The sequence below is a fragment of the Streptomyces sp. NPDC048352 genome, from assembly GCF_040651895.1.
Classification (GTDB): domain Bacteria; phylum Actinomycetota; class Actinomycetes; order Streptomycetales; family Streptomycetaceae; genus Streptomyces.
Map to the genome: position 1 here is coordinate 1 of NZ_JBEZKZ010000063.1, position 43,177 is coordinate 43,177.

General features: G+C 74.6%; 36 protein-coding genes and 3 pseudogenes. 25 read left to right on the forward strand and 14 right to left on the reverse strand.

The window, feature by feature from the left end; all coding sequences use genetic code 11:
* The first annotated feature begins 50 nt into the window (after positions 1 to 50).
* The 5 genes and pseudogenes from AB0D45_RS26280 to AB0D45_RS26300 all read left to right on the forward strand — a co-directional run bounded on the left by AB0D45_RS26280 (position 51) and on the right by AB0D45_RS26300 (position 5,856).
* Positions 51 to 935 carry a hypothetical protein gene (locus AB0D45_RS26280; RefSeq protein WP_362463401.1) on the forward strand — a complete coding sequence of 295 codons (885 nt, stop codon included), beginning with the start codon at positions 51 to 53 and terminating at the stop codon, positions 933 to 935.
* A gap of 45 nt (positions 936 to 980) precedes the next feature.
* Complete coding sequence (rraA, locus tag AB0D45_RS26285) at positions 981 to 1,466, forward strand: ribonuclease E activity regulator RraA (protein ID WP_362463309.1); 486 nt, start codon at positions 981 to 983, stop codon at positions 1,464 to 1,466.
* A 75-nt stretch (positions 1,467 to 1,541) separates the two neighbouring features.
* Positions 1,542 to 3,177: pseudogene (locus AB0D45_RS26290) on the forward strand (peptide-N4-asparagine amidase).
* A 27-nt stretch (positions 3,178 to 3,204) separates the two neighbouring features.
* Positions 3,205 to 4,866, forward strand: a complete 1,662-nt coding sequence (locus AB0D45_RS26295; RefSeq protein ID WP_362463312.1) for a serine/threonine-protein kinase — start codon at positions 3,205 to 3,207, stop codon at positions 4,864 to 4,866.
* Positions 4,867 to 4,938: 72 nt separating this feature from the next.
* Entirely contained in the window at positions 4,939 to 5,856 is a 918-nt protein-coding gene (locus AB0D45_RS26300) for a squalene/phytoene synthase family protein (RefSeq protein WP_362463316.1), read from the forward strand.
* Between the two features lie 21 nt (positions 5,857 to 5,877).
* On the opposite strand, the gene AB0D45_RS26305 is transcribed toward AB0D45_RS26300, so the two are convergent.
* Entirely contained in the window at positions 5,878 to 6,651 is a 774-nt protein-coding gene (locus AB0D45_RS26305; protein WP_362463319.1) for a transglycosylase SLT domain-containing protein, read from the reverse strand.
* Positions 6,652 to 7,042: 391 nt separating this feature from the next.
* Entirely contained in the window at positions 7,043 to 7,972 is a 930-nt protein-coding gene (locus AB0D45_RS26310; RefSeq protein WP_362463322.1) for a dihydrodipicolinate synthase family protein, read from the reverse strand.
* A 71-nt stretch (positions 7,973 to 8,043) separates the two neighbouring features.
* Between AB0D45_RS26310 and AB0D45_RS26315 the strand changes: the two are divergent.
* The 5 genes and pseudogenes from AB0D45_RS26315 to AB0D45_RS26335 all read left to right on the forward strand — a co-directional run.
* Positions 8,044 to 8,919 (forward strand): annotated as a pseudogene (locus tag AB0D45_RS26315) (LysR substrate-binding domain-containing protein); the annotation flags it as partial.
* A gap of 135 nt (positions 8,920 to 9,054) precedes the next feature.
* Complete coding sequence (locus AB0D45_RS26320) at positions 9,055 to 10,140, forward strand: S-(hydroxymethyl)mycothiol dehydrogenase (RefSeq protein WP_362463404.1); 1,086 nt, start codon at positions 9,055 to 9,057, stop codon at positions 10,138 to 10,140.
* Positions 10,141 to 10,290: 150 nt separating this feature from the next.
* Positions 10,291 to 11,601, forward strand: coding sequence for an alpha/beta fold hydrolase (locus AB0D45_RS26325; protein WP_362463324.1), 1,311 nt, complete (start codon positions 10,291 to 10,293; stop codon positions 11,599 to 11,601).
* A gap of 89 nt (positions 11,602 to 11,690) precedes the next feature.
* Positions 11,691 to 12,455, forward strand: a complete 765-nt coding sequence (locus AB0D45_RS26330; RefSeq protein WP_362463326.1) for a PIG-L family deacetylase — start codon at positions 11,691 to 11,693, stop codon at positions 12,453 to 12,455.
* A gap of 54 nt (positions 12,456 to 12,509) precedes the next feature.
* Positions 12,510 to 13,343 carry an enoyl-CoA hydratase/isomerase family protein gene (locus AB0D45_RS26335; protein ID WP_362463329.1) on the forward strand — a complete coding sequence of 278 codons (834 nt, stop codon included), beginning with the start codon at positions 12,510 to 12,512 and terminating at the stop codon, positions 13,341 to 13,343.
* Here the strand turns inward: AB0D45_RS26335 and AB0D45_RS26340 are convergent.
* The 3 genes from AB0D45_RS26340 to AB0D45_RS26350 are packed head-to-tail and all read right to left on the reverse strand — an operon-like array spanning position 13,330 to position 16,256.
* Positions 13,330 to 14,127 (reverse strand): hypothetical protein, encoded by a 798-nt coding sequence (locus AB0D45_RS26340; protein ID WP_362463332.1) that lies wholly within the window; start codon positions 14,125 to 14,127, stop codon positions 13,330 to 13,332. The two genes, AB0D45_RS26335 and AB0D45_RS26340, sit on opposite strands and share 14 nt — an antisense overlap.
* A 53-nt stretch (positions 14,128 to 14,180) precedes the next feature.
* Positions 14,181 to 15,083: an SDR family oxidoreductase gene (locus AB0D45_RS26345; RefSeq protein WP_362463335.1), complete on the reverse strand. Its 903-nt coding sequence runs from the start codon at positions 15,081 to 15,083 to the stop codon at positions 14,181 to 14,183.
* A 54-nt stretch (positions 15,084 to 15,137) separates the two neighbouring features.
* A complete protein-coding gene (locus AB0D45_RS26350; protein WP_362463338.1) occupies positions 15,138 to 16,256 on the reverse strand; it encodes a hypothetical protein in 1,119 nt (372 codons plus the stop codon).
* 294 nt (positions 16,257 to 16,550) lie between these two features.
* Between AB0D45_RS26350 and AB0D45_RS26355 the strand changes: the two genes are divergently transcribed.
* From AB0D45_RS26355 to AB0D45_RS26380, 6 genes are all read left to right on the forward strand, one after another.
* Positions 16,551 to 17,525, forward strand: coding sequence for an NADPH:quinone oxidoreductase family protein (locus tag AB0D45_RS26355; protein WP_362463341.1), 975 nt, complete (start codon positions 16,551 to 16,553; stop codon positions 17,523 to 17,525).
* Positions 17,522 to 18,712, forward strand: a complete 1,191-nt coding sequence (locus tag AB0D45_RS26360; RefSeq protein WP_362463344.1) for an acyl-CoA dehydrogenase family protein — start codon at positions 17,522 to 17,524, stop codon at positions 18,710 to 18,712. Before AB0D45_RS26355 ends, AB0D45_RS26360 begins: the two co-directional genes overlap by 4 nt.
* Positions 18,709 to 19,866, forward strand: coding sequence for an acyl-CoA dehydrogenase family protein (locus AB0D45_RS26365; RefSeq protein WP_362463347.1), 1,158 nt, complete (start codon positions 18,709 to 18,711; stop codon positions 19,864 to 19,866). Before AB0D45_RS26360 ends, AB0D45_RS26365 begins: the two co-directional genes overlap by 4 nt.
* Before the next feature lie 94 nt (positions 19,867 to 19,960).
* Positions 19,961 to 20,494, forward strand: coding sequence for a GNAT family N-acetyltransferase (locus AB0D45_RS26370; RefSeq protein ID WP_362463350.1), 534 nt, complete (start codon positions 19,961 to 19,963; stop codon positions 20,492 to 20,494).
* Positions 20,495 to 20,559: 65 nt separating this feature from the next.
* The gene (locus AB0D45_RS26375; protein WP_362463353.1) at positions 20,560 to 20,928 is read left to right on the forward strand and encodes a tyrosinase family oxidase copper chaperone; all 369 of its coding nucleotides are present in this window, start codon (positions 20,560 to 20,562) and stop codon (positions 20,926 to 20,928) included.
* A 26-nt stretch (positions 20,929 to 20,954) separates the two neighbouring features.
* Positions 20,955 to 21,818, forward strand: a complete 864-nt coding sequence (locus AB0D45_RS26380) for a tyrosinase family protein (RefSeq protein WP_362463356.1) — start codon at positions 20,955 to 20,957, stop codon at positions 21,816 to 21,818.
* Between the two features lie 72 nt (positions 21,819 to 21,890).
* Here the strand turns inward: AB0D45_RS26380 and AB0D45_RS26385 are convergent, their stop codons facing one another.
* Entirely contained in the window at positions 21,891 to 22,172 is a 282-nt protein-coding gene (locus tag AB0D45_RS26385; RefSeq protein WP_361609989.1) for a chaplin, read from the reverse strand.
* Between the two features lie 302 nt (positions 22,173 to 22,474).
* On the opposite strand from AB0D45_RS26385, the gene AB0D45_RS26390 reads away from it, so the two are divergent.
* On the forward strand, positions 22,475 to 23,929 hold the full coding sequence (locus AB0D45_RS26390) for a carboxylesterase family protein (protein WP_362463359.1): 1,455 nt from the start codon (positions 22,475 to 22,477) through the stop codon (positions 23,927 to 23,929).
* Here the strand turns inward: AB0D45_RS26390 and AB0D45_RS26395 are convergent.
* Positions 23,907 to 25,349, reverse strand: coding sequence for an alpha/beta hydrolase-fold protein (locus AB0D45_RS26395; protein ID WP_362463362.1), 1,443 nt, complete (start codon positions 25,347 to 25,349; stop codon positions 23,907 to 23,909). The two genes, AB0D45_RS26390 and AB0D45_RS26395, sit on opposite strands and share 23 nt — an antisense overlap.
* 252 nt (positions 25,350 to 25,601) lie before the next feature.
* Here AB0D45_RS26395 and AB0D45_RS26400 point away from each other — a divergent pair, with 252 nt between their 5' ends.
* From AB0D45_RS26400 to AB0D45_RS26410, 3 genes are read left to right on the forward strand one after another with little or no spacing between them, the layout of a single operon-like run.
* Complete coding sequence (locus tag AB0D45_RS26400) at positions 25,602 to 26,492, forward strand: alkaline phosphatase family protein (protein WP_362463365.1); 891 nt, start codon at positions 25,602 to 25,604, stop codon at positions 26,490 to 26,492.
* 2 nt (positions 26,493 to 26,494) lie between these two features.
* Positions 26,495 to 27,766 carry an MFS transporter gene (locus AB0D45_RS26405; protein ID WP_362463368.1) on the forward strand — a complete coding sequence of 424 codons (1,272 nt, stop codon included), beginning with the start codon at positions 26,495 to 26,497 and terminating at the stop codon, positions 27,764 to 27,766.
* Positions 27,767 to 27,789: 23 nt separating this feature from the next.
* Positions 27,790 to 28,815, forward strand: coding sequence for a hypothetical protein (locus AB0D45_RS26410; RefSeq protein WP_362463371.1), 1,026 nt, complete (start codon positions 27,790 to 27,792; stop codon positions 28,813 to 28,815).
* Positions 28,816 to 28,867: 52 nt separating this feature from the next.
* Here the strand turns inward: AB0D45_RS26410 and AB0D45_RS26415 are convergent, their stop codons facing one another.
* Complete coding sequence (locus AB0D45_RS26415; RefSeq protein ID WP_362463374.1) at positions 28,868 to 29,554, reverse strand: GNAT family protein; 687 nt, start codon at positions 29,552 to 29,554, stop codon at positions 28,868 to 28,870.
* A gap of 140 nt (positions 29,555 to 29,694) precedes the next feature.
* Between AB0D45_RS26415 and AB0D45_RS26420 the strand changes: the two genes are divergently transcribed.
* Both AB0D45_RS26420 and AB0D45_RS26425 read left to right on the forward strand, forming a co-directional pair.
* Entirely contained in the window at positions 29,695 to 30,504 is an 810-nt protein-coding gene (locus AB0D45_RS26420) for an alpha/beta fold hydrolase (RefSeq protein ID WP_362463377.1), read from the forward strand.
* Positions 30,505 to 30,567: 63 nt separating this feature from the next.
* Complete coding sequence (locus AB0D45_RS26425) at positions 30,568 to 31,251, forward strand: (2Fe-2S)-binding protein (RefSeq protein ID WP_362463379.1); 684 nt, start codon at positions 30,568 to 30,570, stop codon at positions 31,249 to 31,251.
* Between the two features lie 62 nt (positions 31,252 to 31,313).
* On the opposite strand, the gene AB0D45_RS26430 is transcribed toward AB0D45_RS26425, so the two are convergent.
* Positions 31,314 to 33,086, reverse strand: a complete 1,773-nt coding sequence (locus AB0D45_RS26430; protein ID WP_362463407.1) for a S8 family serine peptidase — start codon at positions 33,084 to 33,086, stop codon at positions 31,314 to 31,316.
* A 279-nt stretch (positions 33,087 to 33,365) separates the two neighbouring features.
* A complete protein-coding gene (locus AB0D45_RS26435; protein ID WP_362463382.1) occupies positions 33,366 to 34,745 on the reverse strand; it encodes a cation:dicarboxylase symporter family transporter in 1,380 nt (459 codons plus the stop codon).
* 105 nt (positions 34,746 to 34,850) lie between these two features.
* Between AB0D45_RS26435 and AB0D45_RS26440 the strand changes: the two genes are divergently transcribed.
* Both AB0D45_RS26440 and AB0D45_RS26445 read left to right on the forward strand, forming a co-directional pair.
* Positions 34,851 to 36,515 carry a sensor histidine kinase gene (locus AB0D45_RS26440; protein ID WP_362463385.1) on the forward strand — a complete coding sequence of 555 codons (1,665 nt, stop codon included), beginning with the start codon at positions 34,851 to 34,853 and terminating at the stop codon, positions 36,513 to 36,515.
* Positions 36,512 to 37,210, forward strand: a complete 699-nt coding sequence (locus tag AB0D45_RS26445) for a response regulator (RefSeq protein WP_362463389.1) — start codon at positions 36,512 to 36,514, stop codon at positions 37,208 to 37,210. Before AB0D45_RS26440 ends, AB0D45_RS26445 begins: the two co-directional genes overlap by 4 nt.
* On the opposite strand, the gene AB0D45_RS26450 is transcribed toward AB0D45_RS26445, so the two are convergent.
* Positions 37,168 to 38,013, reverse strand: coding sequence for a tyrosinase family protein (locus tag AB0D45_RS26450; protein WP_361610323.1), 846 nt, complete (start codon positions 38,011 to 38,013; stop codon positions 37,168 to 37,170). The two genes, AB0D45_RS26445 and AB0D45_RS26450, sit on opposite strands and share 43 nt — an antisense overlap.
* The gene (locus AB0D45_RS26455; protein ID WP_362463392.1) at positions 38,010 to 38,405 is read right to left on the reverse strand and encodes a tyrosinase family oxidase copper chaperone; all 396 of its coding nucleotides are present in this window, start codon (positions 38,403 to 38,405) and stop codon (positions 38,010 to 38,012) included. The genes AB0D45_RS26450 and AB0D45_RS26455 overlap by 4 nt, the downstream gene beginning before the upstream one ends.
* Before the next feature lie 298 nt (positions 38,406 to 38,703).
* On the opposite strand from AB0D45_RS26455, the gene AB0D45_RS26460 reads away from it, so the two are divergent.
* The gene (locus AB0D45_RS26460) at positions 38,704 to 40,095 is read left to right on the forward strand and encodes a glutamate decarboxylase (RefSeq protein WP_362463395.1); all 1,392 of its coding nucleotides are present in this window, start codon (positions 38,704 to 38,706) and stop codon (positions 40,093 to 40,095) included.
* Positions 40,096 to 40,105: 10 nt separating this feature from the next.
* Here the strand turns inward: AB0D45_RS26460 and AB0D45_RS26465 are convergent, their stop codons facing one another.
* Positions 40,106 to 42,604 (reverse strand): Helicase associated domain protein, encoded by a 2,499-nt coding sequence (locus AB0D45_RS26465; protein ID WP_362463398.1) that lies wholly within the window; start codon positions 42,602 to 42,604, stop codon positions 40,106 to 40,108.
* 94 nt (positions 42,605 to 42,698) lie between these two features.
* Positions 42,699 to 43,064 (reverse strand): annotated as a pseudogene (locus tag AB0D45_RS26470) (CAP domain-containing protein); the annotation flags it as partial.
* Between the last annotated feature and the right edge of the window lie 113 nt (positions 43,065 to 43,177).

The window sequence follows — 43,177 nt, forward strand, 5'->3', positions numbered from 1 at the left end:
GCCGGGCGGACTCCCGTCCCCGCCGTCGCCGTCTCCGCGGGGGCCCGGCCGTGAACGCCACCGTCCTCGCCGTCGCCCTCTGCCTGGCTTCCGCCGTCACCTACGCCGCCGCCGCCGTCGCCCAGGAGCGCCTCGCCCGCCGGGCCGTCGCCCGCACCGCCCGGGCCCTGCTCGGCAACAGCGCCTGGTGGTGGTCGGCCGGACTGAACGCCGCCGCCGCACTGCTGCACGCCGCCGCGCTGCGCTACGGCCCGCTGACCCTCGTCCAGCCGCTGGGCGCCCTCACCCTGGTCGCCGCGGTCCCGCTGGGCGCGCGCGGCGCCGGGCGGCGGGTCGCCGCCACCGAGTGGCGGGGCACCCTGGCCACCGTCGCCGGGCTCGGCCTGCTGCTGCTCCCCGCCTCAGGGCCGGCCCCCGACGACACCCTCTCCCTGGCCGAGGCGCTCGCCGTGTCCGGCGCCACCGTCGCCGCGATCGTCCTGCTCACCGCCCGCCGGGACCCCGGCCCGGGGCTGCGCCACGCCACCGCCTCCGGGCTGGCCTCCGCCGTCGCCTCCGCCCTGACCCAGACCGTGGCCGTGGCGGGCGGCCGGGGCGGCGCCCTGCTCAGCGGCCGGGTGGTCACCGTGGCCCTGCTCGTGGTGGTCTTCGCCGTCGGCGGGATGCTGCTCTCCCAGCGCGCCTACCGGGGCGGGCTCGGCGCCCCGCTCGCCGTGGTCAACCTGGCCAACCCGCTCGCCGCGGCCGCCATCGGCATGGTGCTGCTCGGCGAACGCCTCCAGCACGGCGCGCTCGGGATCCTGCTCGCCGCCACCGGAGCCCTCGCGGCCACGCGCGGAGTGCTGCTGCTCACCCGCACCGCCCCCGCGGCCCAGACCGCCGCCCCGCTCCCCGACAGCCGCCCGGTACAGGCCGCCGGCCACGCCACGGCCTAAGCTGGGCGGCGCGCGACGCACGACACGCGAGGAGTCCGGAACCACATGAGCGTCACCCCCGCCCCCACCGCGGACCTGTACGACGAACACGGCGAGGCCCTCGGCATCTGCGCCACCCCGTTCCGCCGGATCGGCGGCCGGCGGATGTACGCCGGGCCCGTGCGCACCGTGCGCTGCCACGAGGACAACGCCCTGCTGCGCGAGCTCCTGCACACCCCCGGGGAGGGCGCCGTCCTCGTCGTGGACGGCGGCGCCTCGCTGCGTACCGCGCTGGTCGGCGACCTCATCGCCGGCGCCGCCCAGCGCTCCGGCTGGGCCGGGCTCGTCGTCAACGGCGCGGTCCGCGACAGCGTCGCCCTCGGTCGCCTGGACCTCGGCGTCCAGGCGCTCGGCACGTGCCCCCGCAAGAGCGGGAAGACCGGCGAGGGCGCGGTCGACGAGCCCGTCACCATCGGCGGGGTCGTCTTCCGCCCGGGCGACACCGTGTACGTGGACGACGACGGAGTCGTGGTGCTGCCCGCCGGGCGCTGACACCGTCGGTTTCCCGCCACCCGGCGTCCACGGGCCCTGGCGGCGGCGGGCCGCGAGGCGTTTCACTGCGGGCCCATGAGACGACACAGGATCATGGGCCTGCTCGGCGCGCTCACCCTCGCCGCCGGGGCCCTGGCCGGACCCGCGGCCGCCGCTGCCGCTGCCGGACCGGCGAGCGCCGGACCCGTCCCGCCCGCGGAGTTCGGCACCGACTGGCACGACCCCCTCACCGCCGCCCCGCCCGTCGAACGCCCCGCCACCCGGTCCTGCCGGGTCACCCTGGCCGAGGCCCGGTTCAGCGACTTCACCCCCTACCGGGGCAGCTACACCCCGCCCACCGGCTGCGGCCGCTCCGACTGGGCCAAAGCCGTCCTGCGCCTCGACGGCAAGGTCAAGGGCCGCCAGTACGACCGCCTCGGCAACCTCACCCTCGGCGGCGTCGAGATCCTGCGCACCTCCACCCCCGAGCCCTCGCCCGACGGCATCGCCTGGTCCGTCGAGAAGGACGTCACCCGCTACCGCGACGTCCTCAGCCGCCCGCAGCCCGTCGAGATGCTCATCGGCAACGTCGTCAACGACACCTACACCGGCGTCATCGACGTCAAGGTGACCCTCACCCTCTACGCCGCCGACCGGCACCACCCCGCCCCCGACACCCCGGACCGCGTCCTGCCCCTGACCACCCCCGCCGTCACCACCCCCCCGCAACACCGAACGGCTCCTCGCCGAGGTGTACGCCACCGGCTCCGGCGGCGGCTGCGAGGAGTACTGGTACATGACCGTCCCGGACGCGGCGCCCTACTCGTGCAAGGCCGCCGACGGCCCCCACCGCGAGGTGCGGATCTCCGTCGACGGACGACTCGCCGGCCTTGCCGCGCCCTTCCCGACCGTGTGGACCGGCGGCTGGTCCAACCCCTTCCTCTGGTACGTCACCCCCGGCCCCCGCGCCTTCGACGTCCAGCCGATCGTCTACGACCTCACCCCCTACGCCGCCCTCTTCAACGACGGCCGCCCGCACCGCGTCGAGGTGTCCGTCGCGGGCGTGCCGGCCGGCCAGGCCGGCTGGAACACCCCGGCCAGCCTGCTGCTCTGGCAGGACCACGGCCGCCAGGTCGTCACCGGCGCCCTGACCCGCCACGAGGAGGGCGCCCCCACCGGCTCCTCCCGGTGGACCCCCGCCGCCCCCGGCGGCGAACACCGCCTCGACACCGACGGCGCCCACCGCCTGACCGCCACCGGACACCTCGACACCTCCCGCGGCCGGGTCACCACCACCGTCACCCGGGCCGTCTCCCACACCTCCGCCCACCGCTGGACCGACGGCGAGGCCCGGGACGCCCTCGACGCCTCCTGGACCGACGAGGAGAGCGTCACCCGCGGCGACACCACCACCCGCACGGCCCGCACGTACACGATGGACGGCGAGACCACCCTCGGCGCCGGCGACCGGCTGCGCACCGTCCTGTCCCTCGGCGACCGGGCCGACACCCTCACCCTGCGCGGCGGCCGCCCGGCCGGCCGCTCCCACCTCGACGACCGGTACACCGGCGACGCCTCGTACACCGCCAACGTCCCGCGCGAGCAGCGCCACGCCGTCGGCACCAGCACCGAGCGCTACCGGCTGTACGGGACGGACACCGGCGGCGGCTGTTACGACCGTACGGTGTCCACCGCGCAGGGCACCGTGACGGAGGACCGCCTCCGCTGCTGACGGTGGCGGGGCCTACGATGACCGCCCATGGAGATGAGTGAGGCCGGCAGACGGCTGATCGACGGCCGTTTCGAACTGATCGGCCCCCTGGGCGCCGGAGGCATGGGGACGGTGTGGCGCGCCCGCGACATCGCGCTGCACCGCGAGGTCGCCCTGAAGGAGGTGCGCCCGCCGGACCCCGCCACCGCCGCGGCCCTGCCGGAGCTCGCCGTCCAGCTGCGCGAGCGCGCCATCCGCGAGGCGCGGGCCCTGGCCCGCCTCGCCCACCCCAACGTGGTGACGATCCACCACATCGTCGAGCCCGCGCCGGGTACCGACGGCCACCCGTGGATCGTGATGGAGCTGCTCAAGGGCGGCTCGCTGCACGACCGGCTGGCCGCCGGGCCGATGCCGCTCCCGGAGGTGCTGCGGCTCGGGCTCGACGTCCTGTCGGCGCTGCGGGCCGCCCACGAGGAGGGCATCCTCCACCGGGACGTGAAACCGGCCAACGTCCTGCTGCGGCCCGACGGGTCGGCCGTGCTGACCGACTTCGGCATCGCCGCCCTGCACGGGGCGACCGCCCTCACCTCCACCGGGGTGCTGATCGGATCGCCCGAGTACATCGCGCCCGAGCGGTGCCGGGGCGAGGAGGGCCTGACGGCCTCCGACCTGTGGTCGCTCGGCATGCTGCTGTACGTGGCCGCCGAGGGGACGCACCCGCTGCGCCGGGCCACCAGCCTGGCCACCGTGGTCGCCGTGCTGGACGAGCCGATCCCGGCGCCGGTGCGCTCCGGCCCGCTGGGGCCCGTACTGGAACGGCTGCTCGTACGGGATCCCGCCGCGCGGCCCGACGGCGCGGAGCTGGAAGCGCTGCTCCGGGGCGCGAGCGCCGCTCTCGGTACGCCGGGTGCAGCGGGGGCCGCCGCCGCGCCGGCCGCGGGCGCCGGGCTGTACGGTCCGCCGCCCACGGTGTCCGACGCCCGGCCGTTCACCCCCGGGGGCGGGTCCCCGTACGCGGCCACCGCGCCCGTACCCCCGGCCTCCGCCCGGCCGCGCACCCGCACCGCGCTCATCGGCGCCCTCCTCGCGCTGGCCCTCACCGGCGGCGTGGTCGGCCTCGTCCAGGCGCTGCCCGACGGCAGGTCCTCCGGCTCCGACGCGAAGGGCGCCGCCCCGGCCACCCCCGCCGCCGCCACCCCCGCGGGGATCACCCCCTCCACCCCGAGGGCCGCCACGCCCAAGCCGCAGGGCAGCGCCGCCGCGGCCAAGGGCAGCCTGCTCGCCCCCGACAAGGTCCGCACCGTCGTCGAGGCGTTCAAGCAGAAGACCGGCACCACCGCGTTCGTGGAGATGACGGTCTACGAGGGGTACGTCCTGGCCTCCATCCCCACCGCCCCCGGCGCCGACACCTTCGACCGGTACGAGTACCGCGACGGCCAGGTGACGAACGACGGCCCCGGCGGCACCGTCAAGAAGGACGAGCCGCTCATCGACATGGCGACCGTGAAGTGGGACGCCCTCCCCGGCCTCCTCGAACGGGCCCAGCAGGAACTCGGCGTCGACAAGCCGACCTCCCGGTACGTCATCGTCGAGCCCTGGCTGTTCGACGCGACCGCCTCCATGCGGCCCTACCTCACCGACGAGTACGGGCGCGGCGGCTACGTGTACGCCGACACCCAGGGCAACGTGAAGAAGGTCTACCGCTCCTGACATCGTGTATCCGCACACCCGTACGCGCGTCCCGCGCGTACGGCGGACACGGTTCGAGGAGCACGCCCCACCATGCCCAGCTGGCGCACCACCCTCACCCGGGCCGGGATCACCGACCCCCGGCTGCGGGCCGACTTCACCCACGCCGCCCGCCGGGTCCTGCGCCGCGAACCGGCCCCCTACCTCACCCTGCGCCTGCTGGCCGAACCGCCCCTGGTGCCCTGGCTGGCGGCGGGCCTGGCCTTCATGAACCTGGTCGACGACGTGGCCGAGAGCGGCACCCCCGGCGCCCGGGCCGCCGGACTCGCCGAGCTGGCCCGGCGCACCGAGTCGGCCCTGGAGACCGGCGACAGCCCCGACCCGCTGCTGCGCGCCTACGCCCATGCCGTCCGCACCCGGGGCCTGCCCGGGCAGTGGGTCACCCGCTTCCTCGACGGGGCCGCCACCGCCGAGGCCGCCTTCGACGGGTTCGCCGACGAGGAGGACTTCCAGGCCTACCTCGACGCCTACGCCTGGCCCGGGGTCCTCGTCTTCACCGGCCTCCAGTACCGGGGCGGGCCCGACGCCGGGCAGGCCGCCGGCTGGCGCCGCTTCGTGGACGCCGCCCAGCGGGTCGACTTCCTCGCCGACCTGGCCGGCGACCTCGCCGACGGGCGGTTGTGCATCCCGCGCTCCCGCCTCGCCGAACACTCCGTCACCCGCGCCGATCTCGAACAGGCTCGGGACACCCCCGCCGTCCGCCGCCTCCTGGCCGCGGAGTGCGGGCGCGCCCGTGCCCGCCTGGCCGCCGTCGACGGCATCCTCGACCTCACCGAACCGGGACTGCGGCCGGTGGTCGGCGCCATGACGGAGCTGATGGGACACCAGCTGGCCGCCGTGGAGCGGGCCGGCGCGGGCGCCCTGCGCAAGGACACCGGGTACGGACTGGCGGCACCCGTCGCCACCCTGGCCCGCGCCCTGCGCCGGCGGGGGACCCGCCGGCCGGTGTGACGGTGGGCCGCCGCCGGGCCGTCAGTACGGGCCGTTGACGTTGTCGATCGAGCCGTAGCGGGCGGCGGCGTAGTTGCAGGCGGCCGTGATGTTCGCGACCGGGTCGTAGGAGTCCAGGGACGTGCCGGGCACGTGGTAGGCGCGGAAGGTCGGGTCGATGACCTGGAGCAGGCCCTTGGAGGGGATGCCGGCCGCGGCGTTGGAGTCCCAGTTGTTGATGGCGAGGGGGTTGCCCGAGGACTCGCGCATCACGTTGCGGTGGATTCCGTTGTAGCTGCCGGGAATTCCGTGCCTGGCCATGACGTCCAGCGACTGCCGGATCCAGCCGTCGAGATTGTTCGCGTAGGTGGTGGCCGGCTTGGCGGCGGGCTTCGCCGCTGCCGCTCTGGCCGCCGCGCCGATGCTCAGTCTGAGGCCGGGGCGGATCACGGAGGGGTTCGCGCCGATGGCGTTGCGGTTGGCCGCGTAGAGCGCCTGCCAGCCGCCGTTCACGGAATGCTCGGCCGCGATCTTCGTCAGGGTGTCGCCGTTGACCACGGAATAGGTCAGGGGGGCCGCCGCCTTTTCCGTGGAGGCCTTTTTCGCCGAGGCCTTCTCCGCGGCCGGCTTCTGCGGCGCGGCCTTCTCCACCGTCGCCTTGACGAGCGGCGCCGCAGCCGGCTGCGTGCCGGCCGCACCGGCCGTGGTGGCGCTGATCAGCGGCAGGGCGAGGGCCGCCCCGCCCGTGCCGGCGACGGCCAGCTTGCGGGCGATCCGGTTCTGCTTCGGCCGACGGTGCTTTCCCTGTCCGGGCATGGCGCTGTTCCTCACGTGGGGGTACGGGAGAGCCCCGGCGGCGGCCGGATTCGGCAGTCGGCCGCCGGGAATGAGGGTGACCGTAGGCGAGTGCGCGGGGCGGGAACAAGACGCGAATTCCACCCGGAGATCGACTTCCCGTCCGTTGTCCGGTAAATGACCATGACGTACGGATCACGAAAAGGCCGATTCCCTTTCCGGGGAAAGGGAATCGGCTGTTCCGGGTGAATTGATGTTGACCGCTCCCGCGTGACTCACATCACGGGCCCCAGAGGTTTGAGGCCGCCGAGACCAATACGGTCAATTCGCGGCGCGATGCTGCCTATTCGGGCGACCCGCCCGAGGCAGGCGAATCGCTCGCAACCGGACATTTGCGCTCCCCTGTGAACCCTCAGAGGGAGGCCAGCTCCACCAGGACGGCCTCCACGGCCAGCCGGGAGGCGGGCAGCAGCGGCAGGCGCACGTCCGGGGTGGGGATCCGGCCCTGCGCGTACAGGACGCCCTTGACCACCGCCGGATTCGGCTCCCCGAAAGCCGCCGCCGAAACCCGCGCCAACGCATGCCCCAACACCCGGGCCCGCCCGGCGTCGCCGGCCCGCCAGGCCGCCTCCAGCTCCACGAACCGCTGCGTCGCCAGATGGGCCGAGGCCAGGACCGCGCCCTTCGCGCCGAGCGCCAGCATCGGCGACGCGTACACGTCGTCCCCGGCCAGGACCGAGAACCCGTCCGGCAGCCGGCCCAGCAGCGCCACCGTCTCCGCGTCGATCCCGCCCGCCGCGTACTTCACCCCGGCCACCCGCGGGAGCGAGCCCAGCGCGCGCAACGCGGCCGCGTCCAGCGGCTGCCCCGTCCGGTAGGGGATGTGATACACGATCAGCGGCAGCGGGCTCACCTCCGCCAGCCGCGTGAAGTGCGCCAGCACGCCCGCCGCCGACGGCCGGACGAAGGACGGCACGGTCACCAGCGCCGCCCGGGCCTGCGGCCACCGTGCCAGCCGTGCCAGTGCCGCCTCGCTCGCCCGGGTCCCGCTCGCCCCCGCCCCCACCGTGAGCGGCACGCCCCGCTCCCCGCAGACCCGGGCGCAGACCTCGGTGACGAGGTCGCACTCCTCCTCGTCGAGGGTGGCCGTCTCGCCCGTGGTGCCGAGGGCCACGATCCCGGCGGCACCGGCGTCGAGCACCTCGTGGGCGAGGGCCTCCAGCGCCCCGGCGGCGATCTCCCCGCCGGCCGTGAAGGGGGTCACGAGCGGGACGTGGATCCCGCCGAAGTCACCGGGGGCTCCATGGACGGATTGCCCGCCCTGTGTCGTTTCCTGTCGCATGCAGAAGAGCTTCGTCCGGAGCGAGCGCCGAATCCAGTTCGCGTTCCTTACCCCATTCGTAAGCTGAGCCGATGCTCGACGTCCGCCGCCTGCGCCTCCTGCGCGAGCTCGCCCGCCGCGGCACCATCGCCGCCGTGGCCGAAGCCTTCGCCTTCAGCCCGTCCGCCGTCTCCCAGCAGCTCGCCGTCCTCGAACGCGAGGCGGGCCTGCCCCTGCTGGAACGCACCGGCCGCCGAGTCCGCCTCACCCCGGCCGCCCAGAACCTCGTCCGGCACGCCGAAGCAGTCCTGGAACGGCTCGAACAGGCCGACGCCGACCTCGCGGAGGCCCGCAGCGGCCTCGCCGGGGTCCTGCGCATCGGCTCCTTCCCCACCGCCACCCGGGCCATGGTCCCGGCCGCCCTCCTCCACCTGGCCCGGCGCCACCCGGGGCTGGAGCCCATGGTCCGCGAGACCGACCCGGCGGCGGTCGCGCACGCGCTGCGCGCCGGGGACCTGGACGTGGCCCTGGTCCACGAGTACGACTTCGTCCCCGCGCCGCCCGAGCCGGGCCTCGCCACCCGGCCGCTGTGCGGGGAGGCGATGTACCTGGCCGCCCCCGCCGGCCCGCCCCCGGCCGTCGGCCCCGACCAGGGCGCCGTTCTGCGGACCCAGCAGGACGGGCCCTGGATCACCGCCACCCCCGGCACCCTCTGCCACGCCATGACCGTGCGGGCGTGCCAGGCGGCCGGGTTCACCCCGCGGATCCGGCACCAGGTGGACGAGTTCGACACCGTCCTCGCGCTGGTCGCGGCCGGGCAGGGAGTGGCGGTCGTCCCGCAGCTGGGCGTACCGGGGCCTCCGCCCCCCGACATCGCCCTCACCCGCCTGCACATGGAACGCCGCACCAAGGTCGCGTTCCGCAGCGGTGCCGGTGCGCATCCCGCCGTCGTGGCCTTCGTCGCGGCGCTGCGCGCCGCCGTGCCGCCGGTCTGGCCGGAACCGGCGGCGGGGGGTGACGCGACGGTCCGCACAACTCCCTTGGCGGGCCGCGCCCGTGTACGTTCGATGATCCAGACCGATCCGAACAGAACGGGGTACGACGTGACACATCGCGTACGAGGGGTCATCGCGCGGAGCAAGGGCGCACCGGTGGAGACGACCACGATCCTCGTGCCCGACCCGGGGCCCGGAGAAGCCCTCGTCAAGGTCCAGGCCTGCGGGGTCTGCCACACCGACCTGCACTACCGCGAGGGCGGCATCAACGACGAGTTCCCCTTCCTCCTCGGCCACGAGGCTGCCGGAATCGTCGAGTCCGTCGGCCCCGGCGTCACCTCCGTCGCCCCCGGTGACTTCGTGGTCCTCAACTGGCGCGCGGTCTGCGGCACCTGCCGGGCCTGCAAGCGCGGGCGGCCCTGGTACTGCTTCGCCACGCACAACGCCACCCAGCCCATGACGCTGGAGGACGGCACCCCGCTCTCCCCGGCCCTCGGCATCGGGGCCTTCGCCGAGAAGACCCTGGTCGCCGCCGGACAGTGCACCAAGGTCGACCCGGCCGCCTCCCCGGCCGCCGCCGGACTGCTCGGCTGCGGCGTGATGGCCGGCCTCGGCGCCGCCCTGAACACCGGCAACGTCGGGCGCGGCGACTCGGTGGCCGTCATCGGCTGCGGGGGAGTGGGCAACGCGGCGGTCGCCGGGGCCCGGCTGGCGGGGGCGTCGCGGATCATCGCCGTGGACCTGGACGACCGGAAGCTGGAGTGGGCGCGCGGGCTGGGCGCCACCCACACCGTCAACGGGCGTACCGAGGACGTGGTCAAGGCCGTCCAGGAGCTGACCGGCGGGAACGGCGCGGACGTGGTCATCGAGGCCGTCGGCCGCCCGGAGACCTACCGACAGGCCTTCTACGCCCGCGACCTGGCCGGCACCGTGGTGCTGGTCGGCGTCCCGACGCCCGAGATGAAGCTGGAGCTCCCGCTCCTGGACGTCTTCGGGCGCGGTGGCGCGCTCAAGTCGTCCTGGTACGGGGACTGCCTGCCCGAGCGGGACTTCCCGCTCCTGATCGACCTCTACCTCCAGGGCCGGCTCGACCTCGACGCCTTCGTCTCGGAGACGATCCCCCTCGACGGGGTCGAGGACGCCTTCGCCCGCATGGAACGCGGCGAAGTGCTCCGCTCGGTCGTCGAGTTCTGAGCCCCGGCCCGGGCCGGTCCCACCGGCCGGCCCGGGCCGTCGGCGGCACCGCATAGACTCGGCCGGGACGCCAGCCCCGGCCCCCCGCCCCGCCGCGACCCGGCGACGGCGCGGGGAAGGGGATCCGCACCCAGACCCCAGGGGCCGTCCGTGACCCTCCAGCGCAGCTACCGCCAGCCCGGTGTCGTCCTGACCGACCACCACTTCACCGTGCCGCTCGACCACGACCGCCCCGGCGGGGAGCGCATCGAGCTGTACGCCCGCGAGGTGGTGGCGCACGACAAGGACCCCGAGGGGCTGCCCTGGCTGCTGTACCTGGAGGGCGGCCCCGGCTTCGGGGCGCGGCGGTTCACCGGACGCCAGGCCTGGCTGGAGCGGGCCCTCGCCGACTACCGGGTGCTGCTCCTCGACCAGCGCGGGACCGGCCGCTCCACCCCCGTCAGCCGCCAGACCCTGCCCGCGCGCGGCACCCCCGCCGAGCAGGCCGCGTACCTCACCCGGTTCCGCGCAGACTCCATCGTCCGCGACGCCGAGGCCATCCGCCCCGCCCTGACCGGCGGCGCCCCCTGGACCGTGCTCGGCCAGAGCTTCGGCGGGTTCTGCACCACCCACTACCTCTCCACCGCGCCCGAGGGTCTGGCCGCCGCCCTGATCACCGGCGGACTGCCCTCCCTCGACGCCGACGCGACCGAGGTGTACGAGGCCGCGTACCCCCGCATCGAGCGCAAGAACCTGGCCCACTACGCCCGCTACCCCATGGACGTCGAGCGTGCCCGCCGCATCGCGGCCCACCTCGCCGAGCAGCCGGCCGTGCTCCCGGGCGGCTACCGGCTCACCGTCGAGGCCTTCCAGTCCCTCGGCCTGCTCCTCGGCGCCGGCGACGGCAGCCACCAGCTGCACTACCTCCTCGAGGACGCCTTCGTCCCCACCCCGGCGGGCCCCGCCCTGTCCGACGCCTTCCTCGAACGGGTCCACGCCCAGCTGTCCTTCGCCGGGCACCCGCTGTACGCGCTGCTCCACGAGGCGATCTACGCCCAGGACCCGGCGGCCCCGACCGCCTGGGCCGCCGAACGGGTCCGCGCCGGCCACCCGCGCTTCGACGCCGCCAAGGCCCTCGCGGGCGACGACCCGCTCCTGTTCACCGGCGAGACCATCCACCCGTGGCACTTCACCGCCGACCCCTGCCTCGCCCCGCTGCGCGAGACCGCCGAACTGCTCGCCTCCCGCACCGGCTGGCAGCCGCTGTACGACCCGGCCCGGCTCGCCGCCAACGAGGTGCCGGTGGCGGCCGCCGTCTACCACGACGACATGTACGTGGACACCGCCCACTCCCTGGCCACGGCCCGCGCGATCCGCGGCCTGCGCACCTGGGTGACGGACGAGTTCGAGCACGACGGCGTCCGCGCGGGCGGCCCCCGCGTCCTGGACCGCCTCCTGGCCCTGGTGCACGACGGCGCCTGAGGTCCCCTTCCGCGGTCGCGCGGGTGACGGGGCGCGGCCCGGCAGAGGTGCCGGCCCCCCGCCCTCCTCCGGTCGCCTAAGGTCGGCGTATGACCGAACACGCTGCGCAGCAGCCGACCTTGCAGCCCATGCCCACCGACTGGCAGCGCGCCCTCGCGGTGGTGGCCCACCCCGACGACCTGGAGTACGGCTGCGCCGCCGCCATCGCGGCGTGGACGGACGGCGGCCGCGAGGTCGCCTACGTGCTCGCCACCCGCGGCGAGGCGGGCATCGACGGCGTCGCCCCGGACGAGTGCGGCCCGCTGCGCGAGGCCGAGCAGCGCGCGAGCGCGGCGGTCGTCGGGGTCTCGTCGGTGGAGTTCCTGGACCACCGGGACGGGGTCGTCGAGTACGGCCCCGGCCTGCGCCGGGACATCGCGGCGGCCATTCGGCGCCACCGCCCCGAACTGGTGATCACCCTCAACCACCGGGACACGTGGGGCGGGGGCGACGGCGGGGGCTACTGGAACACCCCCGACCACAAGGCCGTCGGCCGGGCCGTGCTGGACGCCGCCGGTGACGCGGGCAACCGGTGGATCTTCCCCGAACTCATCGCCGAGCAGGGCCTGGAGCCGTGGAACGGGGTGCGCTGGGTCGCGGTGGCGGGTACGTCCACGCCCACCCACGCGGTCGAGGCCGGCCCCGGCCTGGAGCGTGCCGTCCGGTCCCTGCTGGAGCACAAGGCCTACATCACCGCCCTGACGGACCAGGACCCCGAGGAGTACGTACGCGACTTCCTCACCGGCAACGTCCAGCAGGTGGCGGCCCGCTTCGGAGGCCGCCCGGCGGTGGCGTTCGAGGTCTTCCCCCGCTGACCGGACCCCCTTAGGCTGACGAACCGTCAGCTCGCTTCGGGGGTGCGGTACACGGTGATCGACACAGTCTCCACGGAGATCGGCGAGGGCGCGGAGCGCATCCGGCTGGACGTCGAGGACGGCATCGCGCTCCTCACCCTCTGCCGCCCGGACAAGCTCAACGGCTGGAGCTGGGAGTCCACCCGGCAGCTGGGCCTGCTGGCCGACCGGATCCGCTTCGACCCCGGCGTGCGCGCCGTCCTGCTGCGGGCGCAGGGCCGGGCCTTCTGCGCGGGCATCGACGTGACGGCCCCCGGCGGCGCCATCACCGGTGACTCCGCGGCCGAGCGGACCCGGAACTACTACGAGGGCATCCGCTGGGTCCACGAGCGCTTCGCGGTCCTCGCCCGCCTGCCGCAGCCGGTGGTCGCCGCCGTCCAGGGGTACTGCCTCGGCTTCGGCTTCGAGCTGGCCCTGATGGCCGACGTCCGGATCGCCGCCGAGGACGCCGTCTTCGCCCTCCCCGAGGCCCGGCTCGGGGTGGCGGTGGACGCCGGCGGCGACCTGCGCATCGCCCGCGAGGCAGGCGCGGGCTGGGCCAAGTACCTCGCCCTGACCGGCCGCAGGATCGACGCGGGGGTCGCCGAGCGCCTCAACCTCGTCCAGCTCGTCGTCCCCCGGGCGGAGCTGGACGCCGCCTCCCGGGCCCTGACGGCGGAGATCGCGGCGAACGCCCCGCTCGCCGTCCAGGGCATCAAACGGGCGGTCGACTCCTACGCCGACGCCGCCCTGCCCGCCGCCCTCGACCGGGTCGCCATGACCGCGGCCCTCACCCTCACCTCCGAGGACGCCGGGGAGGGCTACGGCGCCCAGGCCGCCCGCCGGCCCCCGCGGTTCAGGGGAGCGTGAGCACCGGCCGCACGGAGAAGTCGTCCCACACGTCCTCCCCCTCCGGGCCGTACACGAACTCCGCCGTGCCCGGGTTGCGCTGCGCCGTGGCCAGCGGCAGCCATCCCATCAGCCGGCCGTAGCCGCCGCAGGCCGCCGAGCCGGCGTCCCCGCCGTGCACCGCCTCGCGGTCGCCGCTGAGCTCGGCGGTGTAGCTGTCGTAGGCGATGTGCAGCCCGAAGGCGTTCGGCTCGTGGCGGATCCCGCCCCCGCCGTACGGCTCCTCGTCCAGCGGGCACGTGTCGCCCCACCGGAACAGGGTGCGGGCCCCCGCACCGCAGGCGTGCTCCCACTCGTCGGCGCTCGGCAGCCGCATCCCCTGCCCGGCCAGCCCGGCCGGGACGTCGTCCGGCGGTCCCGTCAGCGCCTCGTCCTCCACCGCCATCAGCACGGTGGCCAGTTCCACCGTCCGCACCGGGCTCAGCTCCCCGGCGAGATGGGAGGTGAGGTCCGGGGCGAAACCGAAGCCCTCGGCCAGGCTCTCCGCGTAGTCGGCCTCCTGCTCGGGCGTCGGCCGCCACACCTGCGGGTCGAAGCCGAGCCGCACGCGCCCGCCGGGCACGAGGGCGAAGTCACGGCCCTCCCGCTCGATCAGCACCCGGTGCAGCGGCGCGCCGAGGTGACGGACCGTCTCGATCCGGCGCACCCGCCCGCCCACACCCGAGGCGGCCTCCCCGGCGAGACGGCGGGCGGCGTCGAGGTCCAGCGAGCGCCAGCGCTCGAAGGTCAGTCCGGCAAGATCCATACCCGTCATCCTGCCACCCCCCACCGACACCCCCGCCCCGGGCCCGCGGCCGGTCAGTCCGGGGTGAACGGTCCGCGGCCCAGTTGGTCGCGGACCGGGACCACCTCCGGCTGGACCAGGGACCGGCGCTGCCAGTTCGCCCCGTCCACCACCAGGGTGTGGCCGCTGACGAACCGGGCGTACGGCGAGGCCAGGAAGGTCGCGGCCCAGCCCAGTTCGCGCGGGGCGCCCACCCGCAGGGCGGGCTGCCGGGCGTCCTTGGCGTCGGGGGCGGCGCGCTCCAGCCCGCCGCGGATGTCCTCGGTCATGTCGGCGTGCGGGAACAGCCCGGGTACGAGCCCGTTGACGCGGATGCCGTACGGGCCCCACTCCACGGCGAGGGTCTCCACCAGGTTCTTCACCCCGGCCTTGGCGGCGGCGCTGTGGGCGAAGCCCGGGCCGCCGGTCCAGGCGTACGAGGCGCCGACGCTGACGATCGCCCCCGGGGTGCCCGCCGCGAGGTGGCGCCGGCCGAACTCGCGGGTCATGAACCAGGTGCCGGTCAGCGTGGTGTCCACCACCGCCCGCCAGGCGTTGGGGGACAGGTCCTCGGCGGGACTGGGGAAGTTGGCCGCCGCGTTGTTGACCAGCACGTCCGGCGGCCCCAGCGAGGCCTCGGCCGCGTCGAAGACCTCCGCGACCCGCCCGGGGTCCCGGATGTCGCAGACGGCGGCCGCCACCCGGCCCGCACCGGGCACGGCCGCCAGCTCCTCGCGCGCCGCCTCCAGCCGCCCGGCGCGGCGCCCCGCGATCAGCAGGTCCGCGCCGAGCCGCGCGAACTCGGCGGCGATGGCCTTGCCCAGCCCGGTCCCGCCGCCGGTCACGAGCACCACCTGCCCCCCGTACGTGCCGGGGGGCAGGGCTGCCGCGCCGAGCGGCGGGGGTGCGGGCAGTCCGCGCCTGATGTCGTCCGTCATGGGGGCATCGATAGCGCGCCGGCGCTCAGATCGCCATGCTCGCGACGGCGGCGGCTACTGCGGCAGATACGCCTGCTTCGTCGCGCAGGTCCAGATCACCGGCTTCAGGGTGCCGCCCGCGTTCACGGCCGCGCCGCCGACCCGGCCGTCGTCGGACACCGACGAGGCGGCGCTGGCCCGGTTCGCGGCGAGCCGGGGCAGCGCGAGGAGCGGGCCCGTACCCGTCCACAGCTGCGCCTGGTCGGGGAGGGTCTGCTGGTCCGGGTGGAACATGGCGGTGCCGACGGAGACGTTGGACGTCGGGCTGATCGCCTCGAGGGTGCCGTAGGGGTGGGTGTTCAGCACGCCCGGGACGCCGACGGGCCCGGGGTGGGGCGGCGTCCAGGTCAGGGGCGTGTACTGGTACCCCATGCCGTTCCAGTCGTAGCCGACGATCCGGCCGCTCTCGTCGAGGTCCTGGACGTAGGCGTCGTTCGCGGTGCGGGCGAGGGCCTTGGCCGGTCCGCCGTCGGCGGGCCAGAGCACCGGGTAGGTCCCCTCCAGGTGCTGGCCCGTCTCCGGGACCTCGTAGTCCTCGCGGGCCATGCCGAGGACGTCGCCCTTGTTGTTGATGCCGGTGACCAGCTCGATCCTGGTGCCGGGGGCGGCGTCCGCCGGCGGCGCCAGGTCGCGCACCTTCCGGCCGTCCTTCCACACGGTGCCCAGGCCCGGCCGGGTGCGCGAGACGACGTATCCGGCGTCGTTGACGTCGGCGTCGTCGGACAGCCAGTCGCTCCCGGGCAGCCGGGTGATCGCGGCGTCCCCCGCCCGGTAGGTGAAGAGGTAGCCGTCGCCGCCGCGGACGGCGCCGACCATCAGGCCGCCCCTGTTCACGCCGAGGACCGCGCCCGAGAGGGTGGCGTCGGGCATCGGGACCTTGTGGAGCCGGGTGCCGGTCCAGTAGACGGGCTTGCCGGCGGAGAGGCCGGCGGACAGGTTGCCCGGGCCGAGGGCGAGGACCCCCTCGGTCTGCTCGTTGCCCACGCTGTAGCCGCCCGACCCGAGGGAGCCGAGGACCTGGATGCGGGGCGTGCAGGCCGGAGCGGCGGCGGCCGGTCCGGCGGCGGTGACGAGCCCGGCCAGGACGAGGGCGGCGGCGGCCGGGCCGGCGCTCCGCATGCGGGTGCTGTTCATCGTTCGGTTCCCCCCGTGGTGTGTACGCGTGGCGCGGGCCCGGGGCGGTCGGCTCCGGGCGCGCTGGATCCCCTGGTGCGTCATATGCCCTGTGCAAGCGGCCTGTTGATGGTATCTCCGGGCACTCCTGGAGCACGCCCCGTCCGCCCGTCCGGTTCAGGGGAGAGGCGGCCGGCCCCCGGGCGGTTCGGGGCCCGCGTGGCGGGGAGGGTCCTGCCAAGGCTTCCCAAGGAGGCAAGCGACCGCTTAGTATGCCGCGGAGCGTGGTCCCTCGACGGCGGCTGGAGGCCCCGGATGCAGGCATGGCGAGTACACACGACCGGTGAACCCCGCGAGGCCATGCGCCTCGAAGAGGTCCCCGAACCGGTGCCCGGCGAGGGCGAGGTGAGACTGCGCGTGCTCGCGGCCAACGTCAACTTCCCCGACGCGCTCCTGGTCCGGGGCCAGTACCAGATCCGCCCGCCCCTGCCCTTCACCCCCGGCGTGGAGATCTGCGGCCTGACCGAGGACGGCCGGCGCGTCATCGCCACCCCCAGCCTGCCCCACGGCGGGTTCGCTGAGTACGTGACCGCCCCCGCGCGCGCCCTGCTCCCCGCCCCGGACACCCTCGACGACGCCGAGGCGGCCGCCCTGCACATCGGCTACCAGACCGGCTGGTTCGGCCTCCACCGCAGGGCCCGCCTCCAGAGCGGCGAGACCCTGCTCGTGCACGCCGCCGCCGGCGGGGTCGGCAGCGCGGCCGTCCAGCTCGGCAAGGCGGCCGGAGCCACCGTCATCGGCGTCGTCGGCGGCAAGGCCAAGGCCCGCACCGCCGAGGAACTCGGCTGCGACCTCGTCATCGACCGCACCGGCGAGGACGTCGCCGCCCGCGTCAAGGAGTTCACCGGCGGACACGGCGCCGACGTCGTCTACGACCCGGTCGGCGGCGACGCCTACACCGCCTCCGCCAAGTGCGTGGCCTTCGAGGGCCGCATCGTCGTCGTCGGCTTCGCCGGCGGCACCGTCCCCGCCCCCGCCCTCAACCACGCCCTGGTGAAGAACTACTCCGTGCTCGGCCTGCACTGGGGGCTGTACGCAGCCAAGGACCCCGCCGCCGTCCTCGCCTGCCACACCGAACTCACCCGCCTGGCCGCCCAGGGCGCGATCAAGCCCCTGGTCAGCGAACGCGTCCCGCTCGAGGCGGCCGCCGACGCCGTCCAGCGCCTCGCCGACGGCACCACCACCGGCCGGCTGGTCGTCGTACCGTCCCCGGACGGAGCCGCCCGATGACGCCCGACGCCGAGGAGCTCCTCGCCCGCACCCGGGCCCTGCTGGCCGCCCACCCGCCCGCCGCCACCGCACCCGCCGACTTCCTGCGCGCCCGCTTCGACGCCGGACTCGCCTGGGTCCACTACCCCGAAGGACTCGGCGGCCTCGGCGCGCCCCGCTCCCTCCAGGCCGTCGTGGACGCCGAGCTGGAGGCCGCCGGAGCCCCCGACAACGACCCCCGGCGGATCGGCATCGGCCTCGGCATGGCGGCCCCCACGATCCTCGCGTACGGCACCGAGGAGCAGAAGCGCCGCTTCCTGCGCCCCCTGTGGCTGGGGGAGGAGGTCTGGTGCCAGCTCTTCAGCGAGCCCGGCGCCGGCTCCGACCTCGCCGCCCTCGCCACCCGCGCCGTCCTCGACGAGGCGGCGGGCGAGTGGGTCGTCGACGGCCAGAAGGTGTGGACCTCCAGCGCCCACACCGCGCGCTGGGCCATCCTGATCGCCCGCACCGACCCCGCCCTGCCCAAACACCAGGGCATCACGTACTTCCTGTGCGACATGCACGCCCCCGGCGTCGAGGTCCGGCCGCTGCGCCAGATCACCGGAGAGGCCGAGTTCAACGAGGTCTTCCTCACCGGCGTCCGCATCCCCGACACCCACCGCCTCGGCGCCGTCGGCCAGGGCTGGGCCGTCGCCCGCACCACCCTCATGAACGAACGCGTCTCGATCGGCGGCATGCGGATCCCGCGCGAGGGAGGCATGATCGCCCCCGTCGCCGCCGCCTGGCGCGAACGGCCCGCGCTGCGCACCCACGCCCTGCACCAGCAGCTGCTCGGCCTGTGGGTGGAGGCCGAGGTGGCCCGCCTCACCGGCGAACGGCTGCGCCAGCAGCTCGCCGCCGGCCAGCCCGGGCCCGAGGGCAGCGGGATGAAGCTCACCTTCGCCCGCCTCAACCAGGAGATCAGCGGCCTGGAGGTGGAACTCCTCGGCGAGGAGGGCCTCCTGTACGAGGACTGGACCATGCGCCGCCCCGAGATCGTCGACTTCACCGGCCGCGACGCCGGATACCGGTACCTGCGCGCCAAGGGCAACAGCATCGAGGGCGGCACCAGCGAGGTCCTCCTCAACATCGTCGCCGAACGCGTCCTCGGACTGCCCGCCGAACCGCGCGACGACAAGGACACCGCCTGGAAGGACCTCTCCCGATGACGGCACAGTCAGCACGGGCGCCCCAGCCCGGCCCGCCGGCCCCCGGCGCCCCCTACGACCTGCTCTACTCCGAGACCGAAGAGGAACTGCGCGCGGCCGTACGGGCACTGCTCGCCGACCGCTGCACCCCCGCGAGCGTCCTCGCCCGCGCCGAGACCGGCCGTCCGCACGACCCCGCGCTCTGGCAGACCCTGGCCGCCGCCATCGGGGCCGCCGGGCTGCTCGTCCCCGAGAAGCTCGGCGGAGCGGGCGCGAGCCACCGCGAGGCCGCCGTCGTCCTGGAGGAGCTGGGGCGGGCCGTGGCGCCCGTGCCGTACCTGACGAGCTCCGTCCTCGCGGCGGAGATCCTGCTCGCGGTCGCCTGCGACAACGCCGAGGCCGCGGAGCTGGTGGGCGAACTCGCGGCCGGGCGGCGGATCTGCGTCCCCGCCCTGCCCCTGACCCTCGCGCCGGGCGCGCCCCTGCCGCCGCCGGTCCACGACACCGGCGGCGGGGTGCTCAGCGGCACCGTCACCTCCGTCGCGGACGCGGTGGCCGCCGACGTCCTGCTGGTCCTGGCCGACACCGGGCTGTACGCCGTCCCGGCCGAGCGCGCCGCCCTGACGGCCCCGGTCCCGCTGGACCTGACCCGGCCGCTCGCCACCGTCACCCTCGACGGCGCCGCCGGGACCCGCCTCGCGGACCCCGCCACCGCGCGGGCGGCCATCGCCGGAGCCCTGCTGTCCGGCGCCGGACTGCTGGCCTCGGAGCAGCTCGGGCTCGCCGAATGGTGCCTGACCGAGACCGTCGCGTACGTGCGCGGGCGCCACCAGTTCAACCGCCCCGTCGGCTCCTTCCAGGCCCTCAAGCACCGCCTCGCGCGGCTGTGGCTGGACGTCGCCTCCGCCCGGGCGGCGGCCCGCGCCGCCGCCGACGCCCTGGCCACCGGCGCCCCGGACGCCCCGCTCACCGTCGCCGTCGCCCAGGCGTACTGCTCGGGCGTCGCGGTCCGCGCGGCCGAGGAGTGCGTGCAGCTCCACGGCGGCATCGGCATGACCTGGGAACACCCCGCCCACCTCTACCTCAAGCGCGCCAAGGCCGACTCCCTCGCCCTGGGCACCGCGGGGCACCACCGCGGCCTGGTCGCGGACTTCGCCGAACTCCCGGCCCCCTGACCCGCGGACGGGGCGCCGCACCCGCGGCGCGGCGCCCCCGTCCCGCCCCCGTCCCGCCTCCGGGGCGCCGCCCGCCGGTCCCTATGCTCGCCGCATGACGGCATCCATCACCCGGCTCACCGCCGCCGCCCTCCCCGCGCACCGCGACGAACTCGCCGCCCTCCTCGTCGACGTCGTCGCCGGCGGGTCCTCCCTCGGCTTCCTCGCCGGCCTCGGCCACGAGGACGCCGCCGCCTGGTGGGACTCCCTGCTGCCCGCCGTCGAGGAGGGCTCCCTCGCCCTCTGGGCCTCCCGCGGCCCCGACGGCCGGCTCGACGGCACCGTCAGCTGGTACCGGGAGTCCAAGCCCAACGGCCGCCACCGCGCCGAGCTGCGCAAGCTCATGGTCCATCCGGCCGCCCGCGGCCGCGGAACCGGCCGCGCCCTGCTGGCCGAGGCCGAACGGGGGGCCGCCCTCGCCGGAGTCCTGCTGCTCTTCCTCGACACCGAGACCGGCAGCGGGGCCGAGCGGGTCTACCGCTCCGCCGGCTGGACCGAGGCGGGCACCATCCCCGACTACGCCGCGGACCCGGCCGGCCGGCTGCATCCGACCACCCTCTTCTACAAGCACCCCGGGCGCCCCGCCTGACTGTGACTCCCCAGGCCGCTCCTCGTTGGACCACCGAGCGCGGACCGCCGAGCGAGGGAGACCGCATGTTCGCAGCACCAGCCGCACCACTCACCCGCCGCGCCGTCCTGCGCACGGCCTTCAGCGCGGCCGTGCTCGGCGGCGTGGCCGCCGCGCTGGCGCCCGTACTGCGCGCCCGAGGGCCCCGCCAGACGCTCACGCCGGCCCCGCTCGCCGAGGAGACGTACCGCGGCCGCCACATCAGCGTCGACCCCGTCGCGGCGGTGGTGCACATCGACGGGCGGCCCCTCCACGTCATGCGCCGCGCCGACGGGAGCTACCTCAGCGCGGTCAACCACTTCCAGTCGTACGAGACCCCGCTGGAGCTGGCCCGGGCCGCCGTCGACGAACTCGGCACCACCCGGCTGGCCTCCGCGCCCCCGCACCACGGCTGACGAACAGGAACGCGAGGAGCCCCGCGGTGTACACCCGGCAGAACCAGAAGAACCTGACCAGCGCCCAGAAGAAGCGGTTCACCGCCGCACTGCTGGAACTCAAGCGCAACGGCACCTACGACGAGTTCGTCCGCACCCACGGCACGTACTTCGTGCCCGACCGGGAACGGAAGCTGCGCGTCGGTCACATGTCCCCGTCGTTCTTCCCCTGGCACCGGCGCTACCTGCTGGAGTTCGAGAAGCGGCTCCAGGCCCTCGACCCGCGCGTCTCCATCCCGTACTGGGACTGGACCACCGACAACAGCCCCGCCTCCTCCCTCTGGGCCGAGGACTTCCTCGGCGGCACCGGACGCGAGGGCGACCGCCAGGTGATGACCGGCCCCTTCGCCTACGAGCGCGGCAACTGGACGATCACCGTCGGGGTCAGCGAGGCCCGCTTCCTCACCCGCAACCTCGGCCGCCCGGCGAACCCCATCGCCCTGCCGACCGCCGCGGAACTCCAGTGGGCCATCGACGACCCCGTCTACGACTCCGCGCCGTGGGACTCGACCGCCAGGGGCGGGAGCTTCCGCAACAGGCTGGAGGGCTGGGCCGCGCCCAAGAGCGAGCGCTGGCGCAACCACAACAAGGTCCACCAGTGGATCGGCGGCCACATGACGGGCGGCACCGCCCCCAACGACCCGGCGTTCTGGCTGCACCACGCCTTCGTCGACCTGCTCTGGGACCGCTGGCAGCAGCGGCACCCGGACTCCGGCTACCTGCCGGCCGCCCCGCTGGAGCTGGGCGACCTCCAGCGCGGCCGGGTGATCTCCCTCGACGAGCCGATGCCCCCGTGGGGCGTCACGCCGCGCGAGATGTCCGGGCACCGGGGCGTCTACCGCTACGAGTGAACCCGGCCGGGGCAGCGGAAAGGGCCCCCGCCTGGTGGCGGGGGCCCTCGGTTCAGCCCGTCAGGCCGACGATCACTCGCCGTAGCCCTCGGTGTGGTGCTCGCCGCCCTCGCCGGAGGCGTTGACGCAGGTGTTGCCGAAGGCCGGGTTGAGCAGGGCGATCACGTTCACGGTGTTGCCGCAGACGTTGACCGGGACGTGCACCGGGACCTGGACCAGGTTGCCCGACAGGACACCGGGGGAGCCGACCGCCGCACCGTGCGCTCCGGCATCGGCGACAGCCAGACCCGCACCGGCGGCCACGGCGGTGCCCGCCACAGCGGTGATGGCGAATGCCTTCGCGATACGCGACATCAAGATCTCCTCATGGAATGTGGGGCGCCGCATCATCTGCGGCATGTGACATGGCGTACAACGCGCCGGACGCCGCGTGGTCACGGCCGGTTCGGCTACCGGGTGACATCGAAACGGACAGAGCCGGATGTCGTCCGCACCCGCGGTGACCGATCCCGGCCGTACGAGCGCCACTCCCGGGCCCGCGCGGTCCGCGCCGCACCAACCGCACCGTCCGCCCCACGCGACGCGATCGTGCCTTGTCACACCGCGGACGCCTGTGCGACGGTGCCTCGCAGGACACCCTGGTGAGGAGAGCACGGATGAGCGCAGCGGGCGGCGGCAGGCCCCGGGCCGGTACCGGACACGGCGTCGTGGAGGGCCGCTGGGAGGGCGACGGGATCGCCGTCTTCCGGGGCATCCCCTACGCCGCCGCCCCCGTCGGCCCCCGCCGCTTCGCCGCCCCGCAGCCGCCGGCCGCCTGGGACGGCGTACGTGACGCCGGTGCCTTCGGTCCCACGGCGCCCAAGGTGCCCTACCCGCCGGCGTTCGCGGCCCTGCTGCCCGATCCGCGAATCCCGGGCGCCAACTGCCTGAACCTGAACGTGTGGACCCCGGACCCGGCTCCCGGCGCAGGCCTGCCGGTGATGGTGTGGATCCACGGCGGTGCCCACACCCGCGGCTCCTCGGCCGTGCCCGTCTACGACGGCTCGGCCTTCGCCCGCGACGGGGTCGTGCTCGTCTCGGTCAACTTCCGGCTGGGTGTGCTCGGCTACGGGCTCTTCCCCGACGCCCCCGCCAACCGGGGCCTCCTCGACCAGATCGCCGCCCTCGAATGGGTGCGCGACAACATCGCGGCCTTCGGCGGCGACCCCGCCCGGGTCACCGTCTTCGGCGAGTCCGCCGGCGCCATCAGCGTCGGCGCCCTGCTCGGCGCGCCGCGCGCCGCCGGCCTGTTCGCCCGGGCCGTGCTGCAGAGCGGTGCCCCGGAGGCGCTGCCGCGCGTCGCGGTGCGGACCATGGTCCGGCGGATGGCCGCGCGGCTGACCGTGCCCGCCACCGCGCGGGCCTTCGCAGGGGTGGGCCTGCCCGCGCTGCTCGCCGCCCAGGCGGCGGCGCTGCGCCGCTCCTCCCCGGTGCTCGGCGGCCCCGCCTTCGGGCTGGTCACCGACCCGGGCACGCTGCCCGCCGACCCGCTGGAGGCGGCCGCCGCCTCCCCCGTGCCGCTGCTGCTGGGCTGGAACGCGGAGGAGCACCGGCTGTGGCTCGGGCCGACCGGCGGGGCGCGGCTGCTGGACCGGCTCGGCCCGGCGGCCGTGGAGCTGGGCCGGCTGCGCAGCGGCAAGGACCGGGCGTCCGTACGGGCGCTGCGCGCCGCGCTGCCGCGGGCCACTCCGGCCGACCTCGCCGGGCAGCTGATCACCGACCGGCTGCTGCGCGACCCGCTGCGGCGGCTGGCCGGGGCCCGGCGCCCGGCCCCGAGCCACCTCTACGAGTTCCGCTGGCCCAGCGGCGTACCGGGCCTGGGCGCGTGCCACGCCCTGGAGCTGGGCTTCGTCTTCGACACCCTCGGCGTGCCGGAGTCCACCTGGCTGGCCGGGCCGGACGCCCCCCAGGCGCTGGCCGACGAGATGCACGGGGCCTGGGTCCGTTTCGCGACGACCGGGGATCCCGGCTGGGCGCCCTGGGACGGCGACGGCCCGCCGAAGTTCTTCGACGGGCCGGAGCCGGAGGCAGTGCGGGGCGCGGAGGCCGTTACTCCACTGGTCCTTCCATGACCTTGCTGATGAACTCCATCGGACCCATGCCCATGTTCGGCACATAGGTCTTGGCGTTGTGCTGGCCGCCGGGGATCACCCTCAGGCTGGTGTGGATCGGGCCCTTGGTGTAGGTCTGGACGAACTTCTGGACGTCCGGCAGCGTCTTCTTGTTGCTCTCGTTGTCACCGACCTGGAAGGCCAGGTAGACGTCCGGGCCCTTCTTGTCGATGAGCTGCTTGGCGAGCAGCTCCGGGTTGTTCTCGGCCTTCTCCTTGTCGTAGCCCTTCCACAGGGAGGAGTCCGGGACGATGTCCGGGCCGGAGGCGATCACGGCCTTGAACTTGTCGGGGTGCTTCAGCACGGCCTTCAGGCCGGCGAAGCCGCCGGTGGAGGAGCCCATGAAGGCCCAGCCGTCACGGGACTTGACGGTGCGGAAGTTCTCCCGCATCAGGTCCGGGACGTCCTCGGTCAGCCAGGTGCCCATCTTGGGCTGGCCGGGGATGTCGGAGCCGTCCCAGTAGACGCCCTTGTCGTCCGGTCCCGGGTTCAGCACCGGCATGGCGAGGATGAAGGGCTTGCCCTTGCCCTCGTGGTACCACTTGCTGATGCTCGTCTGGAGGCCCAGGTCGGTGCCCATCCAGTAGTTGTTCGGGTAGCCGGCGCCGCCGGGCAGGGCGATCATGACCGGGAAGCCGCTCTTGGCGAACTGCGGGTCGTTGTACTCCTTGGGCGCCCACACCCAGACCTTGCCCGTGAAGCCGGACTTCTTGCCGGTGACGGTGGCGACGCCGATCTGCGTGCCGTCGCTCAGGGTCGAGGTGTTCTTGAAGTCGGTCTTGGGCCCGGTGGGCATCGACATCTTCGAGTTGGGCGCCGGCTTGGCCGCGCCGCCGTTCTTGTCGCCCGCGGGCTGGCCGAAGGAGACGTCCTTGCCCTTGTCGGTGAAGGGCGGTATCTCGAAGTAGGCCATCGCGCCCGCCGCGATGCCGCCGAGGGCCAGGACCGCGACGCCCGTGACGATCCAGCGCTTGGCCTTGGACCTGCGCGGCGGCTCCTCCCCGTACGGCGGCTCGGCGTAGCCGTACTGCGGCTGCTCGTAGGGGGGCTGGTCGTGGCGCGGCTGGTACGCCTGGCCGGGGCGGGGCCGGTCGTAGTCCGGCTGCTCGTAGCGGGGCTGCGCCTGCGTGGGCTCGTCGAAGCCGCCGGGGCGGTACTGGTCCTGGCCCTGCGCGGGCCGGGGCGGCTGCGGCCGTCCCTGCGGGGGGCCGCCGTAGGGTCCGGCACCCTGCGGGGGCCGGCCGTAGGGCTGTTGCGGGCGGCCGCCCTGGGGCGCGTACTGCGGTGGGCCCTGCTGTCGGCCTTGCTGCCGGCCGGAGTGGGGCTGCTGCCCTTCCGGCCGGTACGGCGGCTGGTCCTGGCCGTCGGGTTCGTACGACATCTGCGGTGGCTCTCCGGCTGTTGCTGCCCCGTTTGGGGATGGTCTGCTTCCGTTCGAATGATGAGCGAAAGCGCTGCTGGGTTCCTCATTTTTACTTCTCTTGGGATTCCGTAGGGGAGGTCATTACCCGTCACCCAGGGTGCCCCCGGCGTTCCCCTCCCGTTATCCAAGCATCCCTGGCTCATGCACATGCCCGTGGGTATGGTGCGTCCGCGCCGCCGCCCAGACCCCCACGCCCGGAGGTACGTCCCCATGTTTGGCATGAACATCTCACGACCTCGCCGCACCGCCGCGCTCGCCACCGCGTTCGGCGCCACCGCCGCCGCAGCCGCCCTCTGGGCCGGAATCGGAGCCGCCCAGCCCGCCCACGCGGCCGGCCTGCCCGCGCCCGACCACACCGTCGTCGTGGTCTTCGAGAACCACGCCTACAACCAGGTGATCGGCAGCTCCAGCGCCCCCTACATCAACTCCCTGAAGGCCGGAGGAGCCGGCCTCTCCAGCTCCTACGGCATCACGCACCCGAGCCAGCCCAACTACCTCCAGCTCTTCTCCGGTTCGAACCAGGGCGTCACCGGCGACAGCTGCTACACCCCCGGCTTCAGCTCCGCCCCCAACCTCGCCTCCGAGCTCATAGCCGCCGGCAAGAGCTGGGCCAGCTACAACGAGGGCCTCCCGGCCCAGGGCTCCACCACCTGCTCCAGCGGCCGGTACGCCCGCAAGCACAACCCCTGGTTCGCCTTCTCCAACGTGCCCGCCGCCACGGCGAAGACCATGACGCAGTTCCCCACCGACTTCACCACCCTGCCCAAGGTGTCCTTCGTCGTCCCGGACCTGTGCAACGACATGCACGACTGCTCCGTCGGCACCGGGGACACCTGGCTCAAGACCAAGCTCAAGGCCTACGCGGACTGGGCCAGGACCCACAACAGCCTGCTCGTCGTCACCTTCGACGAGGACAACCGGCTCGCCGGCAACAGGATCCCGACCGTGCTCTACGGCCAGCCCGTCACCCCCGGCTCCACCTCCGCCACCACGTACAACCACTACGACGTGCTGCGGACCCTGGAGGGCCTGGCCGGGCTGACCACCCACGCCGGGAACGCCGCCACCGCCAAGGACATCACGGGGATCTGGGCCTCCTGACCATGTACGTCGCGGACAGTCGCGGTACCCCCGCGCCCGCCGTGCCCGCCGAGCCGCAGGCCGCCGCCCCGGGCAACGCCCCGGGGCGGCGCGCCGCCCTCGCCCCCACGGTGCTCGCCCTCGGCACGGTCTCCCTGATCACCGACGTCTCCTCCGAGATGGTCACGGCCGTGCTCCCGCTCTACCTCGTCGCCGGACTCGGGCTCACCCCCCTCGGCTTCGGCCTGCTCGACGGCCTCTACAACGGCGTCAGCGCCCTGGTCCGGCTCGCCGGAGGCCACCTCGGCGACCGGCTGGGCCGCCACAAGGCCCTCGCCGGAATCGGCTACGGCCTCTCCGCCCTGGGCAAGCCGCTGCTGCTGCTCGCCCACACCCTGCCCGCCATCGCCGCCGTCCTCGCCCTCGACCGCACCGGCAAGGGGCTGCGCACCGCCCCCCGTGACGCGCTGATCTCCCTGGCCGCCGCCCCCGCGGAGCGCGGCCGGGCCTTCGGGGTGCACCGGGCCATGGACACCGCGGGCGCGCTGATCGGGCCGATCATCGCGTTCCTCATCCTGCGCGGCGCGGCCGGGGGCTACGATGCCGTCTTCACCGTCAGCGCCTGCGTGGCCGCGCTGGGCGTGCTGGTGCTCGTGCTCTTCGTACCCGGCCGCCGCACCGCCCCCGCCGCCGGCGCCGCCCCCGTCTCGCTGCGCGGCTCCCTCGGCCTGCTGCGCCGCCGGGACCTGCGCCGGATCAGCCTCGGCGCCCTGCTGCTCGGCCTGTGCACCGTCAGCGACGCCTTCGTCTTCCTGCTGCTGCAACGGGCCGCCGGCATCGCCGACCGCTGGTTCGCCCTGCTCCCGCTGGGCACGGCGGCGGCCTTCTTCCTGCTGGCCCTGCCGCTGGGCAGGCTCGCCGACCGCGCCGGCCGCCGCACGGTCTTCCTCGGCGGGCACCTCGCCCTGCTCGCCGCGTACGCCCTGCTGCTCACGGGCGGGCAGCACCCGGCGCTGCCGTACGCGGTGCTCCTGCTGCACGGCGGCTTCTACGCCGCCACCGACGGCGTGCTCATGGCCGAGGCCGCCGGGGCCGTGCCCGAGGAGCACCGGGGCAGCGGACTCGCCCTCGTCCAGACCGGCCAGGCACTCGCCCGGTTCGCGGCCTCCCTCGGCTTCGGCGCCGCCTGGACCCTCTGGGGCGCCCGGCCCGCGCTCGCCACGGCCGCCGTCCTGCTCGCCGCGGCCCTCGCGGTGTGCCTGCGCCTGCGGCCCGCCGACGCCCCCCAGGCCTGACCCCCGTCCCCGAAAGGCCCCCCATGACCCTCCAGCGCCGGATCCTGATCCTCGCCACCGCCGTCCTCGTGCTCGCCGCGGTCGGGGTGTTCGCCGTCGTACGGGCCTCCTCACGCGCCGCCGAGAAGGACCGGCCCCGCGCGGGAGGACCGCAGGTCACCCGGGGCGAGGTGTCCCTGGCGCCCGGCGGCGGCAGCCGCATCGTCTTCCGGAACATGGCCTGGGGCCCGCACCGCGACGAGCTCGCCACCACCCCCGCCGCCGCACCCGACGGCCCCCGCACCGCCGCCGGCGTCACCTGCCTGCGCTTCCACGCCGCGGCCGGCACCGGGATCTGCCTCACGGCCGACAAGGGCGGGGTGCAGGAGAGCTACCGGGCCGTGGTCCTCGACGCCGGCCTCGAGGAGGTGTCGGCCCACCCGCTCGCCGGCATCCCCACGCGCGCCCGCGTCTCGCCCGGCGGGCACCTCGCCGCCTGGACGGTCTTCGTCGGCGGGGACTCGTACGCCGGCACGGACTTCTCCACCCGCACCTCCCTGCTCGACCTGCGCACCGGGAAGCTCGACGCCTCGCTGGAGGACTTCACCATCCACAAGGACGGCGCGGAGTACCGCAACGCCGACGTGAACTTCTGGGGGGTGACCTTCACCTCCGACGAGAAGGCCTTCTACGCGACCCTCGCGACCGGGGGCCGGACCTACCTCGTCCGCGGCGACCTGGCCGCGCGCACGGTCACCACGCTGCGGGAGAACCTCGAATGCCCCTCGCTGTCCCCCGACGGGACGCGGCTGGCGTTCAAGAAGCGGGTGCCCGGACTGCCCGCCGAAGCTCCGTGGCGGCTGTACGTGCTGGACCTGGCCTCCATGCGGGAGACCCCGCTCGCCGAGGAGCGCAGCGTGGACGACCAGGTGGTGTGGAGGGACGACCGGACCCTCGTCTACTCCCTGCCGGGCGACTTCGGAGCCGACCTGTACGCGCTGCCCGCCGACGGCGGCGGCGCCCCGGCCCGGCTGACGGCCTCGGCCCTCGCCCCGGCCTTCCTCGGCTGATCACCGGGGGAGGGGACGGGGCGGGGACCGGGGCGCGGGCCGAGCAGGACCGTTACGCCGGGATCAGCGTCCGGCGCCGGCGGCGGCGCGGGGCGGTACCGGAGAGCCGCAGTTCGATGACCGAGCGGACGGTGGGCCACTCCTCGTCGAGGACCGAGTAGAACGCCGTGCTGCGCACCGCTCCGTCCAGCCCCCGCGAATGGGCCCGGCGGACCCCCTCGCAGGTGAAGCCGAGACGTTCCATCGCGGCACGGGAGCGGCCGTTGCGGGCGTCCGCGCGCAGCGAGATCCGCCGCACGCCCCAGGTCTCGAAGGCGTGGCGCAGCATGAGCAGCTTCGCCTCGGTGTTGATGCCGGTGCCCTGGGCGCCCGGGGACAGCCAGGTGTTCCCGATCTCGGCGGCGTCGGGGATCGCCGTCGCCGGATCACCGAAGGGGACGCCCGGCACGGCGGGCCACACCAGCGGACCCTGCCAGTAGTCGAGTTCCAGGAACCGGGTCGAACCGACCACCCGGCCGTCAGTGGCTCTGACGACGGCGAACGCAAGCGAGCGACCCGCTGCCTGATCGGAGAGGGCACGGTCGATGTACTCGTGGGACGCCTGCAACCCGTGCGGCACGGGAGTGAAGGCGTAAGTCGTACGATCCTCGGCACCGGCCACGGCCAGGGCCTCGGTGTGGTGGGGGGCGAGGGGCTCCAGCCGCACGGAGCGGCCGGCGAGGAGTACGGGTACGGGCACGGAGCCTTCGGTCCTTCTGGGCGGTGGGGTGGTTGCACAGTCTGCGTCCCTGACGTCACCCCCCGCGCAAAACGCGGGTGAAAGGCAACGGGCTGTCAGGTGAACGCGAGTGGCTCAATGTAGCCCCTTAAAGTCCTCTCATGAACCCCCAATTTGGCAATGGCGCGGCATCGATTTCCGACGATCTCGGTCCCCGCGGCGGGGAGGCCGTCCTCCTCGTCCACGGACACCCGTTCAACCGGTCCATGTGGGCCCCGCAGGCGGCGGCCCTGACCGCCGCCGGCTACCGGGTCATAGCCCCTGACCTGCGCGGATACGGGGAGAACCCGGCCTCCGGGGAACAGACCCTGCTCGCTGACTTCGCCGACGACCTGGCCGCTCTGCTCGCGCACCTGGGTATCGAACAGGCGGTCGTCGGGGGAGTGTCCATGGGCGGGCAGATCGCACTCGAGCTCCGGTTGCGCCACCCGGGTCTGGTGAGGGCGCTCGTGCTCTGCGACACCTCCCCCGCACCCGAGTCCGAGGACGGCAGGAAGTCCCGCAGGGAGCTCGCCGGGCGGCTCCTCGCGGAAGGCATGCGTCCGTACACCGAAGAGGTCATTGACAAGATGCTGGCGCCCTACAACGTCACCGGCCAGCCGGAGGCCGCCGCCCGGGTCAGGGCCATGATGTGCGCCACCGATCCCAAGGGAGCGGCGGCGGCCCTGCGCGGGCGGGCCGAGCGGCCCGACTACCGGCCCGTGCTCGCCGCCCTGCCCGAGCAGGTGCCCTGCCTGGTGCTGGTCGGCGCCGACGACGTGTACACCCCGGTCGCCGAGGCCGAGGCGATGTGCGCGCTCGCGCCGCACGCCCGGCTCGTCGTGGTGGAGGGGGCCGGGCACCTGCCCGGGGTGGAGCAGCCGGAGGCCGTCAACCGGGCCCTGCTGGAGTTCCTCGCCGTCCTGCCGTGAACCCCCGCGATGCCCGGCCGGCTCGTCGGCGACGCCGAAGACACCACCTGAGATCATCCGGGCATGGACATGGACGACGTACTGCGCCGGCTGGCCGCCGTCGGGCCCTTCTTCGCCGTCCCGTACGGCGCGGAGCCCCCCGGCCGGGGCTTCCGGCCGCTCGCGGAGCTGTACGGGGAGCGGCTCGGCGCGTACGTCGCCGAGGTGGGCCGGCGGACCCGCAGCGGACCGGGGCGGGTCGCGGCCTCCACCGCCCAGTTCGGGATCGCCTCCCGGCTGTGGTCGCTGGGCCTGGGCTGCGCCGCCCTGTCCGGACGGCTGCCGGACCTGGCCCCGGACCGGGTGTGGTGGCGGCTGCCCGACGCGGGCTCGCTGGAGCTGTGGCTGCCCGAGCCGGCCGACCTGCCCGCCGCCGCTCTCGGCAAGTCCGTCCTCGGCAGCCTCGCCCAGCTGGAGGCCCCCCTGCGGGAGCGGTACGCGGTGTCCGCGAAGGTCCTGCGCGGCAACGCCGCCTCCGGGCTGGTCGGCGCCCTGCGCCTGCTGCTGGACCGGGTCCCGGCCGAGGCCGGTCGGGCGGCGGCGGAGCTCGCGGGAGCCCTCCTCGCCGACGGCGGGCCCCTGGCCGGCACCGGCTCGTTCGTCCACGAGCCGGGCCTGGGCGTGGCCTTCGTACGGCGCAGCTGCTGCCTCTACTACCGGGTGCCCGGCGGCGGGCTCTGCGGGGACTGCGTGCTGCGCACCCGGTGACGCGAAGGGCCACCGGGGAGCGGTCGCGCCGCTCCCCGATGGCCCCGTGGTGGCGGTGACTCCTAGAAGGTGAGGTTCCAGGCGTCGATCTTGCCGGTGTCGCCGCCCGCGTTGTCGTTCACGCGCAGCTTCCAGGTGCCGTTCGCGACCTCGGAGGAGGCGTTGACGGTGTACGTCTGGTTGATGTTGTCCGTGCTGCCGCCGGCCCGGTTGTGGACCGTGTAGACGGTGCCGTCGGGAGCGATCAGGTCGACCTTCAGGTCACCGATGTAGGTGTGCGCGATGTTCACGCCCACCTTGAGGGTGGCCGGCGCGTTGCCGGTCACACCGGTGACGGCGATCGGGCTCTCCACCGTGGTGTTGTCGCCGATGGCGAAGTCGGCGGTGTTCTCGAAGTACTTGCCGGCCGGGGGCGTGGAGCCGCCGACCGCCTTCAGCGCGTCGACCTGGCCCTCGCCGAAGAAGGCGTTGTTGGCCGCGGTCCCGGTGCACCGGCCGTCCGCCGGGCAGGGGATGTCGTTGGCCTGGGTGGCGAGCCGGTCGCGGATCTGCGCCGGGGTCAGGCCCGGGTTGGCGCTCGCCATCAGCGCGGCGACGCCCACCACGTGCGGGGTGGCCATCGAGGTGCCGCTCTTGGAGCCGTACTTGCCGCCCGGGAGCGTGGAGTAGACGTCCTGGCCCGGGGCCGCGACGTCGATGACGCCCTGGCCGAAGTTGGAGAACGACGCCTTGGTGGTGCCGGTGCCGTTCGCCGCGACCGTGACCACGCCGGGCAGCTCGGTCGGGATGTCGAGGCACGCGTTGGTGATGGTGCGGGTGACCGGGGTCGAGTCGTTGGGGCTCGCCGTGTCGGTCGTCTTGTGCGCGAGGTCGTAGTTCTCGTTGCCCGCGGCGGCGATCTGGAGCGAGCCCTTGCCCTCGGCGTAGGCCTGGGCGCGCGTGACGCCCTCGATGATGGCGGCCTGGTCGATGTTGTCCGGGCAGTTGAACTGCCACGGGTCGGTGTAGTAGCTGTTGTTGGTGACCTTGAAGCCGTGGTCACCGGCCCACACGAACCCGCAGATGGTGTTCTCGGCGAAGAAGAACGAGTTGCCCGGCTCGGCCACGCGGACGGCGGAGATCTTCACGTTCGGGGCGACCCCGATGACGCCCTTGCCGTTCTTCGCCGCGGCGATGGTGCCCGCGACGTGGGTGCCGTGGGTGTCGACGTCCCGCCACGCGCCGGCGCGGGTGTCGGCCTTGCCGTAGGCGCACGAGACCGAGTCGGCCGCGTTGAAGTTCGGCGCGAGGTCCTGGTGCTGGTCGTCCACGCCGGTGTCGAGGACGCCGACCTTGACGGCGGTGGAACCGGTGGTGACGGCCCAGGCCTGGTCCGCCTTGATCTGGCTCATGTCGGCGCGGACCGGCTCGCCGGTCGGGGTCGTCGACTGGGCCGGGTTGGCGGGCAGCGCCGGGTTGTAGGCATCGGCCGGGACGTCCGAGGTACGGGTGGCGCCGACCTTCTGGACCCCGCTGACCCCGCGCATCGTCTGGGCGAAGCCCGCGGAGGCCGAGTGGGCGACGATCACGCCGATGGCGTCGTAGGACGCGAAGACCGTACCGCCGTTGGCGGTCACGGCCGAGCGCACCGCCGAGCTGTCACCGGGGGCGGTGATCACGAGGTAGGCGCGGGTGCCGGCGGCCCAGGTCGCACTCTGGGAAGCCGGGGCCGCAGCCTTGGGGGCCGCCGCCGGAGCGGAGGCCGGAGAGGAGCCGGAGGGACCGACGGGAGCGGTACCGGCCAGCGCGGCCGGGGCTCCGAAGGTGAGGGCGGCGCCGAGGGCGGCCGCCAGCACCAGCGCACGTCGAGGTCGGCTGGATATGTGGGGTATCAATGCGTCCTCCGATGGCACGGTGGTGCTGGTGGCACCTACCGGGCCGTACGAAACGAGTGGTGGACGCAAGATGTCAGACGCGCCGCCCCGGAGGGAAGTACCTTTTACCGCAGCAGAGTTGCAGATCACATGGCCGAAACTGACGGTTCGCGCCTGTTCGTCGGCCTTTGGTACGGGAGCCGGCCGGGCTGGGCACCGTGGGGGCGAGCCCTGCCCGGCCGTGTCCCGCGGGTGCGCCGGTCAGGCCGGCACACCGTCCTTGGTGCCGGCGGCGGGGCCCGCGGTGGGGCCGGGCACGGTCGGCGGGACGGGTCCGGAGGGCGCCGCGTGTCCGTCGTCCACCAGGGTGGCCTCGTCGAAGGGCAGCCGTCCCGCGAGGACTTCGGCGGCCCGCTCGCGGTCGAACTCCTTGGTCCACGTCCCGATCAGGACCGTCGCGACGGCGTTGCCCGCGAAGTTGGTCAGCGCCCGGGCCTCGCTCATGAAGCGGTCGACGCCGACGATCAGGCCTACCCCGTCGACCAGTTCGGGCCGGTGTGACTGGAGACCGCCGGCCAGGGTGGCCAGGCCCGCGCCGGTGACCCCGGCCGCCCCCTTCGAGGCCACGACCATGAAGACCAGCAGCGAGACCTGTTCGCCCAGCGCCAGGGGCTTGCCCATGGCCTCGGCGACGAAGAGGGAGGACATCGTGAGGTAGATGGCGGTGCCGTCCAGGTTGAACGAGTAGCCGGTCGGCACGGTGATGCCGGTGACCGGCCGGGACACGCCCAGGTGCTCCATCTTCGCGATCAGCCGCGGCAGCGCCGACTCCGAGGAGGAGGTCGACAGGATCAGCAGGAACTCCCGGCCCAGGTAGCGCAGCAGCGCGAACACGCTGACGCCCGTACAGACCCGCAGCAACGTGCCCAGCACCACGAAGACGAAGAGCAGGCAGGTCGTGTAGAAGCCGATCATGATGACCGCGAGGGACTTCAGCGCGTCGACGCCGGTCGCCCCGACCACCGCCGCGATCGCCCCGAAGGCGCCGACGGGCGCCACCCACATGATCATCGCCAGCACCCGGAACACCAGCTTCTGCACGTGCCCGATCCCGCGCAGCACCGGCTCTCCCGCCGGGCCCATCGCCTGGAGGGCGAACCCGCACAGGAGCGCCACCAGCAGCGTCTGCAGCACCTCGCCCCCGGTGAAGGCGGAGACCAGGGTGGTCGGGATGATGCCCAGCAGGAACTCCTGGGTGCTCTCCGCCCCGCCCGCCTTGGCCTGCGCCTCGCCGGCCCGCGCCGCGGCCTCGGTCAGGTGCAGTCCGCTGCCCGGCTCCAGCAGGTTCCCCACCAGCAGCCCGATGGCCAGCGCCACCGTGGACATCACCATGAAGTACCCGAGGGCCAGCCCGCCCACCGCGCCCACCTTGGCGGCCTTGCGGACCGAGCCGATGCCGAGGACGATCGTGCAGAAGATCACGGGCGAGATCATCATCTTGATGAGGTTGACGAAGCCGGTGCCCAGCGGCTTCAGCTCCACGGCCACGCCGGGCGCGGCGAAGCCGACGGCGATGCCGAGGAGCACCGCGGCGATCACCGCGATGTAGAGGTAGTGGGTTCTGTCGCGTCTGGCGGCCATGTCGCGCCTCCTGGTGTGAAGTGGTTCCGGGAGACCATCGCCCACCCTGTGACCCCGGTCACCCTTGCGTTCATTGAGTTCACGGTCCGAGGCACACTGAGCGCCATGTTCCGCTTCCCCCGGGCGCCCCGCAGCCTCGCCGGCCAGCTCTTCGCCATGCAGGTGCTGCTGGTCGCGCTCGTCGTCGCCGGGTGCGCGTTCTTCGCGTACGCCACCGCCCGCGACCAGGCCGAGGACGCCGCCCGGCGGCAGGCCGGCGCGGTGGCCCGGGCCGTCGCGGACTCGCCCTCCGTGCGGGAGGCCGTACGGGGGCGGACCCCTCCCTCGGCCGCGCTCCAGCCCTACGCGGAGCGGGTGCGCGCGGACGCCGACGTGGACTTCGTGACGATCATGGACCCGGACGGGAGGCGCTGGACCCACCCCGACCCCCGCCGCATCGGCGAGCGCTTCCTCGGCAACACCGCCGCCGCCCTGCGCGGCGAGACGTTCAGCGAGACCTACACCGGCACCCTCGGCCCCTCCATCCGCGTGGTCACCCCGCTCCGCGACACGGACGGCGCCGTCATCGGCCTGGTCAGCGCCGGGATCACGGTCCGCGCCGTCAGCGCCCGCCTCGCGGAGCAGCTCTCCGCCCTCGCCTGGGTGGCGGCCGGGGCGCTCACCCTCGGCGCGGTGGGTACGTACGTGGTCAACGCCCGGCTGCGCCGCCACACCCACGGTATGAACGCCGCCGGGCTGAGCCGGATGTACGACTACCACCAGGCGGCCCTGCACGGGGTCCGGGAGGGGCTGCTGATGCTCGACGGCCACCGCAGGATCACCCTGATCAACGACGCGGGCCGCGAACTGCTCGGCCTGCGCGGGGAGGTCACCGGCACCGGCGTCGCCGACCTCGGCCTGCCCGCCCCGCTCACCGGCGCCCTGCTCGCCGACCGGCCCCGGGTCGACGAGGTGCACCTGACCGCCGAGCGGGTCCTCGTCGTCAACAGCTCGCCGGTGGCCGGCGGCGGCCGCCGGGGCACCGTGGTCACCCTGCGGGACCACACCGAACTCCAGGCCCTGACCGGGGAGCTGGACCACGAGCGCGGTTTCACCCAGGCGCTGCGCTCCCAGGCCCACGAGGCGGCCAACCGGCTGCACACGGTGGTCTCCCTGATCGAACTGGGCCGCAGCGAGGAGGCGGTGGAGTTCGCGACCGCCGAACTGGAGCTGGCCCAGGCCCTGACCGACGAGGTCGTCACCGCGGTGGGGGAGCCGGTGCTGGTGGCCCTCCTCCTCGGCAAGGCCGCCCAGGCACACGAGCGGGGCATCGAGCTGGTGGTCACCCCCGGCAGCGGGGCGATCGAGCCGGGGCCGGGGCTGCCGCCTGCCCGGGACCTGGTGACGGTGCTCGGCAACCTCGTCGACAACGCCCTCGACGCCCTGACGGGGGTGCCGGGCGGGCGGATCGCCGTCACCGTGCGCCGCGGCGCCGACGGGCTGCTGCTGCGGGTCGCGGACAACGGGCCCGGGCTGCCCGAGGGGGTGGACGTCTTCCGGCGCGGCTGGTCCGGCAAGGGGGAGGGCAGGGGCCTGGGCCTGGCCCTGGTCCGCCAGGTGGCCCACCGGCACGGCGGCGCGGTGGAGGCCGGTGACGCCCCCGGAGGCGGGGCGGCGTTCACGGTGCGGCTTCCCCTGCCGCTGCCCCCGGCGGTACCGGGCACCGGCGGACCGCAGCCCGCCGGGCAGGGCGCGGAGGCCGGGCAGGGCGCCGCCGGCGGTGCGGGATGAGTGCGCCCGTGCGGGTCCTCGTCGTCGAGGACGACCCCGTAGCCGCCGACGCGCACGCGCTCTACGTCGGCCGGGTGCCCGGCTTCACCGCCGTGGCGGCCGTCCACTCCCTGGCCGAGGCCACCCGGGTGCTGGAGCGCACCCCGGTCGACCTGCTGCTGCTCGACCTCACCCTGCCCGACGGCCACGGGCTGCGCTTCGCGCGCGCCCTGCGGGCGGCCGGGCATCCCGCCGACGTGATCGCGGTGACCTCGGCGCGGGACCTGGCCGTCGTCCGCGAGAGCGTGTCGCTGGGCGTGGTGCAGTACGTGCTCAAGCCCTTCGCCTTCCCCACCCTGCGCGAACGGTTGCTGCGCTACGCCGAGTTCCGGGCGGCCGCCGGCGAGGCGGCCGGCCAGGACGACGTGGACCGGGCGCTCGCGGCCCTGCGCGCGCCGGGTGCGGCCCGGCTCCCCAAAGGGCTCAGCGCCCCGACCCTGGACCGGGTCGCGGCGCTGCTGCGGGCGGCGCCCGAGGGGCTGACCGCCGCGGGGGCGGCCGGGGCGGCCGGGATCTCGCGGATCACCGCCCGCCGGTACCTGGAGCACCTGGTGGACACCGGCCGCGCGGACCGGACCCCCCGGTACGGCCAGGTCGGCCGCCCCGAGCTGCACTACCGCTGGCTGGCGGCGGCGGGCTCGGTGTCGAACGTGTAGAACTTCCGGTGGTCCAGCATGTCGGCCGGGGTCACGTCGTTCCACGGGCGCATGGTGTCGCGCAGGTCCACCACGTTCGGGGTGCCGGCGGCCGGCAGGTAGGTGGAGCCGGGGTTCCTCGCCTGCCAGTCCGCCCAGAGCTTGTCCACGAAGGCGTGGTGCATCCAGAAGACCGGGTCGTTGGGGGAGACGCCGGTGGCCATCTGGCCGCCGACCCACACGTGCACCCGGTTGTGCAGGTTCGCGCCGCGCCAGCCCTCCAGGTGGTTGCGGAAGCCGTTCGAGGAGCTGTTCCACGGCGCCATGTCGTAGACCGGCATGGCCAGTACGGCGTCCACCTCGGCCCGCGTCGGCAGCTGGGCGACGCCCTCGCCGAGCGCGCGCCGCAGGTAGGAGCGGCCGTCCACGCGTACCGACACCTCCCACTTGCCCGTCGCGTAGGCGAAGGGGCCGTCCGTCACCTGTCCGTCGCGGGCACGTCCGGTACCGCCGAGGAAGTCGGCGGCCCAGAGGGAGGAGCGGGTGGTGCGGTCGGCGGTCCAGTCCCAGTACGGGATCGAAACGCTCTTGTCCACCGCCTGCAGAGCCGCCTCGAACTCGAGCAGAAACCGGCGGTGCCAGGGGAGGAACGAGGGGGAGCGGTGACCCACCCGGTCGCCCGAGTCGGTGTCGCCCATGATGAAGCCGTTGTGCGTGGTGACGAACCGGTCGTAGCGGCCGGTGCGCTTCAGCTCCAGCAGCGCGTTGGTGAAGGCGCGCTTCTCCTCGGCGCTCAGCGCGGCCTGGTTCTTGCGGACGGTCACGCCGTGCCTCCCATCTGCATCGGGGCGAGCTGGGCGCCCTGGAGTTCGCGCACGGCGGCCCGGGCCAGCGAGGTGGGGTCGGGGTACGTCTCGTAGTGGTTGACGACGCTGATCCAGGTGCCGTCGGCGTTGCGCATGACGTGCAGCTCGCGGCCGTCTATGCGGACGGTCGGGAGCGCGGCGCCGCCGTGGTGGCCGCCGTGGTGGCCGCCGCCGGCGGCGGGGGTTATCTGGATGCGGCGGCCCTGGTACACCTCGTCGACGGTGCCGGCCGGGGTGGCGGCGGCCCGGGAGTCGGTGGCGGCGGCGTGCGCGGTGGCGCCGGCGATGCCGAGGACGGTGAGTGCGCCGGCAGTGGTGCCCAAGGCCTGCCGACGGGTGATCTTGTTCATGGCCGAAGAACTACCAGGGCCCGCAGGGCAGTTGACCGCTATCCGGACATCGGTGGATAAGTTCTACATAGAACCATTTGGGTGATCTTCCCGTCCGGACCGGCTCCAGTGGTCCGGACGGGAAGATCTGCGGAAGAAATACTACTCGACAGTAATTTTTTCGGCGCCGACCGGACCCCTATGGAGGGGGTCACATCGCGGACTCGGCCGGAAGGCGCGCCGGAAACCGCCCCGCGCGACCCGTTCTTGAGGGTTCGTGAAGCCCGCTTCACGGAGGATTTGCCCCTATAGTCCGGATATGGCTCTTCATCCGACGAAGCACGCACGCGCCCGGGACGCCGAGACGGACGTGTTCACCTCCGCCCTGAGCGGCCAGGTCCTCCCGAAGTACCGGATGCCCGAGGACGGCGCGCCCTCCGAGGTCGTCTACTCGCTCCTGCACAACGAGCTGCTCCTCGACGGCAACGCCGCCCAGAACCTGGCCACCTTCTGCACCACCTGGTCGGACGACGGCGTGCACCGCCTGATGAACGAGTGCCTCGACAAGAACATGATCGACAAGGACGAGTACCCGCAGACCGCCGAGATCGAGGCCCGCTGCGTCAACATCCTCGCCGACCTCTGGAACGCCCCGCCCGGACACGTGGGCACCGGCTGCTCCACCACCGGCTCGAGCGAGGCCGCCATGCTCGGCGGCCTCGCCCTCAAATGGCGCTGGCGCGAGCGCCGCCGCGCCGAGGGCAGACCCGCCGACCGCCCCAACCTGGTGTGCGGCCCCGTACAGGTCTGCTGGGAGAAGTTCGCCCGCTACTTCGACGTCGAGCTGCGCCAGGTCCCCCTGGAAGCCGGCGCCACCGGACTGCGCCCCCACCAGCTCGCCGCGTACGTCGACGAGAACACCATCGGGGTCGTCGCCATCCTCGGCGTCACCTACACCTGCGACTACGAGCCCGTCGCCGAGATCGCCGCCGCCCTCGACCGGATCCAGGCCGAGCACGGCTGGGACGTTCCCGTCCACGTGGACGCCGCGAGCGGGGGCTTCGTCGCCCCCTTCCTCCACCCCGAGGAGGTGTGGGACTTCCGGCTGCCGCGCGTGGCCTCCGTCAACACCTCGGGGCACAAGTACGGGCTCGCGCCGCTGGGCGTCGGCTGGATCGTGTGGCGCAGCGCCGGCCTGCTCCCCGCCGGACTCGTCTTCGACGTGGACTACCTGGGCGGCGACATGCCCACCTTCGCCCTCAACTTCTCCCGCCCCGGCGGCGAGGTCATCGCCCAGTACTACCTCTTCCTGCGCCTGGGCCGGGGCGGCTACCGGAGCGTCCAGCGGGCCTGCGCCGACACCGCCCGCCACCTGGCCGCGCAGATCGAGGGCCTCGGGCCCTTCACCCTGCTCTACGACGGCCAGGGCGCGCTGCCCGCCGTCTGCTACACCCTCACCGACCCGGCCGGCGCCGGCTTCAGCCTCTACGACCTCTCCGACCGGCTGCGGATGCGCGGCTGGCAGGTGCCCTCGTACCCGCTGCCCGCCGACCGGCACGAGACCGTCGTCCAGCGGATCCTGATCCGGCACGGGGTGACCCGCGACCAGACCGCCCTGCTCGTGGAGGACCTGCGCCGGGCCGTGGAACACCTCACCGCCGCCCCGCAGCCCGCCCCCGCCACCGCACCCCGGCCGGCCTTCCACCACTGACCGGCCGCCCTCACGCGGACGCCGACCAGCGCATGCCCAGGGCCGTCAGCGCGGCCGCCCGCTCCGGGGACAGCTTCGCCGCCCGGGAGCGCTGGTTGGCGATCCACGCACCGAGCCGCACCTGCTGCCCGCCGACCTGCTCCACGTGCGTGCGCGGCACCCGCAGGTGCCCCTCGCGGGCGTGGAAGCGCCGGGCCGCCTCCAGGTGCCCCGCCCAGGCGGCGGCATGGCTGCGCCGCGCGGGCGGCCGCTCCGCCTCCTCGGCGGGCGTCAGCCCCAGCCCGTGCTCCAGCAGCCACCGCTGCGCCCAGGCCAGCCGCTCCCACCCCAGCCGCTGGGCGTGCACCCACGCCCCCAGGTCCTCGCCCTGGACCACCACGGCGCCCGGGCCGAGCGGCACCGCGCCGCCCGCGTCCAGATGGGCGCGGGTCAGCCGGAACGCCCGCTGCCAGCCGATGTCCCAGGCGGGGCACCAGGACGGGTCGATCTCCTCCAGGGCCTCCCGCCGCTCCTGCGGCAGCGCCCCCGGCCCCTCCCGCCGGGCGGCGGCGCGGTTGTTCTTCATCCACACCCCGACCGGCATCCCGTGCCAGGTGGCGTCCACCGGCGGCAGCAGGTGCCCGTGCTCGGCGGCCCAGGCCCGGGCCGCCGCGAGCCCCTCCTCGAAGGCCACGTCGAAATGGCTCCACACCATGCCGAGTTCCTCCAGCTCGCGGGTCCTCTCCCGGCCCAGCGCGCCCCTGCGGTAGGTGCGCCGCGCGTCCGCGATCCACTGGCCCAGCGGGAACCCCGCCAGCGCCGCCGGCCACGGCCCGGGGGCCTCGGGCACCTTGAAGGCGAACGGCACCTTGAGGTCCCCGGCCGACGCCGCGTAGACCCGCGCCGCCTCCACCCCGCGCCGCCACTGCCTGTGCTCCGGATTGAGCACGCGCAGCCGGATGAAGGCCGCCAGCAGCGCCGGATCCCGGGGTGTGGAGAAGCTCAGCAGCGCCCGGGCACCCGCGCCGGGACCCGTACCGGGCCCGGCCGTCGCCGGGGCCTTCGCCGCCGCGCTCGGCGCCTGCGGCTGCGCCAGGGCCTCCACCAGCCTCGAGTCGTGCGCCCTCAGCGCCTCCAGGAGCCGCGCGAGGTCCCCGTACGCCCGTGACGTCAGCATCGACTCCGGTGACTCGCCGGGACCCAGCAGGACCGGCACCACCAGGGAGGCCACCTTCCCCTCGCCCGGCCGCATCCGCAGCGCCCGGCCCACCGCCTGCACCAGGTCCGGCATGGAGCCGCGTACGTCCGCCCAGAAGACGGAGTCGCACTCCTTCGTGTCGACCCCCTCGCCCAGGACGCGGACGCTGCCGAGGAAGGCCTTGTCGGCGACCCGGTCGGCGGCGAACGCCTCCAGCACCCGGCGCCGGTGCGCCGCCGTGTGCTGCCCGCACAGCCAGTCCGCCCAGACGGTACGCGGATACACCGGCACCGCCGACCGGCTCGTCACCCGCAGCCGGGCCGCGACGGCCGGAAGCCCCGCCGCGAACGCCTCGGCCTCCTTGGTCAGGTGGTGGAACACCAGCGTCCGGCGGAACCCCTGGTCCGCGGCCGCCTTCACCAGGGCCGCCTGGAGCGCCGCGAGCCGCATCCCGCGCACCCGGTCCGAGCGGCCGTCGGCGCCGAGCAGCACCGCCGACTGGAACCCGGGGTCGCTGACGTCCACGCACACCACCCGGTACGGGGCGCAGATGCCCCGGTCGATGGCCTCCGACAGGGACAGGGTGTAGCAACGGGCCCCGAACGGCCCCTGCGGATCGTCCTCCATGGACGCGACGAGCTCGCCCCGGCCCCGGGGCTCCGCGCCGCCGGCGGTCTCCGCCGCGTACGCGCCGGCTCCCTCGGGTTCCTCCACGTCTTCCGGCCCCTCGGCCTCCTCCGCCTCGTCGGCCTCCTCGCCATCGCGCCACACGCGCGGCGTCGCCGTCATGTACAGCCGCCGGACCGAGGGGATCCGGACGTTGTCGTGCACCACCGCCCAGGGTTTGCCGATCCGGCCGGAGGTGCGGTGCGCCTCGTCGACCACGACCAGGTCCCACGGCGGCAGTCCGGCCAGATGCGCCCGCTCGATGGTGCCCAGACCCAGCGAGGCGTACGTCGCGAACACCGTCAACCGCTCCACCGGCCGCGACCCCCACCGGGCCAGCTGCAGCGGAGCGGTCGTGGTGGGCACCCCCGCGTCCTCGCCGCGCAGCGAACACACCGCGAGCGCCCGGCCGGTGCGGCCCCCCTCCCGCCAGGCCGTGACGGTCTGCACGAGCAGATCGAGGGAGGGCACCAGGACGAGTACCCGGCCGGCCCGCAGCTCCTCGGCCGAGCGCACGGCGACCAGGGACTTGCCGGACCCCGTGGCCATGATCACCTGGGTCCGCAGGCCCCGCTCGGGCACCCGGCCGGTGGCGGGCAGTTGCAGGGCGCGCACGACGGCGTCGACCGCCTCGCGCTGATGAGGGCGCAGCTCCTTCCTCGCCATGCACCCCACCTCGCCCGCTTTGATCTGCCTGTTCGGCTCCAGCCTCTATCTTGCCCGCATTCTGAGTCAAAAGGAGGATGCCGCGCGGACCGGCTCAGCGGGCGCCGAAGTTCTGCGTCCACCAGGGGCCGCCCGCACCCGAGTGGATGCCCACCCCGATGTCCTTGAAGGAGCAGTTGAGGATGTTGGCGCGGTGGCCCGGGCTCTTCATCCAGGAGTCCATCACGTCCTGCGCGGTCTGCTGCCCCTTGGCGATGTTCTCCCCGTACGTCGACCAGCGGTAGCCGGCGGCCGTCGTCCGCGCCCCCGGGTCGGCGCCGTCGGGGTTGGTGTGCGAGAAGAAGTCCCGCCGCGCCATGTCGTCGGAGTGCCCCTGGGCGGCGTCGCGCAGCTGCGCGTCCTCCTTGAGCGGCCCGCAGCCGGCCGCCGCCCGCTCGGAGTTGACCAGCGCGATGACCTGCCCCGCCACTCCCGCCGGGGCCGTCCGGCACGCCCTCGAAGCGGCCGGCTTCCGCTGGATCGACGGGGCCGTCGGCTCCATCGAGGTCACCGGCCTCGGCGTCTACTACTTCG

Coding starts and splice junctions, on each gene's coding strand:
- rraA (WP_362463309.1), top strand. CDS start 981: ATGAGCGTCACCCCCGCCCCCACCGCGGACCTGTACGACGAACACGGC.
- AB0D45_RS26295 (WP_362463312.1), top strand. CDS start 3,205: ATGGAGATGAGTGAGGCCGGCAGACGGCTGATCGACGGCCGTTTCGAA.
- AB0D45_RS26300 (WP_362463316.1), top strand. CDS start 4,939: ATGCCCAGCTGGCGCACCACCCTCACCCGGGCCGGGATCACCGACCCC.
- AB0D45_RS26305 (WP_362463319.1), bottom strand. CDS start 6,651: ATGCCCGGACAGGGAAAGCACCGTCGGCCGAAGCAGAACCGGATCGCC.
- AB0D45_RS26310 (WP_362463322.1), bottom strand. CDS start 7,972: ATGCGACAGGAAACGACACAGGGCGGGCAATCCGTCCATGGAGCCCCC.
- AB0D45_RS26330 (WP_362463326.1), top strand. CDS start 11,691: ATGACCGAACACGCTGCGCAGCAGCCGACCTTGCAGCCCATGCCCACC.
- AB0D45_RS26340 (WP_362463332.1), bottom strand. CDS start 14,127: ATGGATCTTGCCGGACTGACCTTCGAGCGCTGGCGCTCGCTGGACCTC.
- AB0D45_RS26345 (WP_362463335.1), bottom strand. CDS start 15,083: ATGACGGACGACATCAGGCGCGGACTGCCCGCACCCCCGCCGCTCGGC.
- AB0D45_RS26350 (WP_362463338.1), bottom strand. CDS start 16,256: ATGAACAGCACCCGCATGCGGAGCGCCGGCCCGGCCGCCGCCGCCCTC.
- AB0D45_RS26355 (WP_362463341.1), top strand. CDS start 16,551: ATGCAGGCATGGCGAGTACACACGACCGGTGAACCCCGCGAGGCCATG.
- AB0D45_RS26360 (WP_362463344.1), top strand. CDS start 17,522: ATGACGCCCGACGCCGAGGAGCTCCTCGCCCGCACCCGGGCCCTGCTG.
- AB0D45_RS26365 (WP_362463347.1), top strand. CDS start 18,709: ATGACGGCACAGTCAGCACGGGCGCCCCAGCCCGGCCCGCCGGCCCCC.
- AB0D45_RS26370 (WP_362463350.1), top strand. CDS start 19,961: ATGACGGCATCCATCACCCGGCTCACCGCCGCCGCCCTCCCCGCGCAC.
- AB0D45_RS26375 (WP_362463353.1), top strand. CDS start 20,560: ATGTTCGCAGCACCAGCCGCACCACTCACCCGCCGCGCCGTCCTGCGC.
- AB0D45_RS26385 (WP_361609989.1), bottom strand. CDS start 22,172: ATGTCGCGTATCGCGAAGGCATTCGCCATCACCGCTGTGGCGGGCACC.
- AB0D45_RS26390 (WP_362463359.1), top strand. CDS start 22,475: ATGAGCGCAGCGGGCGGCGGCAGGCCCCGGGCCGGTACCGGACACGGC.
- AB0D45_RS26395 (WP_362463362.1), bottom strand. CDS start 25,349: ATGTCGTACGAACCCGACGGCCAGGACCAGCCGCCGTACCGGCCGGAA.
- AB0D45_RS26400 (WP_362463365.1), top strand. CDS start 25,602: ATGTTTGGCATGAACATCTCACGACCTCGCCGCACCGCCGCGCTCGCC.
- AB0D45_RS26405 (WP_362463368.1), top strand. CDS start 26,495: ATGTACGTCGCGGACAGTCGCGGTACCCCCGCGCCCGCCGTGCCCGCC.
- AB0D45_RS26410 (WP_362463371.1), top strand. CDS start 27,790: ATGACCCTCCAGCGCCGGATCCTGATCCTCGCCACCGCCGTCCTCGTG.
- AB0D45_RS26420 (WP_362463377.1), top strand. CDS start 29,695: ATGAACCCCCAATTTGGCAATGGCGCGGCATCGATTTCCGACGATCTC.
- AB0D45_RS26425 (WP_362463379.1), top strand. CDS start 30,568: ATGGACATGGACGACGTACTGCGCCGGCTGGCCGCCGTCGGGCCCTTC.
- AB0D45_RS26435 (WP_362463382.1), bottom strand. CDS start 34,745: ATGGCCGCCAGACGCGACAGAACCCACTACCTCTACATCGCGGTGATC.
- AB0D45_RS26440 (WP_362463385.1), top strand. CDS start 34,851: ATGTTCCGCTTCCCCCGGGCGCCCCGCAGCCTCGCCGGCCAGCTCTTC.
- AB0D45_RS26445 (WP_362463389.1), top strand. CDS start 36,512: ATGAGTGCGCCCGTGCGGGTCCTCGTCGTCGAGGACGACCCCGTAGCC.
- AB0D45_RS26455 (WP_362463392.1), bottom strand. CDS start 38,405: ATGAACAAGATCACCCGTCGGCAGGCCTTGGGCACCACTGCCGGCGCA.
- AB0D45_RS26460 (WP_362463395.1), top strand. CDS start 38,704: ATGGCTCTTCATCCGACGAAGCACGCACGCGCCCGGGACGCCGAGACG.
- AB0D45_RS26465 (WP_362463398.1), bottom strand. CDS start 42,604: ATGGCGAGGAAGGAGCTGCGCCCTCATCAGCGCGAGGCGGTCGACGCC.